Below are 56,158 nucleotides of genomic sequence, written 5' to 3' on the forward strand. Positions count from 1 at the left end.
TCAACGCCCACCGCTCCGGCACCATCAAGGGCCTCAGCGCCGAGGTCGGCGCCTCCGTCACCTCCGGCGCCGCCATCTGCGAAATCAAGGACTGACGGCGCCCATGAGCGAGATCCTCAGCCGCTTCGCCCGGAATGTACGCGAGATCACTGTCGACGCCGACGGCGTACCGCTGTCGGGCCTGCTCAGCGAGCCCTCGCAGACGCCGCCCCGCGCGGTCGTGGTGGCAGTCCACGGCGGGGGCATGCGGGCCGGATACTTCGACGGCCGGGCCCACCCCGGCCTGTCCCTACTGGAGCTCGGGGCCGCTCTCGGATTCACGGTGCTGGCCCTGGACCGCCCCGGCTACGGTCTGTCGGCCGCACGGTTCCCCGCCGGCCAGACGCTCGCCGAGCAGTCGGTGACGCTGCACGCGGCACTCGACACCTTCGCCCGTCGGCACCACATCGGCGCGGGATTCTTCCTGTTGGCCCACTCCTTCGGCGGCAAACTCGCGCTGACCGCCGCCGCCGACGACGCCGGCGGGCGTCTCGTCGGCCTGGACATCTCCGGCTGCGGGTATCAATACGCCGTCGACCCTGCCGAGTTGCCCCACCCGCACAGCCTCGCCACCCGCCGGTTGAGCTGGGGACCGCTGCAGCTGTATCCGCCGAACACCTTCGCCGGCAGTCGCTCGGTACTGGCCCCCATGCCGGAACGGGAGTGGGGCGAGGCGGCCGACTGGCCGGGCCTGTTTCCCGGTATCGCCCGGCGCGTACGGACACCGGTCCGCCTCACCTTCGCGCAGTACGAAGCGTGGTGGCGGCATGACGAGGAAGCGGTGGCGGCGATGACCGGCATGCTGAGCGGGACACGCGTCGTCCTCGACCGTCAGCCGGACGCGGGGCACAACATCAGTCTCGGCTGGGCGGCGCGCTCGTATCACCTGCGAGCCCTCGGGTTCCTGGAGGAGTGCCTGTGCGGCACGAGGACGGCAAGGTGATCACGCAGGCTCGCGAGCGATCGGGCACATCAGCCGAAACCTAACGACCACGCCATTGAGACACAGCAGCCGACACCTGACGACCACGCCATCGAGCTGGACCACCGCACAAAAAGATCCCCGCGGTTGTGATGATCAACCGCGGGGATCTTGCTGGTGTTCGAGGGGCGAGTCGACCACTGACGATATGGTCGTGGCGGCGCAGGGCAAGGTCTACTTCTGAAACCGACGTGTGCCAAGAAACAGGCGCCTCGGGCAGTGACCGATCAGGTCAGGACGAGTTCCAGCACGGTGACCGAGAGCGGCGGCACGGTGCTGGTGAAGGACGCTGCCGCGCCGGTCACGGTGCTCGTCCTGGGCACCAAAGTGTCGGGTTCCGTCAGCGTGTTGGTGGTGGCGCGCGAGGGGCCGGTCAGGACCGTCGCGGTGGCCTGCCGCTTGACCCCCTTGGCCAGCCCCTTCAGCTCGACCGGCACGTTCACCTTCTCCGTCCCGCAGTTGACGACCGCGAGGTAGAGGCGGTTCCCGGAGCGGGTGGCCACGGTGGCGAGGCCGGGCAGCGCACGCGCGGCGGCCGGCAGCACCGTGTTGCCGAGCCTGCTCGTCAGCATGTGCTGTGCCCAGTAGCTGGGCGACACGTAGCTCGTAAGGTTGTCGTAGGCGATCAGATTGGTGGCCCAGACGTTGTTCTTGACGTGCGAGAAGAGCGGCGCGTAGCACTCCATGAGGACCTGATCGGAGTTGCGGATCAGCCCGGCCAGCCAAGCGGCGTCGCCGAGCGCCGCGTTGAGGTCGGGTGTGGGGCGGCCCTCCTGCGCGGCCCACTCTCCGACGAACACCTTCGTCGAATTGCGGTCCCGGTTGTCGTACTTGTGGGTGGAGGCCTGGGCGGCGGACGGCGCGAGGTAGTAGTGCTCGTCGATCAGGTCCGGCGTGCGGCTCGTCACGAACGTCGTGGCGATCAGCTTCAGATGCGGGTACTTCGCCTTGATCGCGTCGTAGAAGGCCGCGAACCGCTCGTTGTACGACCCCGAGGAGTCGAACCAGTCCTCGTTGCCGATCTCCACGAACTCCAGTGGGAACGGCTCCGGACGTCCATCGGCGGCACGTCGTGCGCCCCAGGTGCTGGTGACAGGACCGGTGATGTACTCGATCTCGTCGAGTGCGTCCTGGACGAATGGTTTGAGCGCGTCGCCGGTGACATGGTCACCCTTGAGCGCGTAGCCGGCGTAGACGGCGAGGACCGGCTGGGCATGCATGTCCTCGACCCATTCCAGGTATTCGAGGAGTCCGAGTCCGTCCGTGGACCAGTAGCCCCAGGCGTCGTCCATGTGGCCCGGGCGCTCCCAGACCGGACCAATGGTGTTCTTCCAGTTGAACCGTGTCGCAATGGTGTTGCCCTCCAGGAAGTTCCCGCCGGGGAAGCGCAGGAACTTCGGCTTCAGAGCGACCAGTTTGTCCATCAGGTCGATGCGCAGGCCGTTGGGCCGGTTGTTGTAGGCGGGCGGGAAGAGGGACACGTGCTGGAGCCACAAGGTCTCGCCCGCGGCGGAGGGGTCGGCGGTGGTGACGGTCAGCCTTGCGTCACCGACCAGGGGGGTGCGCGAACCGGTGCGCAGGGTCAGCTCGAACGGGCGGCCGGGGAAGGCGGTGCCGATGTGGGGCACGAGGGCGGAGGCGTACACCGTCGCGCCGTCCGCTGACTCGATGGCCACCCTGAGCGGGCCGATGCGTCGCGACGCCTTGGCGAACAGCCGGGCGGTGTAGGTGGTTCTCGGCCGCACTGGTATGCCCCAGAAGCCGTCATTGGCCACGCCGTCCCGGTTTCCGGCCCTGGTGCTGCTCGGCAGAACGACCTTGAGGGAACGGTTCAGCGCGGCGTTGAGCGGGTTGGCGGAGTCGAGGGCGAGGGACGTCCCACCCACGGCGGACCAGTGGACGGGCGACGTGTCGCTGGCCATCATCGAGCGGTTCTGCACCAGCTCGGCGTAGATGCCGCCCTCGCCGGAGTGGTTGATGTCCTCGAACATCAGGCCAGGGAGGACGGGGGACACGGCGTGCGCGGGGTTGCCGACGTCCACACTCAGCAGCGGCGTCGTGGTCTCCACGGGGACCCCGGCCAGCGCGGCGACCTGCTCCGAGGTGAGGACGGACGGGAACATCCACACGTCGTCGATCAGGCCGTGCCACTGATCGACGTGCCCGCCGCCGTAGAGCGCGCGGCCGATGGCGGTGTCGCCAGTGCCGGCCCAGCCTGCCGTATAGGCGGTCTCCCCCTCCAGCACGCCGTTGACGTAGAGGCGGATGACGCCAGTGGTCGGGTCGCTGACGCCGACCAGGTGGGTCCAGGTGTTGGAGGCGGGCGCCGAAGCGGCGGCCGCCACCGCAGCACTCTGGGTGGCGTCTGAGCCCAGCCGGGCGAAGGCGAAGGTGCCGGTGTCGTCGCGCAGCCCCAGGTAGAAGGAGCTGACGACCTTGCCGTCGATACTGACGGCTGTCTGGTAGCCGCCGAGTTGAGCGAGGTTGACCCAGGCGCCCACCGAGAACGCCTTGGAGGTGTCGAGGGCCGGCCCGGACGCCGTGGCGTTGCCGCCTGCCTTGAGGCTCAGGCTGTGGGTGCCGATCTTGCCGGTGTCCCAGCCGGCCGCGCCCTGGAGCGCTGCGGTGCGACCGTTGCCGGAGGAGTCGACGGCGGAGGTGCCGGACCCTTCGTCGAAGGTCCACTGTGCGGCTGCGGCGGGGAGGTACGCGGCAGTGGCGCTCGCGGTTGTGCCGGTGAGTCCGGCGGCCCCGGCGGGAGCGGCGGCGGCGAAGGTCCCGGCGAGGGAGGCGGCGCCCAGGACGGTGAGGACGGTTCTGCGCGGCACTCCGGCATCTGAAGGCATGCGGCTCATTCCTTTGTGACGGACCGTTGCGTTGCGTACCGGCCGGAGTAGCTCAGCCTGCCGAAGCTGCCGGCTGACTCCGTTCGACATTTCGTACGGCGATCGATACTTCGAGCAGCAGGGATCTTAAGGCGTCGGCGAGGCCCGTCAATACCCCTTGTATGGCAATGCTTCTCAAGGCACAGGTGCCGGCCCAGCGGTTCAGCAGGTGTCCGGCTGAACCGGTGAACTTCACGGCGCCTACCAAGGCATCGATCGCGGTGATCAGATCGTCCGGCTCCAAGGACTCCAGCTTGACGCATGCTGACTGACGAGTCGTCAACGGAATGCCAAGGGGCAAGGTGCTCCACGACGGCCAGAACCCCACACCTCTCGCCGAACTGCGTCAGCACGTCGAGCACGAACCCCGGGTCGAGGAGGTGCAGAGTGTGCTGAGACCTGCAGGCCGACCAACGCACCAGCAATTCTCGGCAGAAGCAGTCAGCAAGTCCTCCGCAACAGTGATCACTTCCGGATTCCGTTGAGGCCGGGCTGGCGGCGCGCCGTGACGGCGAAATCGTCGTCGCGCACGACCTACCACGCATCCCCATACAGCAACACCGAGCCCATGGCCGAATCCCTGGCCACAACTCGCCGGGGACCCCGCAGCCGGGAGGCCAGGTCGGTGTAGCCGATGATGGTGACGCCGTTGTCGGTGACGACCGCACGTCCCGGCACGGCGCCCTCGACGTTGCCGCCCTGGACGGCGGCCATGCCGACGACGACGCCGCCCGGCTTCATGACCGCCACGTCCCGCGCCGTCAGCAGGCGCAACGCCGGCCGGCCCGGGATCAGCTCGGTGGTGATGACGATGTCCACGGCCTGCTTCCTGTTCACCACGCTCCCAAGCCTCGTGATAGGCCTTCAGGAGGGTCGGGTGCTCTTGACAGTCATCTCCGCCCCTCCTGTGCCGTTCGGTGACCGTACCCCGTGACGCATGGTCAGTGGCCGGGCGTACGTACGACTTCCAAGCCGCCGTGCCACCTCGACGGCGTGCTCCCGCCCCATTGTGTTGCTCCTTGCGCCCCTCTACTGTTCGACTTTGCCTGAGTCTGTTTGATGCTGATTGCTCAGGCGGTATGGAGGCCGCAGTGCGGAGCAATCGGATCGGTTCAGAAACTGCGAGACCCAGTCGCCGTCGGGGGTGGAGGGCGATCCTCGCGACGGCCGCGACCATCGCCCTGGCCGCAGGCATGACCGCGCCAGCGGCGGCGCAGGACGTCGGCGGGCAGGCACCCACAGCCGCGTCTGCCGCCAGTCCGGGGGCGCACACGGTGAGTCTCGACGGCTACTCGTTCCTCGTCGACGGCAAGCGCACCTACCTGTGGTCCGGCGAGTTCCACTACTTCCGGCTCCCGAGTCCGGACCTGTGGCGCGACATCTTCCAGAAGATGAAGGCCGCCGGGTTCAACGCCACCTCGTTGTACTTCGACTGGGGGTACCACTCGCCGAAGCCGGGTGTGTACGACTTCAGCGGGGTCCGTGACGTCGACAAGCTGCTCGACATGGCCCAGGAGGCCGGGCTCTACGTGATCGCGCGCCCGGCGCCATACATCAACGCGGAGGTCGACAGCGGCGGCCTGCCCGGCTGGATGACCACCAAGGCCGGGCACAACCGCAGTGACGACCCGCAGTTCCTGAAATACGCGGACGAGTGGCTGACCCAGATCGACCGGATCATCGCCCGCCACCAGCTGACCAACGGCACCGGATCGGTCATCGCCTACCAGGTCGAGAACGAGTACTACAACGGCTCGGCCGCCGGCCGCTCCTACATGAAGCACCTGGAGGACAAGGCCCGGGCCGACGGCATCACGGTACCGCTGACGGGTAACAACAACGGCACCTTCAACTCCGGTACCGGCGCCCCGGACGTCGACGGACCGGACTCCTACCCGCAGGGCTTCAACTGCTCGAACCCCTCGAAGTGGAACGGCGTCCCCGACATCAGCTACGACCACCCGGACGGCAAGCCGCTGTACTCGCCGGAGTTCCAGGGCGGCGCCTTCGATCCCTGGGGCGGGCCGGGCTACGACAAGTGCGCCCAGCTGATCAACGACCAGTTCGCCAACGTGTTCTACAAGCAGAACATCGCCGTCGGCGCCACCGCGCAGAGCTTCTACATGACCTACGGCGGCACCAACTGGGGCTGGCTGGGCATGCCGGAGAACTACACGTCCTACGACTACGGGGCCGCGATCCGCGAGAACCGTGAGCTCGATCCGAAGTACTACGAGGACAAGCTGATCGGGTACCTCACTCAGTCGGTCGCCCCGCTGACCAAGACCGAGGCGATCAGGGCCACGCCGCCGGACGACTCCGCGGTCGTCGACACCGCCCGGATGAACCCCGACACCAAGACGCAGTTCCACGTGCTGCGGCACGGTAACTCCACGTCCACGGCGGTCGACAAGACCCACATCTCGCTGGACTTCAACGCCCAGCCGTCCGCGGACACCACCTACACCTGGGACGACCCCGACTCCGCGCTGCAGTACGCCGGTTCGTGGTCGCACGTCGCCGACCAGAGCTACACCGGCGGCGACTACAAGCACACCGAGTCGTTCTCCAACAAGGCCGGTGACTCGGTCACCGTCCCCTTCGACGGCACCGCGATCCGCTGGATCGGCTCGAAGACAAACAACCACGGCTACGCCGACGTCTACCTCGACGGCACCAAGGTGGCGACGGTCGACGACTCCGGCGGCGAGAACCAGGCCGTGATCTTCCAGAAGACCGGTCTGACGCCCGGTGCGCACACGCTGAAGATCGTCGTCGACGGGAACCGCAGCTCGGGGTCCACGGACAACTACGTGGCCATCGACGCTATCGACGTGCCGACGGCCGCCACCGCGACGCCGACCTACCGGGTCGTGCCGCAGCAGCCGGGGACCGCGATCACCCTCGGCGGGCGCGACTCGCACGTGATCGTGGCGAACTACCGGCTCGGGGAATCGCAGCTGCAGTACTCGACGTCGGAGATCATGACCCACGCGACCATTGGCAACCGGCACGTCGCCGTGCTCTACGGCGACTCGGACAGCGACGGCGAGACCGTGCTGCGCTACTCCTCCAAGCCCACCGTGACCACCAGCGGCGGCACGGTCACGACCACCTGGGACGAGGCCACCCGTGACCTGCGGCTGAACTACACGCACAAGGGCCTGATCCGCATCAGCATCAGCGACGGCGGAAGGCGCCCGCTGCAGCTGCTCGTCGGCGACAAGGCCACGGCGGAGACCTTCTGGCGTCAGGACACGGCGACCGGCCCGGTACTCGTGCGCGGCACCCACCTGCTGCGGACGGCGACCAGCCTGGACGGCGGCCACACCGTGGCGCTCACCGGCGACAACCCCGACGACAAGAACATCGAGGTGTTCACCTCCGCCGACCACATCACCTGGAACGGCAAGGCATTGGACACCCAGGCCACCGACACAGGAAGCCTCACCGGGAAGATCCCGGTGGCTGCCCCGATACACTTGCCGACACTGACGAACTGGAAGCACGCCGAGGAGTCCCCCGAAGCAGCCCCCGGTTTCGACGACTCCAGCTGGCCGGTGGCCGACAAGACGACCACCAACAGCGTCTCCGGCATCAACTCGCTGCCCGTGCTCTACGCGGACGACTACGGGTTCCACACCGGCAACACGTGGTACCGCGGCCGCTTCCGCGCCACCGGCAAGGAGACCGGCATCCACCTGGTCTCGGACTCCGGCGGCAAGGCGCAGGCGCTCTCCGCCTGGCTCAACGGCACCTTCCTGGGCAGTTCCACCACAGGCAGCGCCGACTTCACCTTCCCGGCCGGTTCGGTGAAGTCCAAGGGGGACAACGTCATATCCGTACTCACCGTGAACATGGGGCACGAGGAGGACTACAACTCGACCAACGGCAACAAGACCGCGCGCGGCCTGACCAGCGCCTCCCTCGTCGGGGCACCGCTGACCTCCGTCACCTGGCGGCTGCAGGGCGTACGGGGCGGCGAGGACCTGCAGGACCCGGTACGCGGCCCGCTCTCGACCGGCGGCCTGTACGGCGAGCGGGCCGGCTGGTCCCTGCCGGGCTACCCGGACGGCAACTGGAACCAGGTGTCCCTGCCGACGACCGACACGCGCCCCGGGGTCTCCTGGTACCGCACCGACGTCAACCTGGACCTGCCGCACGGCCAGGACACCTCGCTCGGGCTGACGTTCACCGACGACCCGTCACGCAAGTACCGTGCCACGATCTTCGTAAACGGCTGGCATGTCGGCAACTACGTCAACTACCTCGGCCCGCAGCACACCTTCCCGGTCCCCAACGGGATCCTGAATCCGAACGGCCGGAACAGCATCGCCATCGCCGTGTGGAACCTGGACGGCAGCACCGGCGGCCTGGGCCAGGTCTCACTCATCAACTACGGCAGCTACGCCTCGTCCCTGCGCGTCGCGCAGAACGATAGCCCCCGCTACGACCACCGCAAGTACGCGATGCCAAAGCGTCCCGGAGCGGATGTCACCCTGGACGTGCCGAACACAGCCCAGTCAGCACAGGCCTTCACGACCGAGGCGACGGTGCAGGTGCCGAAGGACCGACCGTCCGCCGCCCGACTGACGGCCTCGCTCTCCGCACCCGACGGCTGGAGCGTGAGCGCCACAAGCCCCACGTCGGTCGAGCGCCTGCAACCCGGCGGATCGGCCACCTTCACCTGGAAGGTCCAGCCGCCGGCTGGGAAGCCGCCATCCGCCTCGGCACTCACCGCCACCGTGCACTACCTGCAGAACGGGCGGCAGGCTGTCGGCGGTGACGAGCGCATCGTCGGCGGGATCCCGTCGGCTCCGCCAGCCGGGAAGAGCGCTGTGAGCGACCTGCCATTCTTGTCGTCCACCAACGGGTGGGGGCCGGTGGAGCGCGACAGCAGCGTCGGCGAACAGGCGGCCCGGGACGGCCGTCCGATCAGCATCGCCGGTGTCAGTTACGCCAAGGGCCTGGGCACCAACTCGGTCAGCGACGTCGAGCTCTACCTCGCCGGAAAATGCTCTCGCTTGACGGCGGACGTCGGTGTCGACGACGAGACAGGTGGTGCCGGAACGGTGACGTTCTCCGTGATCGCCGACGGCAAGACCTTGGTGACCACGCCGACGCTCCGCGGCAAAGAGGCCGCGGTGCCGATCGACGCCGACGTCAGCGGCGCCCAGGTGGTCGACCTCAATGTCGGTGGCGCCGACGACGGCAACGGCAACGACCACGGTGACTGGGCCATGCCGACGCTGACGTGCGGCTAGACGTGCAGCTGACGGACACCTGTGACGGTGGGTCCTGAATCTTCTGTCGCAGGGGTTCGTTGGTCCCACACGGCAAACCAGCTCCCGACGTCTCCCTCGAGATGCCCGCCGCCCCGACGGGCCCCGCATCACTGCATCGTCGTCGAGGACTCCCCGCCGGAAGCGCAGGCCGCCCGCGGGGCTGGAATGCGCCGCATCGCCGTGCCCGGCACCGAGGAGCGACCCCAAAATCCGCACCTCTCGGGACTGCTCAGCAAGCCAGGGAAGCGGAACAGCAGCGCCGGGAAGCCGCCGTGGAAGAAGCCCGCGCCGCCTTCGCCCACGCCTACCGCGTCAAATTCGCGCCCACCAAGCACTCCATTCGCACGATGCGGGCCGCGGCTCTGGTGAAAGAAGAAGGAGGAGGCCGCCGCGGCGTGAGCGGACGCCACCCATGTGGGTGATGACAGCCGACCCGGCAGCGGAGGACTTGCCCAGGCGTCCCTGGGCTTGCCCGGGGTCAACTGCGCCAGCGGTATCCGAGCCAGCCGCCGGTCTTCTGCTCGGGCTGTGTCTCCTCCGCCTCCCGGCGTTCACGCTCTTGCCCCTGGCACGCGCGTTCGCCCTGTTCGGCTTGGTGCGTGGTCGCGCGGTTCTTGCAGTCGTCGCACAGGTATGGGTGGCTGTCACGCGGGCGGCCCCAGTCGAGCACCGTGGTGGCCTTCCACGGGGCGTCGCTGAACTTCTGTCCGCAGTCGCCGCACACAGGACGCCGCGCCTCGCGTTCGGCCGCCTCCTGCAAGGCACGGCGCTGCTGCTCCGCCTCGGCCGTGGCCACCTTCAGTACTCCCAGCACGCGCAGCACATCACCGCGCAGATCATTCGAGGACCTTCCCGGATTGGCCTTGCGCTTCCCCGCCATCAGCTCCACCCCTCCTCCATCGCGCCCGGCCACCAGCCGGGCGCCGGCCCCGCCCGGGCAGGGCGGGACGCCCCGCAGGGCCCTCGGAACCGATGCTCTCCTCCACCACTGACACCCCACCCCCACCCATATCCCAGGGGCTGAGTGTGTGGAGGAGAGAAGAGGGTCGTGACGACGCCGACCACGAGCCGATTCCTGTGCTGACGAGGGTATTTGCCCTCCCGCCGGCTGCTGGGCACCAAAGTGGGTTCCCAAGGAGGTCGCCAAGGGGCCCCGGCAGGAGCCCGTCCCGGCTTACCCAGTGTGGGCCGGGCTTCCCGTCCGGCCGGGCACTGTGATGCGGGAGCGGTGGCCGCTGCCCGGCCCCTGGGCGCGTGGTGGTCGTCATCGTCTCTCCTTCGCTGCCCCTGCTCGCGGCGGTGGTCGAAGGAGCAGCGTGGACAAGCGCCCCTTGTCCACGGTCTGTTCGCGCCGGTTGCGAGGCTGGTCAAAGAGAAACACCCGGCCACGGCGGCGCGCGCCGACCAGGACAAGGGGCGTGGTCGGACTCAATCGGACCCCTTGTCCGCCCTTGGTCGGGGTACCGGAGGCGGACAAGGGGGTGCGGGGGTGGACGGCGGTCGCGTACGTCATCGCAGTCGTGGAGAGCGTGGCCCGGTCACGGGGGCCAGCCAGCGGGGCATTGGGCCGAATCGATCGGCCGTTCCTCCCCGCGCTCGGGAGGGTCTTCACGATGGGGCGCGCGAGACTGCCTCTCCAGCCACCGGCAGCTCTCTCGACTCGCGTGATCTATCGCTACTCGTCTCCGTCAGCGCGTTGCCATTGAGCATAGCGGGGCGGCGGGCAGGGATATGACAGCAAGATCACCTCAACGAGCCGGTGACTACTTTTCAATGCCTGTCGGGCTATACCGCCCTTTGCTGCAGAAGACTTGCCAGGGTGGCGTCCAGCCGTGCCAGAGTCCGCTCCCGGTCCAGGATCGCAGTGAGTTCGCTGTCCCGCGCGGTCGTCGCGCACCCCATCTCGATCAGGCGAGACGGGCGAGAATGCTGCTGCTCGCAGACCTCCTCACGCCCGTCGCCGAAGGCGCGCTGGACTGCTGACCAGCGAAGAAAGGAGGCCGGACAAGGAAACCGCCGCAACGACAAAACACCCGCGCCCGGCCGGGAGCCGGAGGCGGGTGCCAGTTTCCCCTGCCCGTCAAACGGGTCTTGTGGGGCAATGGTGTGTCCGAGGGGGGAATCGACCGCTGACGACACGGTCGTGATCACCCAAGGACGCCTCTGGTCACAAGGTCGTCCCGGCCGACGAGGCGGCTCGAGGCAAGGTCGATGCCCTTGACGGGGGATCGCCGGCCTCGTGCCGCGGGCGCTCGTATGGCGCGCGGCCGGCTGCCTCGGCCGCCGAGCCGAAGAAGTCACCGCCCTTGCGCTTGTAGTCGTCCGTACCCCATGCGCGGTCCCCGCGTGCCGGGACCTTCTGAAGATGCGGGATGTGCTTGGCGCAGTGGATGTACGCCTCCTCCACCGTGACCTCCACCCACAGCTGAGTCCGGCGGCCGGGCACGGGGTCGACCGGCAGGCCCGGACGTTCGCGGCGCATCTCTTCGTCGGGGACGACACGGGCCCGGCCGTTGATGTGGAGGCCGACCCGGTCCTGAAGGAAGTCGATCATGAGGATGCCGACGTGTGGATTCTCCTGGATGTTGCCGAGGCTGGCGAGGACGCCGTTGCCGCGGTACTCGGGATAGGCCACCGTCCTGTCGTCGAAGACCTGGATGAAGCCAGGAGGTCCGGCTCGGAAGGTGTTGTCGCACTCCCCATGGCGGTCGGATGTGGCAAGGAAGAACATCTCCTGCCGCACCGCGAACTCCCGCATCCGCGGGTTGAGCCGGTCGAGCACCTGCTCGTCGTAGAACTTGTCGGCACGGTCGCTGGTGCCCATGTGCTCTTGGAGCCGGTGCTCGCCGTCACTGCCCGGGCGGTCAGGGCGGGAGGGGCTGACGCGGCGGACGCCTGGTAGGAGGGCCCGCTGGTGCTGGATCGGAGCACCGTCGTCCCCACAGACAAGGTCGGCGCCTTCGGCCCTGGACGCGGCCGCCCCGCTGTCGGCGTGCCCCGGGGCAGGTTTTCGCCCCGGGTCCTCGTTCCGGTCCCGGCCCGGGTGCCCGTCCAGGTTCAGGTGCCCGTCCACGTTCCTCCGTGTCTCCTTCAGACGCTCGTGCCGCGGCCGGGCATGGCCGCGACCGGTTCTTCGATGGAGTCGTGCCACATCCGCTGGGAGGGGATGTCGACCCGCGCGAGGGAGTCAACGCCACTGCGGATCATGGCCGGCGATCCGGACGGGGACAGCGTCACAGGCATGCCACGGGCCGAATTGTCTTACGACGCCGGGTAGTTCGCCGGACAGTTCATTCGTCGAGCCGTCGGAGACCACCAGACACCCCGACTCCGCCGCAGCTGCCGCCGTCGGTCGACGTGGCACTCGAAGCCCCCGGTTCACCCTGTGAGCGGCTTGTCGCTCCATGCCACCTCCTCGGACAGACAGCCGGACATCCAACCACCCGGGCCGAGTTCTTGTCGCGGGCTGACAAATCCTCACGGTTCCACAGCACACGACCGCCTGGCCGATCTGACCTCAGACCATACCCGGCGGGGAGGGAAGCACAAGGGGCCGCTCCCCGGCGCATCCGCAAACCGCCGATTCATGCTGCACTGTCGGTTTCCGAGGAGAGTCCGGTTCTATGCGGTCGCTCGTGAAGCGCCGGAAAGGGCGTCACGGGTTCTGCCCGACGACCTTCGACTACAGATGACGAGACGTCAGAAAATCCGGCACGGAACATCGGTGGCTCCGCTGGCACCGGCAATCATCGCCCGGTGTCACGTGATCCGTCCGCCTCACGTGATCTTGTGGGTCTCGTTGGTGCCAGCATGGAGCTTTCCGTGGAGCAGGCCTACGAGTTAGGGGAGTTGGCGAATCACCGTGATGTTCCTGCGGATTTGACGACGCGGGCCCGGATCGTGTCGTGGTCGGGTGAGGGGCGGCGGCGCAAGGACATTGCCGAGTTGCTCGCGGTGTCGCTGCCGACCGTGGGCCGCTGGCAGCCCCGTTATGCCCAGCGCGGGCCGGCCGGGCTCGAAGGCGATCGCCCCGGTGGGGCCCGGGTCCAAGTGCCGGCACGGGTACGGGCGCGGGTGATGGCTCTGACGCGTATGACACCACTGGCCGGCACGGGGCTTTCGCACTGGTCGACGCGCGAGTTGGCGAAGTCGTCCGTGCCGGAAACCTCATCCGCCCAAGTCACGCGGCATGCTGGTACTCGTGGAAGATGCCGCCAAGTCGGTCGCGTCTCCGTACGTCGAGCTGGGTGATCCGGGCCGGGTCGGTGATCGGCGTGCGGGCTTGGTGGCCGGCGTCCTCGAGGTCACTGGCGAGGTTCTTCGCGGCCTGCACCACCCAGGCTGCGGTCGGGTGCGCGGTGGCGCCGAGGATGCGGATCCGCTGACTGACGTGCGCGATAACCGCCAGTACGTGCAGCCCTGCACCGGTCAGGGTGACCGTTTCGACAAGGTCGCAGGCCGGCAGGGCGTCGGCCTGGGAGAGCAGGAAGGTGGTCTGGCTCAGACTGCGCGGGGCAGCTGGCCAGAGCGGGCGTCTAGGGCGCGTATCGGGTCGTGATCAATGAGCATCGCAGCTTGCGGGGCGGGTGCCCCGTCGGGGGTACGGGGCCCGGCGATCTGCGGCTGCGCCGCGAGGGCGCGAGTGACCGGAAGCGATGCCGCAGGCAGGCAGCGGCGGGGCCCGGGGCCTCGCCGTGCCCGCCGGGGTGGTGTGTCAGGCCATGGCGAGCCGGTCCACCAGCAGCTGCACCCTGCGCTCGGTGTACTCCGGAGGCAGTCGTCCTTCCCGGGTCAGGGTCGCGAGACCGTGCAGGGATGCCCAGAACGTCTCGGTGAACAGGCCCGGGTCGACGCCGTCCCCGGCGACCTCGCCGAGGGTCTCAAGGAGTGCGGCAAAGGCGTCCTTGAGAGGTGCCGGAGTGTCCTCCTGGGCGTACGCGAGGCCGCCGTCGAGCTGGAACAGGGCGTCGTAGACCGCCGGGTTACGTGCGGCGAAGTCGAGGTAGGCACGGGCCAGGGCGGCGACCCGCTCGCGTGGGCCGTCCGCGGCGGCGGTCGCGGCCCGCATCGCCACGGCCATCTCGGAAGCGCCCTGCAGAGCGACGGCGCCGACGATCTCGCGTTTGCCGCGGAAGTGGCTGTAGAGGACCGGCTGACTGTATTCGATGCGCTCGGCGAGCTGGCGGGTGGTGACCGCGTCCCAGCCCTGCTGCTCGGCGAGTTCGCGGGCCGTCGCCACGATGAGGCGCTCGCGCTCCGCCCGTTCGCGCTGCTTGCGTTCCTGTACCGACATGATTCGATCCTAGCACCGCTAGACAACGGAGCGGCAGCAGCGCTAGCGTTGTCTCATCAGCTAGCAACACTAGATCTCAGGAGGGGTCATCATGCTCAACGCACTCCAGGTCGTCACCGCCGTGGTCGTCGGCGTGATGGTGGGGGTGGAGTTCGCCGTCCCCTTCTTCATCAACCCGACCCTCAACGCACTCCCCGACGACAGCAACCAACTCGGCCGCGCCCACGGAGGCCGGAGGGGCGGCGCCGTGATGCCGTTCTGGTACATCACCTCGCTCGTCCTCGTCGCGATCTGGGCCATCGCCGGATGGCACCACCCCGGCACCGGCCTCGTCGTCACCGCCGGCGCGCTGCTGATCCTCAGCGTGATCATGTCGATCCTGCTGCTCGTCCCGATCAACAACCGGGTCAAGACGTGGACCCCCGAGAACCGGCCCGCCGACTGGAAGCAGCAGATAAACCGCTGGGACCGCTTCCACTACGTCCGCGTCGCCGTCATCATCGCCGCCTTCGCCCTGCTGGTCGCCGCCCTCGCCTGACCCCGCGGACCGACACCGCGCTGGTGGCGCACGATCCCCACTCCCCGGGCGGCAGCGGGCCACCGAAATCCCGACATCCGGGAATGCAGCTGCCGCTGAGAGCCCGCAACTGCGATCCCGACAAACTACGCCCCTCGACGACCTGCGCGGCTCTCGGCTCTGGTTCGGGTGAGGTCTTTGATCCAGATCACCGAGGCACGCAGGTGAAGCCCGGCGAGGTAGCTTTGACCACACTTGGTGAGGTGCATGGGTCAGGTGACAAGCGCGCATCGGAACGCGGCCCCTTGTTCCCTTCCTGGAGCGGCTCAACGCCGAACTGCACCTGGGGCCCGACCTCTGTCTTCATCGGCAAGGGCGCCTGGACACCGACCCCGAGAGCGGGCCGATCGTGTCCTGGATCTTCGCCCAGCCCCTGCCGGGCACAGCATGGCCCGCATCACCCGTGCCCTCAACGACACCGGCATCCCGTGCCCTGCCGCCGCCGACCGGGCCCGCAACCCGCACCGCGATGGGCGGCGTTGGGAGGTGCTCAACACGGTGCGGGCCGTCCTCACCAATCCTCGCTGCACCGGCCGGCAAGTCTGGAACCGCCAGCGCGCCGACCACGCCCTCGTCGACCCTGCCAACACCACCCTCGGCCACCGCGACGTCGTGCGCTGGAACAGCCCGAACGACTGGGTTCCCTCCTGCGAACGTCAGCAGGAGTGGCCGCCGCGGCCCTCGCGTGCGGCGCGCGGCATGAACCACGTAATGCCGCCGTGGTAGGTGCTCATAGAAGTCGTGGTGACCGCCGCTGACGAAGATCGCCTTGAGGTGCGGCGGCCTTTCGGCGGCGGCGAGCACCTGCATGGAGGAGATGCCGGTCATGCCGACGTTGCCGTCCCACCACGGCTGCGCGGCTACCCGCTCGATGAGGTCGGACAGCTCCTGGCCCTGGGAACGCTGCCGACGTTGTGGTTGCCGACCATGACGCCGCCAGAGTCACCGGTTCCGCGCGTGTCGCCGATGACGTGCACGTAACCCTCCCGGACGAAGCGCGCAATATCACCGGCCTCAACGGGCGAGGAGAGCACCCACGACGCACAGGACGGTGGTGACGAGAACGGCTCCGTGCACTTCGTTCATGAAGGCGTTGCCGCTGCCCTCGATGGTGGCCGTCCGCCGTGCGGGTGTCGCCCGTGACCGGCACCACCCCCGTCGCAGCGTCCCTGCCATGGCCTGCACCGATCAGCGAGAGCAGATCGACTACGCGCCATCCGGCCGTCGAGCAGAGCCTCGGCGACGCTCTCACTGCGCGTGGAATTCGCCACAATTTACTCCCTCAAGGACGGATGAATGCCTAAATGTAGTTCTTAGAGCCGGTTGCCCTCCTCCGGTAGCCGGCTCCAGGGATTCAACGACCAGTGGCATGGGAGAAGCGTTTGATCACGGTACGTAAGCGACGCACCGGGCTGATGGCTACGGCCGGCGTACTCGGCGGCGTACTCGCACTCACGGCCCTAGGCGGTACCAGCAACGCTGCCACTAGCGACAACGACCCCGGGAATGACCCGAAATCGCAGGCGCAGGCAGATCAGACGGGCGCCCAGGACGCTTCCGACGCCCGAATAAAGATCACGCCCGGGCAAGGTGCCTACAACGTCGGGATCAACGACCCCGTCAAAGTCACCGTCAGCAACGGCATGCTCACCAAGGTGACCATGACCGCCGTCGCGACCGGTGCCGAGATTCCGGGCACCGTGTCCGCGGACGGCACGTCCTGGAAGCCGAACGGCCGGCTGGAGCGGGCCACCAAGTATCAGGTCGCCGCAGAGGCCGAGGACGCCAAGGGTCGCTCCGTCACCGGGAACGCCACGATCACCACGGTCTCCCCGGCCAACAACTTCATCGGGCACCTCTCCCCCGAGGACGGCTCGACCGTCGGCGTGGGCATGCCGGTGACGGTCAACTTCGACAAGGCGATCAGCTACAAGGCCGCCGTGGAGTCGAAGATTCAGGTCAGCTCCAGCAGCGGCCAGCAGGTCGTCGGCCACTGGTTCAACGACTACCGCCTGGACTTCCGCCCCGAGAACTACTGGAAGCCCGGCTCCACCGTCACCATCACGCTCAACCTCAACGGCGTCCAGAAGACGGTCACGTACAAGATCGGCCGGAGCCAGATCAGCACGGTCGACGCCAAGACGAAGCAGATGACCGTCGTACGGGACGGCAAGACGATCAGGACCATCCCGATCTCGTCCGGCAGCCCCGAGCACCCGACGTACAACGGTCAGATGGTCATCTCCGAGAAGTTCAGGCAGATCCATATGAACGGTGCGACTGTCGGCCTCACGGAGAAGGACGGCAAGCCCTCGTACGACCTCAAGGCCGTACCGCACGCCATGCGCCTGACCGACTCGGGCACGTTCATCCACGGCAACTACTGGGGTGCCGACTCGGTCTTCGGCAAGGTCAACACCAGCCACGGCTGCGTGGGTCTGAAGGACGTCAGGGGCGGCGGCGACGGCAGGCAGCCCGCCGCGTGGTTCTTCGACCACTCGATGATCGGTGACGTCGTGATCATCAAGAACTCCGCGGACAAGACCATGCTGGCCCCGGACAACGGCCTCAGCGACTGGAACATGCCGTGGAGCGAGTGGGTCGCGGGGAGCGCGATCAGCTGACGCCACCTCACTCTGCACGCGTCTGAACCTGAATCCCCCCGCCAGGCGACGGCCGACATGGTGTCGGCCGTCGCCTGCGGCGTCACGGTGCTCGAACAGCCCTCGCCCCGGGGAGTCCCCGCACGTCGTCAACGCTCCGCTTGCCCGCCTGCCGCCGCACGGGGAGATGCTCCGTGAATGCCGACACGCCCCGGAGCACCACCACGCCGTCGATGAACAGCGACGCGACGCCAGGCCCAGGGCCTCCAGCCAGTTGCCCATGTCGTCTGTCGCCCCAGGCAGCCCGATGGATCGGCTGACCACACAGCCGAGGAGCACAGCGGCGGCGAGCACGATCGTCGCCGGCCAGACACGGCAGCGGTGACGTCGCAAGAGCGCGACGACCGTGTTCCCGACGATGAGCGCGATGAACAGGGCTCCCAGGTAGAGGGGCTTGGGCATGTCCGCCACCCGTGCGCACACCGATTCCAACTCGGCATGTCGGACCTTGACGCAGACCTCGGCCACCGAGCCCGTCTCCATCAAGTGCCTGGCCGACGCTGGACCACAAATCTGTGGTGCGACTTCTCTACAAGGGCGCGGCGCAGGGATGAACGGCAGCCGGAGTACCGCCACTCGGCATCACATCTGGTGAAGAGCACACCCACAAACCCGCCCTCCCCGGGCGGGACGACAGCACACCATCCGGGAACGGGACCACTCCGCCCCCAGCCCAAGCACGCCCTCCTCCCGAATCCATCAGATAGAACCCGGACAAGCACGACACTGGACCGGCCCCGACCTTTCAGGGATGGACTAACAATCTTGGCTCCGGTCGGGTGGTGGGGGAGGCGCCATGGCGTTCTCCCTCAGCCGCGGGGGTGCTTCTCAGCCAGGGGTGGTCGGTGGTTCCGCGATGCCGATGAAGTTCCCGGCCATGGTCCGGCTACGGACCGACCACCCCAACGCTGTGAGGTCGTCCGTGAGGGTCGGGGCATCGTGGCATACCTTCACGATGCGGTACTGCCCGCCGTCATCGAGTCGGCGCAGCGCCGTCGGGGCCGGCTGGTTCGCGAGGACCTCCTCCTGCGCGGCAGCGGCGGGGCCATCGTCGATGAAGACCCACGCCGATCGCCGACCCTGACGAGACGACCCGCCTCGTCACACGCCAACTCCCTCACGCATCGCACCTCATAGGTCGCGGTGAGTGAGGAGCACCCGTCGAGGACAGGGCGGGCGGCACCCTGGAGGAGGAGGTCTGACGGCAGGAGAGGAGGCGTGATGCGAACCAGCGACGAGATCTATCACTGGGTCCGCTGGGACCCGCGGTTCGACCCGGCCCGGTTCGTGCTGGGGATCAGCCAGCGCGGGGGTACCTTCCAACGCATCCCCCTGCCTTCCTTCGTGCCCGGCGGCGACATCCCGTGGCACCGGGTCGTGTTCATCGAGGCGGACGGCGAGGTGGTCTGGGACCGGGCCACGGGCGTGGACCGCATCGACGCTTCGGGCGCCGGCCGAGTGCGGGACCCACAAGCGGAACCGAGTTTCGGCACGGGCTTCGGCGGGGGCGAGCCCGCCGACGTCCTCGGCGTGTCCCCGACGGCCCGCACAGCGGTGGCCTGGATCCCGCCGGCTGAGCTGTGGCCGCCGATCCAGGACATCCGCCGGGATTACGATCCGCAGATCCACCGCTGGCCGCCGCACGTCAATGTCCTCTTCGGCTTCGTGCCGGAGTCCGACTTCGAGCGGGCCGCCCCGCTGCTCGCCGCGGCGACGGCCGAGACGCCGGTCTTCGACGCCCGGCTGGACGGAGTGCGCACCTTCCGGCACAGGGCGTACTTCACCGTGTGGCTCGACCCGACAGCGGGCGGCAAGGCGCCGTGGGCCGACCTGCACCGCGCACTGCAGCAGCGATTCCCGCGCTGCCGTGGGCCCAACAAGAACTTCACCCCACATCTGTCCCTGGGCCGGACCCGGGATCCGCGGCACGTCAGCGCCGACTGCGCCACCCGGCTCGACGCCATGACGGCGACAGTCTGGGAACTCGTCCTGCTCTCACGCAGGGGCGACGGACCGATGCGGCCACGGGCCACGGTCGCCCTGCGCACGGGCGAGGTCCGCCGGCTGCCCGCACCCGGCCTCGAAGCGCCTGGCCCGGAGGACACGGCATGGCTCTCCGAGATCACCGGCAGGTGAGGCAAGGCCAGGTGGGGCAAAGCGCCGCCAGGTCTGCAGGTCGCATGGGTGGAGTGTCCGAGCCGCCACGGACGAGCATGCCGTGCTCGCGGCTGCTCCGTAGGGCCGTCCGGTCCTCTCGCGCGGCGGATCCGTGGGACCGGTGAACTACGGCCGTCTCAGAGCGTCGGGGGCGCACCGCGGCAACACCGATCTTCACTCGGGTATGTCCACGGTAAGGCCGGACACGCGGCTGCGGGAGGTGCCGATGACGACAGCGCCGCACCAGCCGGTGAGGCACACCGGTGAACCCGCTGGGGCCCAGGCTCCTCTGACCGATTGGGCGCAGTGGGACATGTGTCGGCCTGGGACTGACCCCGCTCGGCCCGCTGCTTGACGGATTCCTCGTGGAGGCGTGGCGATTGCGCGCCGGCCTGCTGGTGACGGCCGCAGGCACGATGCTGTCCCCACTCCTGGTGACCCTGTCCCCACTCGCGCGCCTGGGACGGGCCCTTCGAAGCGAAGTTGAGGACAACGGTTCGATTTCTGTACGCGCCAGAGGCTGACACTGGGGTCCTGGTGCGCGATAACGTGCACGCTCGGCCTGATCATCGCACTGTCCGGGGACTGTTATGCCTGATCCTTTCACGCCGCCGGACGACCGGCCGGCGGCGCCCGTGACCGCCCGTGTGACGGCCGAGTCGCGAGCCGGGTCCTTGAGGCGGCGTCAAGTGCGGTGGTCCGTGCTGCCACCGGGCGTGGTCGCCGTGGCCGGTGCGGTGGCCACCGCGCTGGTCGGTGATGGCCACCTGGACCGGGCGGACCAGGGCGCGGTGTTCGGCAGTGTGGTCCTCATCGGCACCATGGCGGCCGGAATCGCGGGTGTACGGGCTTCGGCCGAGGCACGAGCAGTCACCAAGCACTGGGCGGAGCTGTCCCGTGCGGCCGACCGGAACCGTGCCGAGTTGGCCGAGCTGACCCGTACCACAGCCGAGGGCAGGGCCGAACTGGAATCGCTGTGCCGTCGGTTGCGGGCCGGGAAGCCCCCTGTGCGGCGCCGGCCAGAACTGCCGCCGCAGACCGGCACGGACGAACTCTCCCGACTCGGATTCGAGATCGCTGCGGCCCGGCGCGAGGCGGAGGCAGCCCTGCAGGAGACCGCCGCGAGTGCGGTCGGTGCGGAACACAGTTCCCGGCTGGAGCAGTTCGAGGTGTTCGCCAACCTGGCGCGTCGGCTCGAGTCCCTGGTGCACCGCGAGATCGGCCTGCTGGACAGCCTGGAGAACGAGGTCGAGGACCCCGACCTGCTCAAGGGGCTGTTCCGGGTGGACCATCTGTCCACCCGGATCCGCCGCTACGCCGAGAACCTGGCCGTGCTCGGCGGCGCGAACACCCACCGCCAGTGGACCCGTCCCGTCGGCCTGACCGACGTGCTACGTTCCGCCGTCGCCGAGATCGACCAGTACGCCCGGGTCAAGCTGGTCCCGCCCATCGATGGAACGGTCAGCGGCCACGCCGTGGTCGACGTCGTCCACTTGCTGGCCGAGCTGCTGGAGAACGCGACAGTCTTCTCACCGCCCCAGACCACCGTGCACGTGCGGGTCGAGCCAGTCGCTGCGGGGGTGGCGATCGAGGTCGAAGACCGGGGCCTGGGCATGTCCGCAGCCGAGCGCAACCACATGAACACCGTGTTGGGTGCACCCGACACGGTCGCCCTCGGCGAGCTGCTGCAGGACGGCCGGATTGGCCTGTACGTGGTCTCCGTCCTGGCCCGGCGGCACGACATCGCCGTGCAGTTGCAGAGCAACGTCTACGGCGGCACTCAGGCCGTCATGGTGTTGCCCACGGCACTGCTCGGCCCGCAGCCGGCAGCTCCCGAGCACCCCGCTGCCGCGACCCCTGACGCGGTGCCGCAAGACCCAGTGGAGCCCGAGGCCGCGGACCCCCGAACGACCGTGATGACCGTCGTCGCGGATCCCCCCGTGTCCGATTCCGAACCCCAGCCCGTCCCGGTGCCCTCCGATGGCGAGGGCGACCGTCCACGGCTGCCTCAGCGCCGCCGCCGGGACCACGCCGCCGAACAGCCGCACCCGGTCCCCAGCGCCGGTGCGTCCGAGGACATCGCACACGACCCGGGCCTGATGGCCGCGTTCCAGACCGGACTACGCAGGGCCGAGGAAGCGGAGACGCCCTGACGCCCGGAGGTCACCCTGAAGGCTCGGGGCCCCGTCCAGCAAGCCGTTTTGTTCTGTCGAAGAGGAGTACACGATCGTGGCGAGCGAAGACCTTTCCTGGCTGTTGACAGGTCTGGTGAACCGGGTGCCGCACACCCGAAGCGCCTTGTTGCTGTCCTCGGACGGGCTGGTGAAGGCAGCGGAGGGGCTCGACGCGGACGCCGCGGACCAGTTGGCCGCGCTCGCCAGTGGGCTGTACTCATTGGCGCGCAGCGCGGGCCGGCGCTTCGACGACGGCGGTGACGTGCGACAGATAGTGACGGAGCTCAGCACCTCGCTGCTGTTCGTCTCGGCCGCCGGGCACGGCGCGGTGCTGGCGGTGCTGGCCGGACGCGAGGCGGACGCGGCGGTGCTGGGCTACGAGATGGGCATGATGGTGAAGAGCGTGCGCCCGCACCTGGCCACGCCGCCCCGGCACCCGGTGGGGTAACCGATGACGCCGGTCCTCCCCGACGGACCGCTGATCGACGAAGCGGTCGGGCGGCTGGTCCGTCCCTACACCCTGAGCGACGGCCGGACCAGGGCCACGTCCCACTTCACGCTGGTGACCATGGTGCGGGCCACGGGCGTCCAGACGCAGGGCGCCTTCGGCCTGGAGCATGCGCAGGTGCTGGCGCTGTGCGAGAGGCCTGTCAGCGTCGCCGAGGTCGCGGCCCGGATGCAGGTACCCGCCGCCGTGGTCAAGGTGCTGCTGTCCGATCTGACTGAGGGAGGCGCGGTGGTCGCAAGTGACGCGCCCCCGGCGCCCCCGGGCCACGACGCACGACCTGATCGAGACCTCCTGGAAGCGGTGCGCGATGGCCTCCTCAAACGACTGTGACCCGTTGCCCACCGAAGTCCTTCCGGTGGGAATCAAGGTGTTGATCGCCGGCGGTTTCGGCGTGGGAAAGACCACCTTTGTCAACGCCCTCAGCGAGATCGAGCCGCTGAGCACCGAGGAGATGCTGACCGCCGTCAGCTCGGCCACGGACCGACTGGACGGAGTGGAGAACAAGGCCACGACCACGGTGGCCCTGGACTTCGGCCGGATCACGCTCAGTCCGTCCCATGTCCTGTACTTGTTCGGCACGCCCGGACAGGAGCGCTTCTGGTTCATGTGGGACGAACTCTCCGAGGGGGCGCTCGGGGCGGTGGTCCTCGCCGACACCCGCAGGCTGGAGCACTCCTTCGCGGCGGTGGACTTCTTCGAGCGCCGCGGCATCCCCTTCGTCGTCGCCGTCAACGAGTTCGACGGTGCCCACCGCTACGACGCGGAGGAGGTGCGGACCGCGCTCGACCTCAGGCAAGAGGTGCCGGTGGCGCTGTGTGACGCCCGCGTCCAGAGTTCGGGCATCCGCGTGCTGCTCGAACTGATCCAGCATCTGATCACGACAAGGAGTTCCCATGGCAGCGACACCGCCCCACCCCTCCTCCGGGCCTGAGTCCGGGATCGCCCTGCGCCATCTGCTCCTCCCACCGGAGGACCCACAGGTGCGTACCCGGTCCGAGCGGCTGCGCGAGCTGGGCATCGATGCCCGTCCGGATGCGGAACTCGACGCCTTCGCACGGGAGCTGGCACACCGTACCGGCGGCTGCTACGCCGGGGTCAACTTCTTCCTCGACGCCGACCGCCAGTACTTCGCAGGGTTGTACAGCGCCGCGCAGGACACCACGGTGCACGTGGGACCGCCGTTGCTGGAGGACCCGGTGCCCGGCCGCGTCATGCCCCGCGACATCGACATGGGCATCTGCCCGCACGTGGTCAAGCGCCGCCGGGCGCTGGTGCTGGAGGACATCCGGGACTTCCCGCGGTTCGCCGGAAACCCGGTGGTCGACGCGATCGGCGTCCACTCCTACCTGGGCGCACCGCTGATAGACAGCACCGGCATGGTGCTCGGCACGATCTGCGTAGTCGACCAGGACCCGCAACCGTGGGGGCGCAAGGGGCTGGAAACCATCAAGGCCATGGCTGCGGAACTGGTCGAGCGGCTCGAGGAGTCGGCGCGCCGGCGCAGCTGACCAGCGCTGCCGGACCCACACGCGGCCGCCCCGGCGAGTCCCCGGCGCGGCCGTCGGCACTGCGGGCGCCGAAAACCCCATCCATGGCCTGTGAGCTGCAGGTTCTGGGGAACGGCCGTCGACAAACGGGCGGACGTGTCAAGCACCCCATCATCCGCGACCGCGACGCGAAGTTCCCGGCCGCCTTCGACGCCCTGATGGCCGGCGCCGCGGTGAAGGTCGTCACGACCGGCATCGGGAGACCGCGGATGGACTCCCTCATGGAGCGCTGGATCCAGACCTGTAGGCGCGAACTCCTGGACCGCACCTTGATCTGGAACCAGCGCCGCTCCTCCAAGCCCTCCGCGAGTTCGAGAACTTCTACAACGGCCATCGCCCGCACCGAGCCCTGAACCAAACCCCTCCACTCCGCCCACTCCCCCAACCGATCAACGAACCAGGCGCAGAAGGTACTGAGCGCGCTGCCGGCCGTCACCCAGAGCAAGGAGCCCCGGATGACCGGCCAGCAGCGGGATCGCGCGGCGACCGGTTGGCCACCCGTAGTTCCATCTGGTCAACAGGTGGCGTCGGTCGGTTCGACCAAGCTCAGGTGCCGGCGGACGTCAGGTACGTCAGGTACACCTCTCCCTCGCAACCAGGCATCTTTTGCAGGGTCCAGCGGCCGTTGACGGTCGCGGAGGAGAAGTTCGACTCGGCGTCGTCCTGCTCCACCTCGCCCTCCTTCAGGGCGTATCCGGCCTTGGGGAGTTGCCTGTGCAGGAAGGCCAGCGCGGAGTCGAAGTCGCCCCGTACGACCGTGGCAACGACGAGCCGGTTACCGGTGCGGTGCTCCACCGAGGTGACGACTGCGCCGTCGGGCACCGGCAGGGTTGCCGGGAAGTCCTTGGGCAGCGGCAGTGAGGCGGCGGTAGGACAGCCGCCGGACGCGGTGTCGGCCGCCTTCGCGTCAGACGGATCTGCTCCTTGCCCGGCCCCATACCCCGCCTGTCTCTCGGGCCCGGCGTGCTTGGCTGTCGTCGAGCATCCGGTGACAGTCGGCAGGCTGAGGAGGAGGCCTACCAATGCGGCAGCGGGGAGGGAGGACTTCACTTACTGGCCTCCTTTGGGCTTCTTGTGTGCGCCGCGGACCACGGCGTCATATGCGCCGTACAGCGTGTTGCCGGTGGCCTGGCGGGCGATGGAGGCCAGGGCGTCGTAGTTCTGTGCGCCCCCGGTAGCGCAGGCATCGGTGCAGCCGTCGGCGTAGGCGGCGAGCACGCGGCCCTGGGCGTCGAGGGTGACGTCGATGAAGTCCAGGAGATTGCGGTCCTGGCCGCAGGTGGTGCCACTGGTGCAGATCGAGCCCCTCTGGACCGGGTCGGTGGGTGTGGCGTCGACGGTGACCCAGGACTGGCCGCCGTCGTAGGTGGTGGCCACGTACAGGTGCCAGACACCCTTGAAGTCGGCCGTGTCCTGGTAGTTGCCGCCCGTGGTGGTGCCCAGGAAGGCGAAGGCGGCGCGGTCGTCGTCCCCTGCCGTCACGGCCGGGAACACGATGTTCTTGAGGCCCAGAGCCGCTCCGACGTTCTGGTCGTGCAGCCACGTCTTGCCCTTGTCGTGGCTGACGGCGATACGCGCAGTGCCGTCGCTGTTCTGGTAGCCCATGTAGACGGTCCCGCCGGCCCCGATCCCCACGCTCGGGTCGGAGTCACCCGGGGTGCTGGACGGGTTCTTGCGGACCGTCCACGTCAGCCCGTTGTCCTCCGAGACGGCCACGGCCTGGTTGCCGCCGCATCCCTTGTTGGGCACGTACACGGTGCCGTCCGGCGCGACCTTCACGTGCCCGTGCAGGCCGCCACAGTCCAGCAGCGAGTACATCGGAACGGCGGGCCCATAGGTCAGGCCGCCGTCCCGACTGACTGCGCAGGAGGCGTCGGCGATGTCCTGCGAGCAGTAGTAGACGGCGTTGGGGTAGGACGTGAGGGTGCCAGGTGCGCCCGGGGCGAAGGGGCCGCCGCCGATGGTCTGGTGGTCCACACCGGAGTTGATGCCGGAGCCGCCCGTCGGCGTCCATGTCTCGCCGTCGTCGTCGGTGTAGCAGGTCAGAGCAGTCTTTCCGGCGAGCTGTGACTCGAAGGTGCGGTGGGTGGCAGGATCGGTGGACAGGATGGGGTCGAGGCTGGTGGTGCTGCCCTGGGGACAGCCGTTGGCCGCGTTCGCGCTCTTGTCCTGCCAGGTGGCGGTGCCGTCGCTGCCGTAGGTGACCTTGAGCGTCGAGGTGTACGCCTGGAACATCGCGGCGCCGCTCGCGCGGTTCACGCCTATCGAGGGTTCACCGGCGTTGTGCGCGTCCTTGATGGCGTCGGGCGCTGAGGAGTTGGCGTATGTCGGCGGGACGGCCGTGCTCGGCGGCGGATCGGCCGGGTTGGCGACCAGGCTCGCGGTGCCGGTGAAGCTGTCGCCGAGGGGTGTGTACGGCACCACGCGCACGGTGTACGACGCCGTCAGCGCCGGAAGGAGCACGGTCTCAGGGTCGCTGGACGACGCCGAGGCAGCCACCTCACGACCGTTCGCGTCGAGAACGTAGAGGTCGAAGTCGGCTGCGCTGTCGGGCCACTTGATGTCGATGCGCAGGCTGTGACCAGCGTCGTAGCCCGCAGGCACGGACACCTTCAGGGCGTAGTCGTCGCAGAGTTGCGGATTCCCGCAGCTGACCGCCCCCGCGGTGCCGGAGACGTTCGGGACGACAAAGGGACCGGCGCTCCACGTGGCCGTGGGTGCCGTGTCGCTGACCGAGCCCGAGGGCGGAGCGGCGGCGTCGGCCGGCACACTCGGCAGGGCACCGGCAACCAGCGCCAGCAACCCCACGGCAATGCGCCACCGCAACCGACGATGGCGGTGAAGACTCAGCGCGGAGAAGAGAGCCACAAATACCTCGTTGGTTTGTGAGTCGGACGAAGACTGGTGGTGCGTGGCGGTACTGATCAGGCCTTCGTCTGCTCTACGGGGAGGTGGGCGGCGTCCGTCGCAAGGAATCCGAACTCTTTCCGAAGCGATCTCCACAGCGCGCGGGGACCGACCCGCGTCCTTGTTGTGCCGCCCCGAGGCAGGCAGAGACCGACGTCCGCGCGGACGCCTGCGGCGAGACGCCGTTCCGAGAGGGCAGGAGGGCGGACTCATCGCGCTCGGTCCGGTCCTCGGCGCCACCGCGCTGTGTGCCACCCACTATCCGGAAACCGCCGTCGAGCAGCTGCGGGCGCCGCTCGCCCGCGAGCGCGAACACGACGTCCTGAACAAGGACGTCGCCCGCCCGTCTCCGCTGAGGCAGCACGCGAACATCAACGTGCTGGACCGTCATGGCTTCCGTGCCTCCACCCCGGTCGATGGTGGCCTGATACGCCTTCGCGACCCTGCCACCACCGAACCAGCGAGGATGAGGAGGATCAAGCCCTCTACAACGGCGGGCTCTTCGTCAGCATCTTCCGCTGCATCCGCCTACCCTGTGCGACCGCCAGGGGGACGGCACGCAGCCCGAACGAGGGAAGGGCGTCCGCCAGGCGCGCCTGCAGTCCCCGCCAGCCCGGTACCGCGGTGACCGAGCGTGGGCGGTCCAGCACCTTGCGCACCGCGTCGACGACCTCTTCGGGCATGAGCAGTTTGCCGGAGAAGGACAAGGCCGCTGCGGGGTCGTCGAGTTTGTCGTGGAGCATCGGGGTCCAGATACCGTCGGGACAGACGCAGGAGATGTCGATCTCCTTGATCCCGGCCAGGCGCAGGTCGGCGAGTGTACTCAGGCTGAAGCCGATCGCGGCGTGCTTGGACGCGGCGTACACCGCCTCGCCCGGGACCGCGGTCAGTCCCGCCAGCGACACGACGTTGACGATGTGTCCGCCCGTGCCGCGCATGGCCTCGATTGCGGCGACGGTGCCGTTGACGGTGCCGAGTGCGTTGACCTCCAGCATCAGGCGGCGCAGGTCGGGCGACTGCTCCCAGGCCGGCCCGGTCACGAGCACGCCGGCGTTGTTGACCCACACATCCAGGCGGCCGGCCTCTGTCACGATGCGGTCCCGTGCCGCGGCGACCTGAATCTCGTCGCGCACGTCGACGGCGGCCCACAACACGTCGGGCCCGAGCTCGGCCGCAGCGGCGCGCGCAGCGACCTCGTCGACGTCGGTGACCAGCACCTGGTGGCCGCGCTCGACCAGAGCCGCGGCGATCAGCCTGCCGAGGCCGCGGCCCGCCCCGGTGACCACCGCGCCGGCGGACGAGTGGTTCATCGCCGACCACTCTTGATCTCGCCGTAGGCGATCCCGCCGTGGACAAAGGTGGGCACCACCGGCCAGAACCGCTTCCACGGGGCCAGCTCGGTCGAGGGCAGGATCTGCAGCCAGCGCGGATCCGCCTTGCACGGGTCGGCGAGGGTCTTCTCCTTGACCATCGAGTCGTACTGGTCCAGCGAGTCCTCCAGCGTGTTGGCGTTGGGGCAGATTTCGCGGCCGAAGACATCGTGGTAGCGCCGCACGCCTGGGATCCTGGACAGCTCCGGCTGCCAGTTGTCCAGCGAGATTCCGTTCTCCGAGGACACCCACACCCCATCGGAGGTGTTGAGCACCAGCGAGTGGTTGCCGTCGGTGTGCCCGGGGGTCCACAGCAACGCGACGCCGGGACCCAGCTCGATGTCCCCGTCGAAGGTGACGAACTTCTCCGGGGCGACGCCGTCCAGCCCGCCGTCGACGTACCACGCCCACTGCATCGGGTGCAGGGACTGCAGAGTTGCCAGCTCGCGGTTGTGCACAAGCATCCTCGCCCCGCCGAGCAGCGGCCTCCGTGCGGCCGACTCGCCCTCGATGACCTCGGTGGAGCCCAGGATCATCCGCGGGTCCTGCACATGCAGGTGATCGAAGGTGCAGAAGTCGATGTCGTCCGGGGTCAGCCCCAGCCGACGCAGGACGTCGCCGGGCTCTGCGTAGTACCTCAGAACCATCCGCTCGAGCAGCTTGCCGCCGGGGACCTTGTCCGTCAGCTTTTGCAGGTTGCGGTAGAACGGCGCCTGCGCGGAGCCGTCCGGCACCGTCGGCTCGAAGACCAGCGTGCGTGCCCGGCCGTCGAAGTCGTCGTACTGCACGACGATCATGCGGTTGATCATTGAGATCAGCGGGAGCGTCGGCACCGAAACGGCGTTGTGAAAGGCGTACTTCACCGGGTACGGCGCCGCGGCGATGTCAACCGACTTCACCGCGCGCACCTCGCCCTGCGCCTTGAAGCGCTTCTTGTACGCCGCAGCGGCCTCGCGGACCGCCCGCAGCCGTTCGCCGCGCGGCCATACGTCGTGGACACCGTCGAACTCGGGGACCGGTCGCGCACCGATCCCGGTCAGGTGGCCGGTTCCGGCTGTCGCCATGGGCAACTCCTCGCTCTCGTCGTCGGGCCAGCAGAATGCCCTCCCGAGCCAGGCAGGATTTGTTCCAGTACGACAATCTCAGGACGTGCCACGCGCCCGGCGTCGCACCTCGCTCGGACTTGCGCCCCGCCACCGTCGAACGGCGTGGCTGAGGCCGGACTGGTCGGCGAAGCCCGCCATCGCGGCCACCTGCCCAAGAGGCAGTTCGGTGGTGGTGATGTAGCGCAGCGCGAGATCCCGTCGTACGTCCTCAAGGATCTCGACGAAGCTGATCGACTCCGCGGCGAGCCGCCGTTGCAGCGTGCGGGGGTGCATCGCGAGGAGCCGCGCGACATGACCGATCGCCGCTGGGGTGGTGCCGAGACTCCCGGCCAGGGCCCGCCGGACGTGCGTGGAGACCAAGCGCTCCGGATCGGTGTGGTGACTGGCCAGGTGGTCGACGGCGAATCGGCGGATCGCCGCGTCCGCGCTGCGGAACTCCTCGTCGAGCAGCCGCCGCTCCACGCGCAGCGCGGCGGTCGGGCAGCCGAACTTCACATCCACGCCGAAGAACTCGGTGTACCGCGACACCGGCGACAGGGGCTGGTGCGGCAGCTCCACCGACCGAAGACCGGCCACGCTGCCGACCAGAGCCACCGCCACCCGATGAAAGAGGCCGAGCCCGAGCTCCATGGCCTGCGGGGAGTACGGCGACTCGCGCAGATCCTTCCGATAGGTCAGCGCGACCACCTCACGGCACCCCCGCGGATCCGGTTCCACACCGACACTCAGCGCTGGGCTGTGCACGAACATGAACCGCGACGCGCACTCCAGTGCCTGCGCCACCGTCGACGAAGCCTGGATGGCCAGCGCCAGCCGGCCGAGGATGCTGAGATCCTGGCCACAGGCCAGCCGGAGGCCGAAATCAGGGCATCGAAGATCGCGGGCAACCGCGTCGAGCATCAGGTCGTGGCTGGTGATCGGGAGGAGCCCCTCCTCGGAGGTGAGCGCCTCCGAAGGGATTGCGAACCGCCCCATGAACTCCCCGGGGTCGCCGCCGAGTTCCTCTACGAGGCGCGCGAACCCGCGCAGGCTGGCTCCCCGAATCAGTGAACCCACCGGGCGATGCTAACCCCGGCATATATGCGGTCAAGGGTGAAGTCCGGCCTCGATCGCCTGACGCGGGGTGGAGAGCCCTGCTGAAGGGTGATCGGCTTCCGCAGGCCGCCGAGCCCCGGCCGCGCCTGATCCGACATGTCGATGAGGTCGGTGAACCGCTCTTCGATCGCCTTTCGGACGTACCCCACGTGCAGCTTGCTCATGCCCACCCCTGTCAACGCGCCAAAAGGTCTTGATGCCTGACTGAACGTCACCCGCAGCAGCCCTCTGCTGAAGGCTCGTGACCTGCGAAGGGGAGACCTCAGGTCCGTGTAGTGAAGGGTGGAGCGCGCGGTACCCGCCCTGACGCGAGACCACACGACCTGGTGCCCGACGCAGTGAAGCTCACAGCCGTTCGACGTTCGGGCCGCTCAGGCGGGCGCGGCAGTCCAGGATGTAGGGCGCGTGCCGCTCGACGAGCCGGAGGTCGAAGGCGGTGTGATCGGTCAGCAGGACCACGGCGTCGGCTGCTTCGAGGTTGGGTGCGGTGAGCTGCGCGACGTCTGCATGGCGATCCAGGTCGAAGGGCTCCTCGACATGTGGGTCGACGATCTGGACCCGTGCGCCCTGGGCGATGAGGAGGTTCGCGATGGTCAGGGCGGGCGCGTTGCGGGTGTCTCCGGTGTCGGCCTTGTAGGCGAGGCCGAGGAGGAGGACGCGTGCGTCCTTAAGTGGGAGCCCGCGGTGTGCGAGGGACGTGATCACGCGGTGTACGACGTGGGCTGGCATCGCTGTGTTGATTTTGTCGGCTGTTTCGACGAGGAGCTCCGTCGGTCTGGGGGCGGACCTGCCAGGAGAGGTAAGTGGGGTCGACCGGGAGACAGTGTCCGCCGACGCCGGGCAGCATGGTCGTCTTTCCCGCGGTGCGCGCGCCGAGCAGCGCGACGCCGGAGTCCTGGAGAGTGAAGCAGGCGGCGTGGAAGAACAGAGCGTCCTGGAGCATGAGTTCACGCATGACGAGTGCGCGCAGTACGCGCATCACCAGGAGCAGCGGGAGCGGCCGGGAGCCGTCCCGAGGCAGAAGGTGAACGGCACCCTGTTCATCGTCGATGAAGCAGAGCGCTTCCGGAGCTGTGGGGAACACGACCCGGCGCAACGGGGACTCCGGCCGGTCATGGCCGGACGGCGGCATCCGTGCGACGGGCAGGTCGTGGACGAAGAGCCGGGCCTTGACCGGGGACCGATGGTGGTCGAAGTAGCCCTGCGTGTACCAGGTGGCGTAATCGATGTACGGCGAGGAGGCACTGATCTCGACCATGGCCTCCGGGAACCCGATCCGGCCGCGGCGAGCGGTAGAACCGCGATGCCGGGCCCAGGCTTCGAGGTGCGCACCCTACAGTTGCGGCCGCATGCCTTTCACGCCTCGTCCGGGTAGGCGTCGGTGCTGATCAAGTCGCCGACGTGCGCTTCGAGCACGTCCAGGCCACCCGTCGCAGCGATGCTCTTGGCCTCGGCAAGCAGCCGGTTGGACCGGTTCTTGAACGGGTCGCACACCTTGGGACAGATCTCCGGGAGCCGGCCGCGCAGCTGTCGGCGCAGCTCGCCCTCCCAGACGGCGGAGAACGACTCGTCCAGCGCACTGCCGTAGCTGAACCCGCCTGGCCGCGGATGGTAGTTGCACGGGTACAGGTGGCCGTCCGAGCCGACGGCCGCCATCAGGTCGGTGATGGAACAGGTCGAGCAGGACCGGGCCATCTCGCCGTTCCGACCGACGCGGTGGATTTCGTGCAGGCGGAAGGTGTCGGTCACCAGCTCGCTGCGAATGCGCCCGATCAGCTGGGCCGCGTGTCGCGCCTGCTCGGGGCTGAGCGGGCGATGGCCGGAGTTGTCCTGCTTCAGGCGCAGGCTGTCGGCGCCGGCGGCGCGGACGAGTTCGGCGGCGGTGTGGACCTCGTGGTAGTTCTCCGGGTACATGACGAAGGAGGTTTTGATCTCCACCGTCGATCCGGTCTCGACCCGCCACCGGACCAGGCGCTCCAGATGGGTGAGGGCTCGCTCGAACATGGCCTTGCCCGCCGGCCTGCCGCCATACTTCAGCGCGGCATACGTCTGCGCTGTCCCCGCGTCGATGCTGATGTGCACGTATCCGGCGTCCAGCAGCGCCTCGATGCAGGCGTCGTCCATCAGTACCGCGTTGGTGAAGATGCCGTAGCGGACGTCATGTTCGGCCAGCAGCCCGAAGGCCGGAAGCAGTGCCCGGCGGGCGACGAGCGGCTCGCCGATCAGCCCGGAGAACGACACCGCCTCCATTTGAAGACCTTCGAGCGGTCCGCGCCGTGCTGCCGGAACGGTGCCTCGACCTCGTAGTCGACGATGTCACGTACGAGCTTGAGCATGTTCTCCGGCTTCGCGAGGTGATCCGGAAGCCGTTCCTCGGCACCCTTGGCGGCATCCAGCAGCACCAGCTGCTCCCGGTCCTCGTCCCACAGTTCGACGGGCACGTGGTTGCCGATGCACCAGGCACATCGCAGGTTGCAGCCGCTGGAGGGATGGATCAGGACCTCGTACGGGGGCACGAACGCGCCCTGCACCACGGCCGTCATCCCGCCCGTGCTCGGTCTCTGCGGTCGCTTCCTGCTGCTCCCACAGGTGGTTCACCATGCTCGCCCCGGACGTAATCCCACTGGTGGTGTGAGTAGCGAGAAAGCGACCACCTCCCTTGGTCGGGATGGAGCGTTCGGCACGTACACAACATTCTTTCCGGCGCTCTCGGGGCTGCTGTGCACAAGCTGATCCCTGCCAACCCGGCGGCACTCGGCTCACCCGCCCACGGCGCGGGAGATACGGGCTCAGGAACAGAAGTACCCCACCGTGGACGACGGCCAGACGGCCCGCTTCCTGGCAACTGTCTGGGAGCCCTGCGGGAACCGGGCCTGTGACGGTGGCCTGAGCCATCACTGTCTCCGGGACGCTCCGCTGTGGACCGTCTACGCCGCAACCGGCGTCCGGCGCAGTGAGGCCCTGGGGATGAAGTGGTCCCTCGTCCACTGGGAAGAGGGGGCCATCGAACTCGGCTGGGTCGTGGTCGAGGAGGGCAACACCTACCGCCTCCGAAAGCTGACCAAGGATGGTGACGACAACGCGCTGATCTACGTGGACCAGAGCGTCATGAACGTTCTGAAGTGGCAGAAGGAGCGGCAGGACGTTGAGCGTGCACGCCTCGGCTCCGCCTGGGCCGATCATGACCTTGTGTTCGCCCGGGACGGATTCAAGCTCTACCGGGGCGAGGCCGGAGGCCCCAGGATCCGGAGAAGGTTTCCGCCCGCTGGCGGACCCTGCGAACGCGGCTGAAGCTCCCCGAGGAGTTCTGTATCCACGACTGGAGGCACAGCAAGGTCACGAACGATCTGGAGGCCGGAGAGAACCCCGCAGAGGTCTCCGCCAACGTCCGACACCACTCGCCGGGCTGCACCATGGCCCGGTACGGCCACTCTCGTAAGCCGGTACGGCCACTCTCGTAAGGACGGAGCGCGCCGACTGGCCGCCTCCGGTGCGGGCCGACTTGGTCTGTCATCCCTGGTCTGACCTGGGAAGTCTCCAGGCGGTTGGTCACGCCACAGTCTGAGAAACAGAAAAACCCCAGGTGAACTGGGGTCTCTGCTGGTGTCCGAGGGGGGACTTGAACCCCCACGCCCGATAAAGGGCACTAGCACCTCAAGCTAGCGCGTCTGCCATTCCGCCACCCGGACTAGGTGTCTGTCGCCTGGCCGGGGGTGTTCCCCGCGGCGACGTGGACAACAATACCAAGGTTTCGGGGCGCCTTTCACCTGCGTATCCGGGTCGCCAGAGGGGATGCGCGGGACGAGGTGGGGGTGCACCTGCAGCCTCACCATGGGTGACTGGCTGACTACGGCGGGCTTGCGGGGAGGGCGGCGGCCCAGGACGCTGTCGCCGTGGCGGAAGCATCTTCGGGACACGTTCTGGTGCGCGCCCACCGCGGCGATGGTGCTGGTCTTCGTGGTGTGGGCCGTGGCGTCGGAGGTCGACACCGAGATCGTCGAGGCGCTGCGGAGGGCGCACGACTACGACACGATCGCCGAACTGCTGAGGCTCGCCGAAGACGCGAAGGCCGTGGTGACCGCTGTCAGCTCGGCGATGATGACCTTCATCGGTGTGGTGTTCAGTATTTCGCTGGTCATTTCGCCGGTCGCCGTGCATGTGGCGAGCGGGCAGTTCAGCCCCCGCGTGGTGCGGTCTACATGCGGAGCCGGATCACCAATGCCACCTTCGCCGTGTTCCTCGCGACCTTCGTACTGTCCCTGCTCGTACTTGCGTCATACGAGAGTGAGCCCGAGCCACGGCTCGCCACCTCCATCCCCTTGGTGCAGTCGGTCCGGACGCTTGCCATGCTGGGCTGAGCCTGCTGCTGTTCGTGATGTACGTGAACTCGACGCTCCGGCTCATGCGGGTCAGCCATGTGATCGTCCGGATCACGTGGGAGTCGTCCCGGGTACTCGCGCGCATGCCGGCCGTCGGGTCCTCCGGGGAGGAAGAGGGGCTCGGGCCTCCGAGACCGCGTGGGTCGCCCATCACGGGCGGGCCGGAGTGCTGCGGGACGTGAACATCGCCCGGCTGGTCAGCGCCGCGCGGCAGAGGGTTGGGTGTCGTCCGGCGGCTCGTCCCACGGATCGGGGACTTCGTCGTGCCGGGAACACCTCTGCTCGCCGTGCACGGCGGGCCCGCCCCTTCCCGGCGGTCCCTGAGCTGCACCATCGCCGTCGGCGTCGGACACACCTTCCACCAGGACCTCGGTTTCGGGCTGCGGCTGTCCGACGTCGGGCTCCGCGCGCCGTCGCCCGCCGTGAACGACCCGACCACCGCCGTGCAGGCCCTTGACCACATCGTGCAGTTCCTGGCCTCCGTCTCCGGCCGGCCGCTCGACATGTCGCTGCACTGCGACCGGCGCGGGCAGGTGCGACTGGTCCAACCCGTGCCGGGCTGGACCGAGTTGGTGGGTCTCGGGTTCACCGAGATCCGGGGTTGCGCGGCCGGCAGTCCTCAAGGCCATACGGCGCATGCTCGCCGGACTCGACAATCTGCTGCTGGTGGCTCCGGCGGACCGGCGCGAGCCAGTGATGCGCCATCGCGAGCTGCTGACACAGGCCGTTGAGCGAACAGCCCCCGGGCGCCGGACCGCGCCTTCGCCTTGCGACCCGACCGACAGGGCATCGGATAGCCGGCCGGCGCCAGTCGGGGGGCTCCCCAGCCCTGGCCCCGCGTCGCGGCCCGGCGTCACGTCAGCGGATGCACCGCAACATCCACCCCACCCGTCCCGAATCCCTCGGCGAAGTCCGCCGCCACCGCCCGTACCTTGCGGTGCTGTTCGCGGGAGAGGGCGACGAGCATCTGGAAGGCGGTCGCCTCGTCGCAGCCGCGGCGGGCCATAAGGATGCCCTTGGCGCGTTCGATCAGAGCGCGGCCCTCGAGGGCCTCCTTGAGCTGGCGGTTCTCGGTTCTCAGCGCCTCCAGGTCGTCGATCATGGCCAGGACCGCACGCATGGCGTCCATCAGGGTGACCGTGTGGTCCCGCCTGGAGAAAGGCGGTGCGCCCCCGGGCGCACCGGTGGGGGCCTCCGGCATGGATGCTGTTTCGTCGGAAGGCATGCGGGCCATGGTTGTCGCGGAACCGTGGCTTCAGCAGGGCCTCCATGAAGAATGCGCAGACTTTCACCTCCATGTAATAGATGCGTAGATCTAACTACGTCTGACCGGGGCAGGTGGGACGGTGTGCGACTCAAGGGGCATTCGGGGAGCAACTATGGTTAACAGCAGGCTAATTACCCTCGGATGCGAGCCGAATGCTGGGCGAACCATCCACGCCCGCTGCTAGCCTCTGGCTTCCGCTCCTGACCGTGGAGCCAGGTACGTCCCGTACCTCTGGCACGTCCTGTACCTCCCCGCGCCGCGTCGAGACCGTACACGCCGCGAGGGTCACCGCTCACTTCTCCGCCCGTGCCCTCGGGCGGTTTCGGTGTCCGTCGCGCTGTACCGCTGGCGGGCACGCGTACAGGGGAGACTCCATGGCGCATGTCACCAATTCCCGTGCGGATGCCCGCGAGGGGGACCGTCCGGAACATCTCGGTGTCCAGGATCTCGGCGGCGGTGCGCACGGCGACGGTGCCGCGCCCCGGCTGACCGTCCTGGTGCCCACGCGCAATGAGCAGGAGAGCGTTCCACTGCTCCTCGACCGGCTCTCACCCGCGGTCGCGCCGCTCGGCGCGGAGATCCTTTTCGTGGACGACAGTGACGACGGCACGGTCGAGGAGCTCGCCGCCCTCGCGCCCGGCAGCCGTGTCCCGATCCGATTGCTGCACCGCCCGCCGGGTCTGCGCGGAGGGGGTCTGTCGGGTGCGGTGGTCGCCGGCACCCGTGTCGCGCGCGGTGACTGGGTCCTCGTCATGGACGGGGATCTGCAGCATCCGCCGGGAGCCGCGGCGCTGCTGGCCAGGACGGCGATGCGGGAAGGCGTCGACATCGCCGTCGGCACCCGGTACGCCGGGAACGGCCAGTCCGAGGGGCTTGCGGGCACCGGTCGGCAGGCGACCTCGTCGACCGCGACACGCGTGGTCAAGGCGGCGTTCCCGCGTCGGCTCGCCACCGTCAGCGATCCGCTCAGCGGCCTGTTCGCCTTCCGCAAGGATGCGATCGACACCGATCGGCTGCGGCCCGTCGGCTTCAAGATCCTGTTGGAGATCCTTGTACGGCACCCGGCGGCCCGGGTCGCCGAGGTCGCGTACACCTTCGCGCCCCGCGAGGCAGGCCACTCCAAGGCCTCCCTGCGGGAAGGAATCGCCTTCGTACGCCATGTCGGGCGGCTGCGCCGCGGAGTGGCGGGCGGGCAGCGGCAGCTGCTGCGGATGTTGGCGTTCGGAGCGGTCGGGCTGTCCGGGGTCGCGGTGAACACGGCCGCACTGTGGCTCTTCTTCGATCTGCTCGGTGTCCATCACCTGGTCGGCGCGGCCCTGGCCACGCAGTTCTCGACCGCCTGGAATTTCGTCCTCACCGACGCCGCCGTATATCGCGGAAGGCAGCGGAAAGGCACCTGGTACGGGCGAGCGGGCCGGTTCTTCGCGATGAACAACCTGCTGCTCGTCGCCCGACTTCCGCTGCTGCAGTGGCTGGTGCTCGCGGGCATGGGCGTGCTGACCGCCAACGCCCTCACGCTCGTGCTCCTCTTCGTCCTCCGCTTCCTGATCAGCGACCGCATGATCTACCGGGGCGGCGAGACGAAGGTTCGACAGCGCGATCCTGTACGGATGTTGGTGGACCCGGACCCTTATCCGAACGCGGAGAGCGCCGAAGTGCCCAGCCGCAAGCGGTCCGTCTACCTGCCCTATCGGTACGACGTCGCAGGCACCGTCACCATCGGCTCCCAAATCCGGCTGCCCGAGCTGGAGTTCTTCCGCGCCCAGTGGATCCCGGACGCGGAGGTCGACATCGCGGTGCGCGTCGGTGACGTCGGCCGGCGCAGGCCGCGGCGGCGGGCCGCGCTGACGGAGGACCGCGGCGAGTCGGCGGCGCTGCGCTACGAGGAGCACCTGGGCCGGTTCGGCGCCAACTTCCGCGTACGGCTGGGTCCGCCGATCACGGTAGAGGTCGGTCCGCTGCTCGCGCGCTCCCCGCATGTCGTCTACACGAACGTAGTCGAGGCACTGCTGCGCTTCGTGCTGATCTCACGCAGCAGGATGCTGCTGCACTCGGCCTGTGTCGAGCTCGACGGGCACGGCGTGATGTTGTCCGCGCTGACCGACACCGGCAAGACCGCGACCGTACTGCGGCTGCTGCGCGAGCATGGCGGGCGGTTCCTGTCGGACGACATGACCGTGGTGGACGCCACCGGGCGGGCGGTCTGCTTCCCGAAGCCGCTCACCATCAGTGCGCACACCCTGCGCGCCGTTCACGCCGAGGATCTGACCAAGAGGGAGTGGCGCCGGCTCAACCTCCAGTCGCGGCTGCACTCCAAGGGCGGCCGGTCGATCGCGCTGATGCTGGCCCGCTTCAACCTGCCGATCATGGGCATCAACGCGATCACCCAGATCCTGGTGCCGCCGCCGAAGTACAGCGTCGACCGGCTCGTGCCCTGCCGGCTCGGGTCGAGCGTCGAGGTGAAGGACCTCTTCGTCATCGAACGCGGTGCGCCGGCGTTGTACGACCTCGATTCCGCCGAGGCGTTGGAGCGGATGCTGGTCAACACCGAGGACGCGTACGGTTTTCCGCCGTACCGCTATCTCGCGCCGGCGCTGCGCATCGACGGTCTCGATCACGCCGAACTGCGTGCCCGTGAGCGGGAGATACTCGCCGGGTTCCTCTCCGGCGTCCGCACTCGCGTCCTCGCGTCGGACTGCTTCGGCTGGGCGGACGAGATCCCGCGGCTGCTGGCCGGAGAGCGGAACACCGCGCAGGTACCCGGTGAGCGGCACAACGGGCAGGTGCAGGTCGACGCGTGGCCTCGCTGGGGGCTGCTGCCCGGCGCCGCCGCATGACCGAACGGTCCGTGCTCCCCTCGGGAGCGCCCCGCACCACCCCGGCGCCGGCCCCCTCCGGCGCCGGGGCCTCCCTGCGCCGAGCAACACCGCTGACCGCGGTGCTGCTCGTCGCGGCGTTTCTGCGTCTGTACCGGTTGACGGACACCGGGTTCAACAGTGACGAGGCGGTGTACGCGGGCACGTCGGCCTCGCTCGCCGGAGACGACCAGCTCGGTTCGCTCTTCCCGGTGTTCCGGGCGCATCCCGTGCTCTTCCAGTCGCTGGTGTCGCTGGCGCTGCGGGTGCACGAGAGCGAGTGGGCGGCGCGCGCGGTGCCGGCGCTGCTCGGCGTGGTGACGGTCGCGATGACGTACGGGCTGGGCCGCAGACTGTACGGACGGCGGGCCGCGCTCGTCGCCGCGCTGCTGCTCGCCGTCATGCCGTACCACGTCGTGGTGAGCCGCCAGGTGCTGCTCGACGCGCCAATGACGCTGTGCGCGACCGGTGCGCTGTATTGCGTCGTGCGGTACGCGGAATCGCCCGCGCAACGCTGGCTGTTGGCCGCGGGCGGCATGCTCGGGCTCACCGTGCTCGCCAAGGAGACGTCGATCGTCTTCCTGGGTTCGCTGTACGCCTTCTTCGCGCTGACCCCGGCCGTGCGCACGCGCTGGCGGCATCTGCTGCCCGCGCTGGCGGCGATCGTGGTGGTGGCGGTGGCGCATCCGCTGTCGCAGGCGGTCGCCGGGCACTCGAAGGCGGGCGGGAACTATCTGCTGTGGCAGATGTTCCGGCGCGCCAACCACCCCTACTATTTCTATGCGCGCGAAGTTCCCTGGGCAGTGGGCCCGTTGGTGGTCGTGGCCGTCGTCGCCGGGCTGGTGTGGCTGCGGCGGGAGAACACCTGGCGGGAGCGGCTGCTGGTGTGCTGGGTGGCCGTGCCCGCGCTGTTCTTCACGGTCTGGCCGGTGAAGGGCTTCCAGTATCTGCTGCCCGCCGTGCCCGTCTTCGCGGTGCTGGCCGGACGTACGCTCACCTCGTTCCCGCAAGTCGTGCGCGCACAGCGCGTCGCCGCCGCTGCCGCCGTCTGCCTGGTGGTCGTCTCGCTCGCCGTTCCGTCCTGGTTGCGGACCGCGCCGCAGACCGGCACCCGGTTTCTGGCCGGGACCGGCGGGCTGCCGGGCGGACGCGAGGCGGGGCTGTGGGTGCGTACGAACGCGCCCGAGGGTGCGCGGCTGCTGGCCATCGGCCCTTCGATGGCGAACGTGGTGCAGTACTACGGACTGCGGCCCGTCTCAGCACTCTCCGTCTCACCCGATCCGGCGCGCCGCAACCCCAGCTACCGGGCCGTCGAGAACCCCGACCGCGCCGTGCGGGACGGCCGCTTCCAGTACCTGGTGTGGGATGCGTACACCGCTCGCCGCACGCCCTTCTTCACCGCCAAGTTGCAGGAACTGGTGGGGCGTTACCACGGAGACGCGGTGTTCACGGCGCGGAACGGGGACGGGGTTCAGGTCGTGATCGTCTACCGGGTGAGGGCGTCATGAAAGCTGTTTTCGTGGCGGTGGTCCTTCTGTTGCTCGTGGGAAGTGGCACCGCTTCGGCATCAACTCCACTTCCCCGTACGCCGATTAAGCACTTCGTCTACCTCATGCAGGGCGACCGCACCTTCGACCACTACTTCGGTACGTATCCGGGAGCCGACGGGCTACCGGCGCGGGCCCGCCAAGCTGTCGACCTGAAGCATCCGGACGACGGACTGGTGGCGCCTTACCCCCTGCACGATGCCACCCCCGTGTCGCCCGGCGCCGGGCCCCGCCTGGTCCAACAGCAGTACAACGGTGGCCGGATGGACTCCTTCGTCGCCGCTTTCGAGCGGCAGGGTCGGGACGGGCGCGTGGCGATGGGCCACTACGACCGCCGGGACCTGCCCTTCTACTGGAACGCGGCGGACCGCTACGAACTCTTCGACCACTTCTTCGCGTCCTCGCTCGACGGCACCCGCGCCAACCGCGCCCAGTGGGTGACCGGCGGCCCCGACCTCGACGGTCCGACCGTCTTCGACCGGCTCCAAGAGGCAGGCGTCAGCTGGAAGTTCTACGTGCAGAACTACGACCCGGAGAAGACCTACCGCACCACCTCCCCCACCGACCCGGCCACCCAGACCGTTCGCGTGCCGCTCCTCGACATCCCGCGCTTCGTCGACGATCCGAAGCTGGGCTCCCACATCGCCGATCTCGGCGAGTACTACCGGGACTTGGACCGCGGAACGCTGCCCGCGGTCGCGTACATCGCGTCGTCGGGCGCGGGCGAGCGGTCCACGCGGTCCATCCCAGCGGGTCAGCGGCTGGTGCGCGAGCTGACCTCGCAGTTGATGGTCAGTCGGTACTGGCGCTCTTCGGCACTGTTGTGGTCCTACGACGGGTCCGGGGGCTGGTATGACCATGTGAAGCCACCGGAAGATCGCGGGCTGCGGGTGCCCGCGCTGCTGGTCAGCCCGTACGCGGCGCGCGGCAAGGTGCAGCACAGCGGGTACGAGGCGGCGAGCGCACTGCGGTTCGTAGAGGAGAACTGGGGTCTGCGGACGCTCGGCGGACGGACGACCGAGGTGCGCAGTCTGGCCGATGCCTTCGACTTCCGGTCGTCGCCGCGCCCGGCCGAACTCATCCCCGACGACGCGCGCGAGGCCGCCCTTCCCGTGGCCCACCGACCATCGCCCATGCCCGTGTACGCGGTGTACGGCGGAGCCTCGGCCGTGGTGGCGCTGCTGCTCTGGGGGGCGGTGCGACCCAAATGGCGTACGTCATGAGGTGGTTGACGCTTCTGGTCATTACCTTGGGCTGTTGGCTGGTGCCGACCCCCGCGTTAGCCGCGGGCCCGGTTACCGTCACCGTACGCACCGCGCCTCAACTGGCCGGAGTGCGCTTCGCGTTCGACGGTCGGACGGCTGTCACGGGCGCGGACGGGACGGCGCGGTTCACGAGCGAGCACGACTTCGGCGGACACACTCTGGCCGTCGACGACAGTGAACTGGGTTCTGCCGGACAGAAATTCAGCTTCGCCCGCTGGGCCGGGCAGCGGGATCCCGACCAGGCCTTCCGGCGCACGGTGCAGGGACTGCCGCTGCGCGTCGACTACACGGTGACGGCGGCGTTCACGGCGCGCTTCCGGGTGACGCTGCGCTGCTTCGACCAGGACGGGAAGCCGGTGCCCCGGACGCTGGTGCCACAGGTGACCGTACGCAGTGACACGGGTCGCACGCAGCGGCTGCCGGTGGGCCGCCCGGTCTGGCTGGACGGGCTGCGGCCCGTGTACCGCAAGAGCGTGCTGACCTCGCGCAGGGTCGGATACGTGCTGCTGTCGGCCGACGCATACGGCGCGAACACCGTGGACGCCGGTCGGCAAGGGTTCCGGCCGGCCGAGGAGCGGACGGTCACCTTCACCACGCCCTTCCACGATCTGACGGTCTCGGCGCGGGACGCCGTGTTCGGTTCCGCGGCCGGGAGCACCGCGCAGGTGACGCTGCCCGACGGATCCGTACGCACCGTCCCGTTCGGCACCGACCGAACGGCGACGCTGCGGGATCTGCCGCACGGGCAGTACGAGGTGGAGGTCACCGGTGGCAACGGGCTGCGGGCCGCGCAGCAGATCCATCTGTCACGGACGCAATCGGTGCAGGTTCGGGTGGTCAGCCGGGCCGATCTGGCCCTGGCCGCAGGGGTGTTGGCGACGGTGGCGGTCGGTCTGCTCCTCGCGGGGCGGAGGCTGCGCAGAGGGCGGGGTGGGGTGTGAGACGGGCGGCGCTGGTGGTGGTCCTGGCCCTGGTGGTGGCCGGGCTGCTGCCGGCGCCCGTCCTGGCGACCTCCGTCCCGAGGGCGCCCGCGTCGGCAGCGCAACACCGGGCGCCGCCGTTCGCCCTCGCGCCCCCGCACCGGGCGCCGCTCCTCGCGTACTACTACCAGTGGTTCGAGCGCTCCTCGTGGCAGCGGGCGAAGACCGACTACCCACGCCTGGGCCGGTATTCGAGCGACGACGCCTCGGTGATCCGTACCCATATCGCGTGGGCCCGGTCGGCCGGAATCAACGGTTTCGTGGCGAGCTGGAAGTCCAGCCCCGTCAACAACCGTCGCCTGGAGCTGCTGTTGACCGAGGCTCGAGCGCAGGACTTCAAGGTCGCAGTGATCTATCAGGGCCTCGACTTCCATCGCCGCCCGCTGGCGACGGCCCGCGTCGCGGCCGACTTCCGGCTGCTGCGCGACCGCTACGCGCGGGACCCGGCCTTCTTCCGCCTCGGTGGCAAACCGCTCACCGTGTTCAGCGGTACCTGGGAGTACGCGACCACGGACGTCGCGCGGATCACCGGTCCGGTGCGGTCACGGCTCGTCGTCCTCGGCACCGAGAAGAACCCGGAAGGCTGCCGCAGGCTGGCGCGGGTCACCGACGGGGACGCGTACTACTGGTCGTCGGTGAACCCCGACACCAATGACCGGCACGAGACGAAGCTGCGTGCCATGGCCGAGGCCGTGCACCGGGCGGACGGCTACTGGATGGCGCCGTTCGCGCCCGGTTTCGACGCGCGGAAGGTGGGCGGCACGAGGTCGGTACCGCGGGCCGGGGGTCGGACTCTGCGCGCCGAGTACGCCGCGGCCGTGGCCTCGGACCCGGATGTGCTCGGGCTGATCAGTTGGAACGAGTTCAGTGAGAACTCACATGTGGAGCCGTCGGTGGAGCACGGCACTCAGGCCTTGGACGAGCTGCGCCGACTGCGTGGCGTGCCCGCCTCCGCCTCGCCGTCGGTACCGCCCCCGGCCTCGGGGACCTCCCGGCACCAACCCCTCGGCTACTGGCCGGGGTTGCTGCGGATCCTCGGCTGCACGCTGCTGGTGGGCGCGGTGGCGGGGCTCGCCCGGCTGCGGGGCGTCAGAACCAGAAGGGAGAGAAGAACATGAGCAGAGGTTCGCTGACCGGAAAGACACGACGCACCACGCTCGCCCTCGGACTGGGGGTGAGCGCGGCGCTGTCGTTCGCGGCTCCGGCGCACGCCGATCTTCCGGGAACCGACCCGCAGTTGGCCCGGGCGCCGTATCTCTCGGACGCCACGACCACCTCGGTCCAGGTGAACTGGGCGACCACGACGCAGAGCCGCGGCTCGGTCCGCTACGGTCCGCTGGGCAACTGCTCCGCCCAGACCGCAGCTTCGGCGTCTCTGGGCAGCCCGATCACCGTCGGATCGACCCGCGAGTACGCCAACACGCTGACGCTGACCGGACTGAGCGCGAGCACCGGCTTCTGCTATCGCGTCTACACCGGCTCCGGAACCGACCTGCTCGGCTCCCTGGCCACCCCGAGCTTCACCACACCCGATTCGGCGTCCTCGTCCGAGCCCTTCACCTTCGCGGTACTCGGCGACACCGGCGAGACCACAAACAGCGGCGTCGACGACGGCTCGGTCAACGTGAACCAGGCGAACGTGATGAGCCTGATCGGATCGAGCGGCGCCCGCTTCGTCATGCAGACCGGCGACAACACCCATCCCGGCACCTCGCAGACGCAGTACGGCGACCTCAACCAGACCGGCCCCGAGGTGAGTTCGTGGTTCGGCCCGTCCTATTGGGCCCAGCCCGGCATGCGCATCCCTCTCATCGGCACGGTCGGCAACCACAGCATGACGGCCACCTATCTGTCAGTGTGGAAACAGTCGGCTCTGACGGCCGCATCGGGCGGCGTGTTCTCGATGGTCGACTATCCGTCGTACCTCGGCTCGACCGCGATCAGCTATCCGACGACGTACTACGCCTTCACGACCAGCGGCGTCCGCTTCTATGTCCTCGACACGGCGTGGGGGAACTCCAACACTGGTTCCGCGACGGGTGGTTCATGCGGTTCGCACTGCGCGATCTATGAGCAGGACGCGCACGCCCACTGGCAGAACGGGTCCGCCGAGTACGAGTGGCTGAAGGCCGACCTCGCCGCGCATCCGACTGGTCCGAAATTCGCGTTCTTCCACTTCCCGCTGCGCTCCGACAGCGCGAGCGAGCCGAGCGACGCCTTCCTCGCGAACGTCGAGCAAACGCTCCTGGACGGCGGCGTCGACCTCGTCTTCAACGGCCACTCGCATCTCTACCAGCGCAACTCCGGGGGCGCGGGGCGGATCGTCTCCTACGTCACGGGTGGAGGTGGCGCCGATGTCCACTCCGTCGGCGAGAACGGCTGCTCGGCGACCGACGCGTACGGGATCGGCTGGTCCTACAGCCGCAACCGCGGCTCGGCCTGCGGCGCCGCGACCGCTCCGACGGACGACGCACAGGTCTACCACTTCCTGAAGGTGACGGTGGACAACGCCTCGGTGACGGTTGCGCCCACCAACTCCCTGGGGCAGACCTTCGACCTGCAGGCCTACACGGTCACTCCGTGACCCGCTCGTCCACTGCCAGGACTCGCAGGGCTCGTACAAGCGTGGCGGCGACTTCCTCGTCCAGCGGGGCGAGGAAGTCGCCGCTCCATGTCGCGACGCGCCCGCTCCGCGCGGCGCAGGCACTCCCCCGGCCCGCGGCGGTCAGCTCCACAATGTGACTCGTACGACGACCCCGGCGACACCCGTGCGGTGGTCACCGAGCTCGTCGGCGTCGGCATGAGCCATGTCGTCCTCAGCCTGCCGGCGCCCTGTCCGACGGGCGTCGCGCACCAGCTGGTGGACGAGATCATCGAGCCGGTCGTCGGGCGGCGCCCCGACACGGGCGCCGCCCGGCCTCACCTCACGGCATGAGGTGGTAGTCCGGGAAGTTCCCGGGCAGCCGCTCCCCCGCCGGCCCCTGCGTCACCGCGCGCACCAGCAGCTCCCCGCCCACGAAGGCACCGCGCCACGACGCACCGAAGCCGCCGAAGAGTTCGTCACGGTCACCCCGGGAACGGGGCTTGCCGCGGCCGACCTTGAACGCGCGGATCTGCGGGGCGAGTCGGTCGTACGTCGCCTCGTCGTCCGTGGAGAGCGTGGCGACGAGTGCGCCGTTCGACGCGTTCATCGCGGCGAGCAGCTCGGCCTCGGTGTCGACCAGGACGATGGTGTCGACCGGACCGAAGGGCTCCGCGTGGTGCAGCGGTGAGGACGGGGGCGGGTTCAGGATCGTGACGGGCTGGACGTACGCCGCCGTGTCCTGGCCGGGCAGGAAGCGGGCGTCGGACAGCTTGCCGCGGTGCAGTGGGACGGCGCCCCGGTCGATGGCCTCGGCGACCTGGTCGTGCAGCTCCTTGGCCTTCGCCGCGTTGATGACCGGACCGAAGTCGAGCGTCGGGTACGGGTCAGCGGGGTGCTCGACCGCGAGCGGGTGACCGACCCGCAGGGTGCGGACGGCCGGCAGGTACGCGGCCAGGAACTCGTCGAACAGCTCGCGCTGGACGACGAAGCGCGGGTAGGCCGTGCAGCGCTGCTTGCCGTAGTCGAAGAGCTTGGGGATGACCGCGGTCAGCGCGTCCCAGTCGGTGTAGTTCCAGATGCCCCAGGTGTTGAGTCCTTCCTGTTCGAGCACATGCCGCTTGCCGAGGTCGGCGACGGCGGTGGCCACCGCGGCGCCCGTGTCACGGCCGCCGACGAAGGAGACGCAGCCGATCTCGGGCGCGCGGACGAGCGCCTCCGAGAGCTCGCCGCCGCTGCCGCTGACAAGGGTGACGGGGATCCCTTCGCGCGCGGCGAGCGCGCAGGCCAGGGTGAGGCAGGCGACGCCGCCGTCGGTCGGGGTCTTGGCGATGACCGCATTGCCGGCCAATGCCTGCACCAGCATTGCGTGAACGAGCACGCTCATCGGGTAGTTCCAGCTCGCGATGTTGGACACGGGCCCGTCGAGCGGAGCCCGGCCGCCCACCATGGGCTCGATGCCGTCGACGTACCAGCGCACGCCGTCGATCGCCCGGTCCACGTCGGCCTGCGCGAGCCGCCAGGGCTTGCCGATCTCCCAGACGAGAAGGAGGGCGAGCAGTTCGCGGTGTTCGGTGAGCGCGTCGAGGGTCGCCGCCACGCGTGCACGGCGCTCCTCCAGGGGCACATGGCGCCAGGCGCGGTGCTGGTCGAGCGAGGCGCGTACGGCCTGCTGGGCGGTGGCGCGGTCCAGGCGCGGCGGGCCCGCGATGGGGCTGCCGTCGACGGGGCTGGTGGCGGGCAGTGCCCGGCCGTCCGCCTGCCAGGCGCCGCTCCACAGATTGAGGACTCGGTCGTCGCGGAACGCCTCGGGAGCGACAGCCAGGCACCGCTGCCAGGCATCGGTCCAGGACGTACCGGACTTCAGAACGAGGTTGGTGGGGTTGAGGGTGGTTGCCATTCGGTGTCTCCGCTCTCGGTGCACAGTCGGGGGCGGGGGGCTTGACATCTGCAGAACCGCAGAATGCATGCCCGCGCGAACAGTGGTCGCGTAGGTCGCGAACGGTGGTCGCGTATGTAGGGAGGAACGTAGTGAAGCCGGATTGTTCCCGACAGTCACGCCGCATTAACTATGAGTGACGTCACGTTCCGTTTCCAGCTGGGTCAGCACCAGCCGAGCCGTCTCGGTCGGGGTGCCGCCCACGCGCACTCCGACCGCCTCCAGGGCCTTCTTCTTCGCCTGGGCGGTGCCCGACGAACCGGAGACGATGGCTCCCGCGTGCCCCATGGTCTTGCCTTCGGGCGCGGTGAAGCCGGCGATGTAGCCGACGACGGGCTTGGTGACGTGGTCGCGGATGTACGCGGCCGCCCGTTCTTCGGCGTCGCCGCCGATCTCCCCGATGAGAACGATCAGTTCCGTGTCGGGGTCGTCCTGGAAGGCCGCCAGGCAGTCGATGTGGGTGGTTCCGACGACGGGGTCACCGCCGATGCCCACGCAGGTGGAGAAGCCGATGTCCCGGAGCTCGTACATGAGCTGGTACGTCAGGGTGCCCGACTTGGACACCAGGCCGACGCGTCCGGGCTTCGTGATGTCGGCGGGGATGATGCCCGCGTTCGACTGGCCGGGCGTGATCAGGCCCGGGCAGTTGGGACCGATGACGCGCGTCCCCCTCTTCGCGGCGTGCGCGTGGAAGGCGATGGAGTCGTGGACCGGGATGCCCTCGGTGATGACGACGGCGAGTCCTATCCCGGCGTCGGCGGCCTCCACAACGGCCGCCTTGGCGAAGGCCGGTGGCACGAAGACCACGCTCACGTCCGCGCCGGTGGCCGCCATGCCTTCGCGCACCGACCCGAAGACGGGCACGGCCCGGTCGTCGAAGTCGACGGTCTGTCCGGCCTTGCGCGGGTTGACGCCGCCGACCACGTCCGTGCCGGCCGCGAGCATGCGGCGGGTGTGCTTCATGCCCTCGCCGCCGGTCATGCCCTGGACGAGGACCTTGGACTCCTTGGTGAGAAAGATGGCCATGTCCCGCTCCTTCAGCTTGTGTTGGCGAGTTGGGCGGCACGGCGGGCGGCACCGTCCATGGTGGTGGCCTGCTGCACCAGGGGGTGTGCGTGGCCGTCGAGGATGGCGCGGCCGCGGACGGCGTTGTTGCCGTCCAGGCGGACCACGAGCGGTTTGGTCAGCCGCACGGCATCCAGGGCCTGCACGATGCCGTCGGCGACGGCGTCGCAGGCCGTGATCCCGCCGAAGACGTTGACGAAGACGGACTTCACGTCGGGATCGGAAAGGATGACCGCCAGGCCGTCGGCCATGATCTGGGCGGAGGCGCCGCCGCCGATGTCGAGGAAGTTGGCCGGCCGGGCGCCGCAGCCGGCGACCACGTCGAGCGTCGACATGACCAGGCCCGCGCCATTGCCGATGATGCCGACCTCGCCGTCCAGCTTGACGTAGTTGAGGCCCTTGGCCGCGGCCGCCGCCTCCAGGGGGTCGTCGTGCCCGGCGCCCTCTTCTCCCCAACGCGCCTGCCGGAAACGGGCGTTGTCGTCGAGGGTGACCTTGCCGTCCAGGGCGAGGATCTGCCCCTGGGCCGTGCGGACGAGGGGGTTCACCTCGACGAGGACGGCGTCCTCACGCGTCAGCACCTGCCACAGTCGCATCAGGACGTCGACCGTCTGCGGTGGCAGACCCGCGGCCTGCGCGATCTCGGACGCCTTCGCCGACGTCACTCCTTCCGCCGGGTCGATGTGAATGCGCGCCACCGCCTCCGGCCTGGCCGCGGCCACCTCCTCGATCTCCATGCCGCCCTCGGCGGAGGCGATCGCGAGGAAGCGTCCGGCGGCTCGGTCGAGGACGTAGGAGACGTAGAACTCGCTCTCGACGTCGACCGGCTGAGCCAGCATCACCTCGCGGACCGTGTGGCCCTTGATGTCCATGCCGATGATCCGGCGTGCCGTGAGCTCGGCGGCGGCCGGGTCGGCGGCGAGCTTCACACCGCCCGCCTTGCCGCGCCCCCCGGTCTTCACCTGGGCTTTGACAACGACGCGACCGCCCAGCCGGCGGGCGATCTCGCGCGCCTCCTTGGCCGAGCTCGTGACCTCGGCACGCGGCACCAATATGCCGTGTTCCTCGAAGAGCCCCCGTGCCTGGTGCTCGTACAGGTCCATGATTCGGCTCCTGTCCTAAAAGTGCTGCACGACCCCTGGACATCACCCATCGGATGCGGGATAACAATCTTCATACAGTATCCGTCGACTGTATGCAATGTGCCGGACGCCGCCCACGACCAGCGACGCCAGGACGCTCAAGGCAACGGACAAGTGAGGTGACCTGTGACAACCAAGGCTCTCGAAGGCATTCGCGTCCTCGACATGACACACGTCCAGTCCGGCCCGTCCGCGACCCAACTGCTGGCCTGGCTGGGAGCGGACGTCATCAAGCTGGAGGCGCCGACCGGTGACATCACCCGCAAGCAGTTGCGGGACATCCCGGACGTCGACTCCCTCTACTTCACGATGCTCAACAGCAACAAGCGCAGCATCACCCTCAACACCAAGACCGAGCGCGGCAAGGAGATCCTCACCGAGCTGATCCGCCGCTCCGACGTCATGGTCGAGAACTTCGCCCCGGGCGCGGTCGACCGCATGGGCTTCACCTGGGATCGCATCCGAGAGATCAACCCCCGTATCGTCTACGCCTCCATCAAGGGTTTCGGCGAAGGCCCGTACACCGACTTCAAGGCGTACGAGGTCGTCGCACAGGCCATGGGCGGGTCGATGTCGACCACCGGCTTCGAGGACGGGCCACCACTGGCGACCGGCGCGCAGATCGGTGACTCGGGCACAGGCATCCACGCCGTGGCGGGGATTCTCGCGGCGCTGTTCCAGCGGGAGAACACCGGGCGTGGTCAGCGGGTCAACGTGGCCATGCAGCATGCTGTGCTCAACCTCTGTCGGGTGAAGCTGCGCGATCAGCAGCGACTGGCACACGGTCCGCTCGCCGAATATCCCAACGAGGACTTCCGCGACGAGGTTCCCCGGTCCGGGAACGCCTCCGGCGGCGGCCAGCCCGGCTGGGCGGTCGCATGCGCGCCCGGCGGCCCGAACGACTACGTCTACGTCATCGTGCAGCCCGTCGGCTGGAAGCCCCTCAGCGAACTCATCGGCAGGCCCGAACTCGCCGAGGACCCCGAATGGGCCACCCCCGAAGCCCGACTGCCCAGGCTCGAGAAGATGTTCCAGCTCATCGAGGAGTGGACCAGCACCCTCCCCAAGTGGCAGGTGCTGGAGAAGCTCAACTCCCACAACATCCCGTGCGGACCGATCCTGTCCACCAAGGAGATCATCGAGGACGAGTCGCTGGTCGCCAACGAGATGGTCGTGAAGGTACCGCACCCCGAGCGCGGCGAGTTCATCACCGTGGGCAGCCCGCTGAAACTCTCCGACTCCCCCGTGGATGTGACCAGTTCGCCGCTGCTCGGCGAACACAACGAAGAGGTCTACATCGGCGAGCTCGGCCTCGGCCACGAAGAGCTGCGCCTGCTCAAGTCGAACGGGGTGATCTGACGTGGTGACACAGGACCGGGCCCGAGCGGTGCGCGCCCTTCTCGACGGCGTACGGGCCGAGGGACGGACAGCGCTCACGGCGCCCGAGGGCAAGGTGATCGCCGACGCGTACGGGATCGCCGTCCCCGGCGAGGAACTCGCCAGGGACGCGGACGAGGCGGTGGCCTGCGCGGCGCGCTTCGGCGGACCCGTCGTGATGAAGATCGTCTCCCCGGACATCCTGCACAAGACCGACGCGGGCGGCGTGGTCGTCGGCGTGGAGGGTGCGGCGGAGGTACGGGCCGCCTTCCACAAGATCGTCGAGAACGCGCGGGAGTACGAACTGCAGGCCCACATCGCGGGCGTACAGGTCCAGGAGCTGATCCCGCAGGGACAGGAGGTCATCGTCGGCGCGGTGACCGACCCGACGTTCGGGAAGGTCGTGGCCTTCGGGCTCGGCGGTGTCCTGGTCGAGGTCCTCAGGGACGTCACGTTCCGGCTCGCGCCCGTGGACACCGACGAGGCACTGTCGATGCTGGACTCGATCCGCTCGGCGCAGATTCTGCGCGGAGTGCGCGGTGCGCGGCCGGTGGACAGGCGGGCCATCGCCGACCAGATCCTCCGGGTGTCCGAACTCGTCGCGGACTTCCCGGAGATCGCCGAGGTGGACCTCAACCCGGTGATCGCCACCGCGGAGGGCGCGATCGCGGCGGACATCCGCGTGATCCTCGCGGAGCGGGCTCCCCGTGAGCGCCGGACGCACACGCGCGAGGAGATCCTCACCTCCATGCGTCGCCTGATGCGGCCGTCCTCGATCGCCGTGATCGGCGCCTCCAACGAGCAGGGAAAGATCGGCAATTCGGTCCTGCGCAATCTCATCGACGGCGGCTTCCCGGGCGAGATCCATCCGGTGAACCCCAAGGCCGACGACATCCTGGGCCGCAAGGCCTACCCGAGTGTCACGGACATTCCCAGCGAGGTGGATGTGGCGGTGTTCGCCGTCCCCGCCCCGTCCGTGGCCCCGCTCCTGGAGGAAGTCGGACGCAAGAACATCCCCAACGCCGTGCTGATCCCCTCCGGGTTCGCGGAGAGCGGCGAGCCCGACCTCCAGGACGAGATCGTGGCCATCGGCGAGCGGCTCGGCATCCGGCTCCTCGGTCCGAACATCTACGGCTACTACTCGACCTGGCACAACGTGTGTGCCACCTTCTGCACGCCGTACGACGTGAAGGGCGGCGTCGCGTTGACCTCGCAGTCCGGCGGCATCGGAATGGCCGTTCTGGGCTTCGCGCGCACGACGAAGACGGGTGTTTCGGCGATCGTCGGGCTCGGCAACAAGGCGGACCTGGACGAGGACGACCTGCTCACCTGGTTCGGCGAGGACCCGCACACGCAATGCATCGCCATGCACCTGGAGGACCTCAAGGACGGCCGCGCGTTCGTCGAGGCGGCCCGCGCCACGGTCCCGAAGAAGCCGGTCGTCGTCCTGAAGGCCGGTCGTACGGCGGCCGGCGCCAAAGCCGCCGGTTCGCACACGGGCGCGCTCGCGGGCGACGACGCCGTGTACGACGACATCCTGAGGCAGGCCGGCGTCATCCGGGCTCCGGGGCTGAACGAAATGCTGGAGTACGCGCGCGCGTTGCCGGTGCTTCCGACTCCCAAGGGCGACAACGTCGTGATCATCACGGGCGCGGGCGGCAGCGGTGTGCTGCTGTCCGACGCGGTGACCGACAACGGCCTGTCCCTGATGGAGATCCCGCCGGACCTGGACACGTCCTTCCGGGAATTCATCCCGCCCTTCGGGAGCGCCGGCAACCCCGTGGACATCACGGGCGGCGAGCCGCCGTCGACGTACGAGGCGACGATCCGGCTGGGCCTTTCGGACCCGCGCGTCCACGCGCTCGTCCTCGGCTACTGGCACACCATCGTGACCCCTCCCCTGGTCTTCGCCGAACTCACCGCGCGCGTGGTGGCCGAGTTCCGCGAGCGCGGGATCGAGAAGCCCGTGGTCGCATCGCTCGCGGGCGACGTCGAGGTCGAGGAGGCCTGCCAGTACCTGTACGAACGGGGGGTCGTGGCCTACCCGTACACGACCGAGAAGCCGGTGGCCGTCCTCGGCGCGAAGTATCGCTGGGCGCGTGCGGCGGGGCTGTTGGGGGGCGGGTTCATGACGTGAGTGTGCGCGGGGGCGGCCGACGGTGCGCGTCGGCCGTCCCCGGGACCCATAAGCGCACGAAAGGCATTTGGCAGGGGGCGCTGACCAGATCTTTCGACGCAAGGGGTGCTTGAGCAACATGACATCCACCGATTATTCGACGTCCGTCCCCTATCAAGAGGTGACGGACCGCAACGGCCGCGTGTACCGCGTCGGCGAGTCCGATATCGACATCATGGGCCGCAAGCGCAAATGGATGGTCATCCTGCCCTGGGCGGGCATGATGGGCATCAGCTCCGCCGAGTACGCGTTCACGTCCGCGGAGGACACGCTCCACGATGCTCACCTGTGGAGCAGCGGACACATCTTCTGGCTCATGGGCGTCTGGGTGTTCTTCCAGGCGGCCGTGGCCTTCCCGGCCGGGCAACTGCGGGAGAGCGGCCGCCTCCCGGCCCGTACGGCGATGCTGTTGGGCGCACTCGGCACGCTGCTGGGCTACCTGTCGTTGGCCTTCGCACCGCATGTGCTGATCGCCTATCTCGGCTTCGGCATGTGCAGCGGCATCGGCGCCGGCCTCGTCTACGCGACCAGCGTGAACATGGTCGGAAAGTGGTATCCGGAGCGCAAGGGCGGCAAGACGGGCTTCGTCAACGGCGGTTTCGCCTACGGGTCCGTGCCCTTCGTCTTCCTGTTCACGTCGTACATGGATCTGAGCAACTACAAGGGCGTGCTGATCGCGGTCGGCCTGCTCTGCTGCTCCGTCGTCGCCGTCGCCGGCTGGTTCTTCAAGGACCCGCCCAAGGGGTGGTGGCCCGCGGACGTGGACCCGCTGAAGGCGTCGGACGACCCGAAGATCCGGCGGGCGCTGGAGAAGAACCCGCCGGCGGTGAAGCAGTACACCCCCAAGGAGGCCGCCCGTACCCCCGTGCTCTGGATGATGTGGTTCTGTCTGCTGTGCACGGCCGGGATCAACATCTTCGGCATCGCCTTCCAGGTGCCGTTCGGCAAGGACATGGGCTTCGCGGGCGGAATCGTGGCCACGGCGATGTCCCTGAAGGCCATCGTCAACGGCACGGGGCGCGGCGTCATCGGCTGGATATCCGACCGCGTCGGCCGGCGCCACACACTGATCATCGTGTGTCTGGTGCTGGGCTCCGCCCAGTTCGGTGTGCTGGTCTCCGGCCAGATGGGCAGCATGCCGTTCTTCCTGTTCTGCTCCATGGTCTCCGGTTTCGGCGGCGGCGCGATCTTCCCGCTGTTCGCGGCCATGACAGCTGACTACTTCGGCGAGAACAACAACGCCTCCAACTACGGAATGGTCTACAGCTCGAAGTTGATCTCGGGCCTTGTGGGCTCCGGTATGGGCGCGGTCGTCGTCGGCGCGTGGGACTACCACGGCGCCTTCGTTCTCGCCGGATCCATCGGGCTGGCATCCGCAGTACTGGCCCTGTTCCTCAAGGCTCCCGGCCGACCGCAGGCCCGGAGCATCGTTCCCAACCCGCACCCGCTTGGCGAGGAGATGGCGTAATGACGGCGGAACCCATCGCCGCGAAGGAAGCGTCGGACGAATCCGACGCCTCGAACCGCGCATACCGTGAAGTCACCGACTCCCGGGGTCGTGTCTACCGGATCGGCGAGACTGACCGGGACATCCTGGGCCACTCACGCAAGTTCATGGTGTATCTGCCGTGGATAGCCATGATGGCCATCAGCGTCTTCGAGTACGCGTACGGCTCCGCCGAGGACACCTTGTCCCACGCGCACGGCTGGACGCAGAGCAACACCTTCTGGATCCTGAGCGTCTGGGTCTTCTTCCAGGCCGGCATCGCCTTCCCCGCGGGCTGGCTGCGGGAGAAGGGCATCCTCACCGCCCGCAAGGCCATGTACGCCGGCTCGGGCATGTGCCTGATCGGCTTCCTCGCCCTCTCTCACCTGAGCAACGTCCTTCTCGCCATCCTGGGCTTCGGCGTCATCGGCGGCGTAGGGTCCGGCCTGGTGTACGCGACCTGCATCAACATGGTCGGCAAGTGGTTCCCCGAGCGCCGTGGCGCGAAGACAGGATTCGTCAACGGCGGATTCGCCTACGGCTCCCTGCCGTTCATCTTCATCTTCAACTACGCCTTCGACACGGCCAACTACCACCGCGTCCTGGACCTCATCGGCTGCTACGTGATGATCGTGGTGCTGGCCTCCGCGTTCTTCTTCAAGGACCCGCCGAAGAACTGGTGGCCCGCGGACGTCGACCCGCTGGCCTATGGCGGCACCGAGAAGGGTGCCGCCGCCCTGGCCAAGAACCCTCCCGCGGTGAAGCAGTACACGCCGAAGGAGGCCATCAGGACCGGCATGCTTCCGCTCATGTGGATCGCCCTCGTCATGACCGCGGGTGTGTCGATCTTCGGAATCTCCTTCCAGGTCGACTTCGCCAAGGAAGTGGGCTTCGGACCGCTGGTCGCAGCCTCGTCGATGGGCGTCATGGCCGTCATCAACGGCATCGGCCGCGGTGTGGTGGGCTGGCTGTCCGACACCTGGGGCCGCAAGCAGACCCTGGTGTTCGTCATCGTCGTCCTGGGTCTCGCCCAGTTCGGCGTGATCTGGGCCGGTGACATCCACAGCGAAGCCCTGTTCCTGTTCTTCGCCTTCCTCTCCGGGTTCGGCGGCGGGGCCTTCTATCCGATGTTCGCGGCTCTGACACCGGACTACTTCGGCGAGAACTACAACGCCACCAACTACGGTCTGGTGTACAGCGGCAAGCTGATCAGCGGCCTGTTCGGCGGCGGGCTCGGCTCGATGGTGGTCGCCGCCTGGGGCTACAACGGCGCCTACGCGCTGGCCGGCGGCGTCTCGATGGTGGCGGCGGCGATCGCGCTGCTGCTGAAGCAGCCGGGGCGGACGCGGGCGGACACGTCCGCTCCGCAGCCGCAACCGGTCGTCTGAGCAAGGGAGTCCTGACCAACGGATGAGGCGGGGCCGCCCCCCCCCCCGCGGGGGGGGGGGGGGGGCGCCACCCGGGGGGGGGGAGGGGGGGGGGGGCTTGTGGGGGGGGGCGGGTTTTTGTTA

At 68.8% G+C, this 56,158-nt stretch carries 48 protein-coding genes, 1 tRNA gene and 4 pseudogenes; 26 read left to right on the forward strand and 27 right to left on the reverse strand.

All coding sequences use genetic code 11. The features are described 5' to 3' along the window. Window positions 1–103 precede the first annotated feature (103 nt). Entirely contained in the window at window positions 104–982 is an 879-nt protein-coding gene (locus ACIBK0_RS12835; RefSeq protein WP_399078718.1) for an alpha/beta hydrolase, read from the forward strand. A 266-nt stretch (window positions 983–1,248) separates the two neighbouring features. Here ACIBK0_RS12835 and ACIBK0_RS12840 read toward each other — a convergent pair whose 3' ends face one another. The 3 genes and pseudogenes from ACIBK0_RS12840 to ACIBK0_RS12850 form a co-directional block, all read right to left on the reverse strand. Beyond that, window positions 1,249–3,867, reverse strand: coding sequence for a LamG-like jellyroll fold domain-containing protein (locus ACIBK0_RS12840; protein WP_399078720.1), 2,619 nt, complete (start codon window positions 3,865–3,867; stop codon window positions 1,249–1,251). A gap of 52 nt (window positions 3,868–3,919) precedes the next feature. Next, window positions 3,920–4,150, reverse strand: coding sequence for a hypothetical protein (locus ACIBK0_RS12845; protein ID WP_399078722.1), 231 nt, complete (start codon window positions 4,148–4,150; stop codon window positions 3,920–3,922). A 362-nt stretch (window positions 4,151–4,512) separates the two neighbouring features. After that, a pseudogene (locus ACIBK0_RS12850) lies at window positions 4,513–4,725 on the reverse strand (NAD(P)(+) transhydrogenase (Re/Si-specific) subunit alpha); the annotation flags it as partial. 272 nt (window positions 4,726–4,997) lie between these two features. Between ACIBK0_RS12850 and ACIBK0_RS12855 the strand changes: the two are divergent. Continuing rightward, a complete protein-coding gene (locus ACIBK0_RS12855) occupies window positions 4,998–9,170 on the forward strand; it encodes a beta-galactosidase (protein ID WP_399078724.1) in 4,173 nt (1,390 codons plus the stop codon). Window positions 9,171–9,669: 499 nt separating this feature from the next. Here the strand turns inward: ACIBK0_RS12855 and ACIBK0_RS12860 are convergent, their stop codons facing one another. The 3 genes from ACIBK0_RS12860 to ACIBK0_RS12870 all read right to left on the reverse strand — a co-directional run bounded on the left by ACIBK0_RS12860 (window position 9,670) and on the right by ACIBK0_RS12870 (window position 12,434). Then, the gene (locus ACIBK0_RS12860; protein WP_399078726.1) at window positions 9,670–10,071 is read right to left on the reverse strand and encodes a hypothetical protein; all 402 of its coding nucleotides are present in this window, start codon (window positions 10,069–10,071) and stop codon (window positions 9,670–9,672) included. Between the two features lie 1,287 nt (window positions 10,072–11,358). Further along, window positions 11,359–12,264 (reverse strand): pyridoxamine 5'-phosphate oxidase family protein, encoded by a 906-nt coding sequence (locus ACIBK0_RS12865; RefSeq protein WP_399078728.1) that lies wholly within the window; start codon window positions 12,262–12,264, stop codon window positions 11,359–11,361. 17 nt (window positions 12,265–12,281) lie between these two features. After that, window positions 12,282–12,434, reverse strand: coding sequence for a hypothetical protein (locus ACIBK0_RS12870; protein ID WP_399078730.1), 153 nt, complete (start codon window positions 12,432–12,434; stop codon window positions 12,282–12,284). Between the two features lie 567 nt (window positions 12,435–13,001). On the opposite strand from ACIBK0_RS12870, the gene ACIBK0_RS12875 reads away from it, so the two are divergent. Beyond that, window positions 13,002–13,442, forward strand: coding sequence for a helix-turn-helix domain-containing protein (locus ACIBK0_RS12875; RefSeq protein ID WP_399078732.1), 441 nt, complete (start codon window positions 13,002–13,004; stop codon window positions 13,440–13,442). Here the strand turns inward: ACIBK0_RS12875 and ACIBK0_RS12880 are convergent. Further along, window positions 13,372–13,527 carry a hypothetical protein gene (locus ACIBK0_RS12880; RefSeq protein ID WP_399079295.1) on the reverse strand — a complete coding sequence of 52 codons (156 nt, stop codon included), beginning with the start codon at window positions 13,525–13,527 and terminating at the stop codon, window positions 13,372–13,374. The two genes, ACIBK0_RS12875 and ACIBK0_RS12880, sit on opposite strands and share 71 nt — an antisense overlap. Window positions 13,528–13,905: 378 nt before the next feature. Further along, window positions 13,906–14,484: a TetR/AcrR family transcriptional regulator gene (locus ACIBK0_RS12885; RefSeq protein WP_399078734.1), complete on the reverse strand. Its 579-nt coding sequence runs from the start codon at window positions 14,482–14,484 to the stop codon at window positions 13,906–13,908. 91 nt (window positions 14,485–14,575) lie between these two features. Between ACIBK0_RS12885 and ACIBK0_RS12890 the strand changes: the two genes are divergently transcribed. Both ACIBK0_RS12890 and ACIBK0_RS12895 read left to right on the forward strand, forming a co-directional pair. Beyond that, entirely contained in the window at window positions 14,576–15,022 is a 447-nt protein-coding gene (locus ACIBK0_RS12890; RefSeq protein ID WP_399078736.1) for an anthrone oxygenase family protein, read from the forward strand. Between the two features lie 426 nt (window positions 15,023–15,448). Then, window positions 15,449–15,787, forward strand: coding sequence for a recombinase family protein (locus ACIBK0_RS12895; RefSeq protein WP_399078738.1), 339 nt, complete (start codon window positions 15,449–15,451; stop codon window positions 15,785–15,787). Between the two features lie 33 nt (window positions 15,788–15,820). On the opposite strand, the pseudogene ACIBK0_RS12900 reads toward ACIBK0_RS12895, so the two are convergent. The 3 genes and pseudogenes from ACIBK0_RS12900 to ACIBK0_RS12910 form a co-directional block, all read right to left on the reverse strand. After that, window positions 15,821–15,946: pseudogene (locus tag ACIBK0_RS12900) on the reverse strand (CocE/NonD family hydrolase); the annotation flags it as partial. Next, window positions 15,922–16,095, reverse strand: coding sequence for a CocE/NonD family hydrolase (locus ACIBK0_RS12905; RefSeq protein WP_399078740.1), 174 nt, complete (start codon window positions 16,093–16,095; stop codon window positions 15,922–15,924). The gene ACIBK0_RS12905 and the pseudogene ACIBK0_RS12900, both read right to left, overlap by 25 nt. Next, the gene (locus ACIBK0_RS12910) at window positions 16,076–16,237 is read right to left on the reverse strand and encodes a hypothetical protein (RefSeq protein ID WP_399078742.1); all 162 of its coding nucleotides are present in this window, start codon (window positions 16,235–16,237) and stop codon (window positions 16,076–16,078) included. Before ACIBK0_RS12910 ends, ACIBK0_RS12905 begins: the two co-directional genes overlap by 20 nt. 239 nt (window positions 16,238–16,476) lie before the next feature. Here ACIBK0_RS12910 and ACIBK0_RS12915 point away from each other — a divergent pair, with 239 nt between their 5' ends. The 8 genes and pseudogenes from ACIBK0_RS12915 to ACIBK0_RS12950 form a co-directional block, all read left to right on the forward strand. Continuing rightward, entirely contained in the window at window positions 16,477–17,685 is a 1,209-nt protein-coding gene (locus ACIBK0_RS12915) for an Ig-like domain-containing protein (RefSeq protein ID WP_399079270.1), read from the forward strand. Between the two features lie 1,260 nt (window positions 17,686–18,945). After that, a complete protein-coding gene (locus tag ACIBK0_RS12920; RefSeq protein WP_399078744.1) occupies window positions 18,946–19,860 on the forward strand; it encodes an RNA repair domain-containing protein in 915 nt (304 codons plus the stop codon). A gap of 710 nt (window positions 19,861–20,570) precedes the next feature. Further along, on the forward strand, window positions 20,571–22,034 hold the full coding sequence (locus ACIBK0_RS12925; protein WP_399078746.1) for a sensor histidine kinase: 1,464 nt from the start codon (window positions 20,571–20,573) through the stop codon (window positions 22,032–22,034). Between the two features lie 76 nt (window positions 22,035–22,110). Next, window positions 22,111–22,503, forward strand: a complete 393-nt coding sequence (locus tag ACIBK0_RS12930) for a roadblock/LC7 domain-containing protein (RefSeq protein WP_399078748.1) — start codon at window positions 22,111–22,113, stop codon at window positions 22,501–22,503. Between the two features lie 3 nt (window positions 22,504–22,506). Beyond that, a complete protein-coding gene (locus ACIBK0_RS12935) occupies window positions 22,507–22,893 on the forward strand; it encodes a DUF742 domain-containing protein (RefSeq protein WP_399078750.1) in 387 nt (128 codons plus the stop codon). Further along, entirely contained in the window at window positions 22,871–23,494 is a 624-nt protein-coding gene (locus tag ACIBK0_RS12940; protein WP_399078752.1) for a GTP-binding protein, read from the forward strand. The genes ACIBK0_RS12935 and ACIBK0_RS12940 overlap by 23 nt, the downstream gene beginning before the upstream one ends. Next, entirely contained in the window at window positions 23,457–24,071 is a 615-nt protein-coding gene (locus ACIBK0_RS12945) for a GAF domain-containing protein (protein WP_399078754.1), read from the forward strand. Before ACIBK0_RS12940 ends, ACIBK0_RS12945 begins: the two co-directional genes overlap by 38 nt. Before the next feature lie 149 nt (window positions 24,072–24,220). Continuing rightward, window positions 24,221–24,507: pseudogene (locus ACIBK0_RS12950) on the forward strand (integrase core domain-containing protein); the annotation flags it as partial. A 149-nt stretch (window positions 24,508–24,656) separates the two neighbouring features. Here ACIBK0_RS12950 and ACIBK0_RS12955 read toward each other — a convergent pair. The 10 genes from ACIBK0_RS12955 to ACIBK0_RS13000 all read right to left on the reverse strand — a co-directional run bounded on the left by ACIBK0_RS12955 (window position 24,657) and on the right by ACIBK0_RS13000 (window position 33,131). Further along, window positions 24,657–25,160 carry a hypothetical protein gene (locus ACIBK0_RS12955; protein ID WP_399079297.1) on the reverse strand — a complete coding sequence of 168 codons (504 nt, stop codon included), beginning with the start codon at window positions 25,158–25,160 and terminating at the stop codon, window positions 24,657–24,659. Next, on the reverse strand, window positions 25,161–26,978 hold the full coding sequence (locus ACIBK0_RS12960; protein WP_399078756.1) for a hypothetical protein: 1,818 nt from the start codon (window positions 26,976–26,978) through the stop codon (window positions 25,161–25,163). Between the two features lie 524 nt (window positions 26,979–27,502). Beyond that, window positions 27,503–28,327 (reverse strand): SDR family oxidoreductase, encoded by an 825-nt coding sequence (locus tag ACIBK0_RS12965; protein WP_399078758.1) that lies wholly within the window; start codon window positions 28,325–28,327, stop codon window positions 27,503–27,505. After that, entirely contained in the window at window positions 28,324–29,451 is a 1,128-nt protein-coding gene (locus tag ACIBK0_RS12970) for a hypothetical protein (RefSeq protein WP_399078760.1), read from the reverse strand. The genes ACIBK0_RS12965 and ACIBK0_RS12970 overlap by 4 nt, the downstream gene beginning before the upstream one ends. Window positions 29,452–29,529: 78 nt before the next feature. Continuing rightward, the gene (locus ACIBK0_RS12975; RefSeq protein ID WP_399078763.1) at window positions 29,530–30,549 is read right to left on the reverse strand and encodes an AraC family transcriptional regulator ligand-binding domain-containing protein; all 1,020 of its coding nucleotides are present in this window, start codon (window positions 30,547–30,549) and stop codon (window positions 29,530–29,532) included. After that, a complete protein-coding gene (locus ACIBK0_RS12980) occupies window positions 30,537–30,752 on the reverse strand; it encodes a hypothetical protein (protein ID WP_399078765.1) in 216 nt (71 codons plus the stop codon). The genes ACIBK0_RS12975 and ACIBK0_RS12980 overlap by 13 nt, the downstream gene beginning before the upstream one ends. Window positions 30,753–30,933: 181 nt before the next feature. Then, window positions 30,934–31,293: a UDP binding domain-containing protein gene (locus tag ACIBK0_RS12985; RefSeq protein ID WP_399078767.1), complete on the reverse strand. Its 360-nt coding sequence runs from the start codon at window positions 31,291–31,293 to the stop codon at window positions 30,934–30,936. Then, window positions 31,256–31,846: a hypothetical protein gene (locus tag ACIBK0_RS12990; RefSeq protein WP_399078769.1), complete on the reverse strand. Its 591-nt coding sequence runs from the start codon at window positions 31,844–31,846 to the stop codon at window positions 31,256–31,258. Before ACIBK0_RS12990 ends, ACIBK0_RS12985 begins: the two co-directional genes overlap by 38 nt. 98 nt (window positions 31,847–31,944) lie before the next feature. Further along, window positions 31,945–32,838: an SPASM domain-containing protein gene (locus ACIBK0_RS12995; RefSeq protein WP_399078771.1), complete on the reverse strand. Its 894-nt coding sequence runs from the start codon at window positions 32,836–32,838 to the stop codon at window positions 31,945–31,947. Beyond that, window positions 32,811–33,131 (reverse strand): hypothetical protein, encoded by a 321-nt coding sequence (locus ACIBK0_RS13000; protein WP_399078773.1) that lies wholly within the window; start codon window positions 33,129–33,131, stop codon window positions 32,811–32,813. The genes ACIBK0_RS12995 and ACIBK0_RS13000 overlap by 28 nt, the downstream gene beginning before the upstream one ends. A gap of 268 nt (window positions 33,132–33,399) precedes the next feature. On the opposite strand from ACIBK0_RS13000, the gene ACIBK0_RS13005 reads away from it, so the two are divergent. Further along, window positions 33,400–33,879, forward strand: a complete 480-nt coding sequence (locus tag ACIBK0_RS13005; RefSeq protein WP_399078776.1) for a hypothetical protein — start codon at window positions 33,400–33,402, stop codon at window positions 33,877–33,879. A 310-nt stretch (window positions 33,880–34,189) separates the two neighbouring features. Here ACIBK0_RS13005 and ACIBK0_RS13010 read toward each other — a convergent pair. After that, window positions 34,190–34,277 (reverse strand) — tRNA-Leu (locus ACIBK0_RS13010). Between the two features lie 142 nt (window positions 34,278–34,419). On the opposite strand from ACIBK0_RS13010, the pseudogene ACIBK0_RS13015 reads away from it, so the two are divergent. Beyond that, a pseudogene (locus ACIBK0_RS13015) lies at window positions 34,420–35,764 on the forward strand (DUF2254 domain-containing protein). Between the two features lie 56 nt (window positions 35,765–35,820). Here ACIBK0_RS13015 and ACIBK0_RS13020 read toward each other — a convergent pair. After that, window positions 35,821–36,192, reverse strand: a complete 372-nt coding sequence (locus ACIBK0_RS13020; protein WP_399078778.1) for an ANTAR domain-containing response regulator — start codon at window positions 36,190–36,192, stop codon at window positions 35,821–35,823. A 416-nt stretch (window positions 36,193–36,608) separates the two neighbouring features. Between ACIBK0_RS13020 and ACIBK0_RS13025 the strand changes: the two genes are divergently transcribed. Genes ACIBK0_RS13025 through ACIBK0_RS13050 form a run of 6 tightly spaced genes read left to right on the forward strand, consistent with a single transcriptional unit; the run spans window position 36,609 to window position 45,465 of the window. Further along, a complete protein-coding gene (locus ACIBK0_RS13025; RefSeq protein ID WP_399078780.1) occupies window positions 36,609–39,071 on the forward strand; it encodes a glycosyltransferase in 2,463 nt (820 codons plus the stop codon). Then, window positions 39,068–40,597, forward strand: coding sequence for an ArnT family glycosyltransferase (locus ACIBK0_RS13030; RefSeq protein ID WP_399078782.1), 1,530 nt, complete (start codon window positions 39,068–39,070; stop codon window positions 40,595–40,597). The genes ACIBK0_RS13025 and ACIBK0_RS13030 overlap by 4 nt, the downstream gene beginning before the upstream one ends. Beyond that, on the forward strand, window positions 40,594–41,859 hold the full coding sequence (locus ACIBK0_RS13035; protein WP_399078784.1) for an alkaline phosphatase family protein: 1,266 nt from the start codon (window positions 40,594–40,596) through the stop codon (window positions 41,857–41,859). Before ACIBK0_RS13030 ends, ACIBK0_RS13035 begins: the two co-directional genes overlap by 4 nt. Then, window positions 41,856–42,842 carry a hypothetical protein gene (locus tag ACIBK0_RS13040; protein WP_399078786.1) on the forward strand — a complete coding sequence of 329 codons (987 nt, stop codon included), beginning with the start codon at window positions 41,856–41,858 and terminating at the stop codon, window positions 42,840–42,842. Before ACIBK0_RS13035 ends, ACIBK0_RS13040 begins: the two co-directional genes overlap by 4 nt. Then, window positions 42,839–43,999, forward strand: coding sequence for an endo-1,3-alpha-glucanase family glycosylhydrolase (locus tag ACIBK0_RS13045; protein WP_399078788.1), 1,161 nt, complete (start codon window positions 42,839–42,841; stop codon window positions 43,997–43,999). The genes ACIBK0_RS13040 and ACIBK0_RS13045 overlap by 4 nt, the downstream gene beginning before the upstream one ends. Beyond that, window positions 43,996–45,465, forward strand: coding sequence for a fibronectin type III domain-containing protein (locus ACIBK0_RS13050; protein ID WP_399078790.1), 1,470 nt, complete (start codon window positions 43,996–43,998; stop codon window positions 45,463–45,465). The genes ACIBK0_RS13045 and ACIBK0_RS13050 overlap by 4 nt, the downstream gene beginning before the upstream one ends. On the opposite strand, the gene ACIBK0_RS13055 is transcribed toward ACIBK0_RS13050, so the two are convergent. After that, on the reverse strand, window positions 45,455–45,616 hold the full coding sequence (locus ACIBK0_RS13055) for a hypothetical protein (protein WP_399078792.1): 162 nt from the start codon (window positions 45,614–45,616) through the stop codon (window positions 45,455–45,457). The genes ACIBK0_RS13050 and ACIBK0_RS13055 overlap by 11 nt on opposite strands. A 38-nt stretch (window positions 45,617–45,654) precedes the next feature. Between ACIBK0_RS13055 and ACIBK0_RS13060 the strand changes: the two genes are divergently transcribed. Beyond that, window positions 45,655–45,816 carry a hypothetical protein gene (locus tag ACIBK0_RS13060; protein ID WP_399078794.1) on the forward strand — a complete coding sequence of 54 codons (162 nt, stop codon included), beginning with the start codon at window positions 45,655–45,657 and terminating at the stop codon, window positions 45,814–45,816. Here ACIBK0_RS13060 and ACIBK0_RS13065 read toward each other — a convergent pair. The 3 genes from ACIBK0_RS13065 to sucC all read right to left on the reverse strand — a co-directional run bounded on the left by ACIBK0_RS13065 (window position 45,806) and on the right by sucC (window position 49,569). Further along, entirely contained in the window at window positions 45,806–47,362 is a 1,557-nt protein-coding gene (locus ACIBK0_RS13065) for an aldehyde dehydrogenase family protein (RefSeq protein ID WP_399078796.1), read from the reverse strand. The two genes, ACIBK0_RS13060 and ACIBK0_RS13065, sit on opposite strands and share 11 nt — an antisense overlap. A gap of 165 nt (window positions 47,363–47,527) precedes the next feature. Continuing rightward, window positions 47,528–48,427 (reverse strand): succinate--CoA ligase subunit alpha, encoded by a 900-nt coding sequence (gene sucD / locus ACIBK0_RS13070; RefSeq protein WP_399078799.1) that lies wholly within the window; start codon window positions 48,425–48,427, stop codon window positions 47,528–47,530. 11 nt (window positions 48,428–48,438) lie between these two features. Then, complete coding sequence (gene sucC / locus ACIBK0_RS13075) at window positions 48,439–49,569, reverse strand: ADP-forming succinate--CoA ligase subunit beta (RefSeq protein ID WP_399078801.1); 1,131 nt, start codon at window positions 49,567–49,569, stop codon at window positions 48,439–48,441. 165 nt (window positions 49,570–49,734) lie between these two features. On the opposite strand from sucC, the gene frc reads away from it, so the two are divergent. The 4 genes from frc to ACIBK0_RS13095 all read left to right on the forward strand — a co-directional run bounded on the left by frc (window position 49,735) and on the right by ACIBK0_RS13095 (window position 56,035). After that, a complete protein-coding gene (gene frc / locus ACIBK0_RS13080; RefSeq protein ID WP_399078803.1) occupies window positions 49,735–50,967 on the forward strand; it encodes a formyl-CoA transferase in 1,233 nt (410 codons plus the stop codon). A gap of 1 nt (window position 50,968) precedes the next feature. Next, window positions 50,969–53,122: an acetate--CoA ligase family protein gene (locus ACIBK0_RS13085; protein WP_399078805.1), complete on the forward strand. Its 2,154-nt coding sequence runs from the start codon at window positions 50,969–50,971 to the stop codon at window positions 53,120–53,122. Window positions 53,123–53,240: 118 nt separating this feature from the next. Continuing rightward, the gene (locus ACIBK0_RS13090; RefSeq protein ID WP_399078807.1) at window positions 53,241–54,629 is read left to right on the forward strand and encodes an OFA family MFS transporter; all 1,389 of its coding nucleotides are present in this window, start codon (window positions 53,241–53,243) and stop codon (window positions 54,627–54,629) included. Next, window positions 54,629–56,035 carry an OFA family MFS transporter gene (locus ACIBK0_RS13095; RefSeq protein WP_399078809.1) on the forward strand — a complete coding sequence of 469 codons (1,407 nt, stop codon included), beginning with the start codon at window positions 54,629–54,631 and terminating at the stop codon, window positions 56,033–56,035. Before ACIBK0_RS13090 ends, ACIBK0_RS13095 begins: the two co-directional genes overlap by 1 nt. Window positions 56,036–56,158 lie beyond the last annotated feature (123 nt).

The organism is Streptomyces sp. NPDC050564 (assembly GCF_044457265.1).
Taxonomy (GTDB): domain Bacteria; phylum Actinomycetota; class Actinomycetes; order Streptomycetales; family Streptomycetaceae; genus Streptomyces.

What these genes read in the sequence shown, in the direction of transcription:
- ACIBK0_RS12835 (WP_399078718.1), top strand. Translation starts at nt 104, where the DNA reads ATGAGCGAGATCCTCAGCCGCTTCGCCCGGAATGTACGCGAGATCACT.
- ACIBK0_RS12840 (WP_399078720.1), bottom strand. Translation starts at nt 3,867, where the DNA reads ATGCCTTCAGATGCCGGAGTGCCGCGCAGAACCGTCCTCACCGTCCTG.
- ACIBK0_RS12860 (WP_399078726.1), bottom strand. Translation starts at nt 10,071, where the DNA reads ATGGCGGGGAAGCGCAAGGCCAATCCGGGAAGGTCCTCGAATGATCTG.
- ACIBK0_RS12870 (WP_399078730.1), bottom strand. Translation starts at nt 12,434, where the DNA reads ATGCCTGTGACGCTGTCCCCGTCCGGATCGCCGGCCATGATCCGCAGT.
- ACIBK0_RS12875 (WP_399078732.1), top strand. Translation starts at nt 13,002, where the DNA reads ATGGAGCTTTCCGTGGAGCAGGCCTACGAGTTAGGGGAGTTGGCGAAT.
- ACIBK0_RS12885 (WP_399078734.1), bottom strand. Translation starts at nt 14,484, where the DNA reads ATGTCGGTACAGGAACGCAAGCAGCGCGAACGGGCGGAGCGCGAGCGC.
- ACIBK0_RS12890 (WP_399078736.1), top strand. Translation starts at nt 14,576, where the DNA reads ATGCTCAACGCACTCCAGGTCGTCACCGCCGTGGTCGTCGGCGTGATG.
- ACIBK0_RS12895 (WP_399078738.1), top strand. Translation starts at nt 15,449, where the DNA reads ATGGCCCGCATCACCCGTGCCCTCAACGACACCGGCATCCCGTGCCCT.
- ACIBK0_RS12910 (WP_399078742.1), bottom strand. Translation starts at nt 16,237, where the DNA reads ATGGCAGGGACGCTGCGACGGGGGTGGTGCCGGTCACGGGCGACACCC.
- ACIBK0_RS12915 (WP_399079270.1), top strand. Translation starts at nt 16,477, where the DNA reads ATGGCTACGGCCGGCGTACTCGGCGGCGTACTCGCACTCACGGCCCTA.
- ACIBK0_RS12920 (WP_399078744.1), top strand. Translation starts at nt 18,946, where the DNA reads ATGCGAACCAGCGACGAGATCTATCACTGGGTCCGCTGGGACCCGCGG.
- ACIBK0_RS12935 (WP_399078750.1), top strand. Translation starts at nt 22,507, where the DNA reads ATGACGCCGGTCCTCCCCGACGGACCGCTGATCGACGAAGCGGTCGGG.
- ACIBK0_RS12940 (WP_399078752.1), top strand. Translation starts at nt 22,871, where the DNA reads ATGGCCTCCTCAAACGACTGTGACCCGTTGCCCACCGAAGTCCTTCCG.
- ACIBK0_RS12945 (WP_399078754.1), top strand. Translation starts at nt 23,457, where the DNA reads ATGGCAGCGACACCGCCCCACCCCTCCTCCGGGCCTGAGTCCGGGATC.
- ACIBK0_RS12965 (WP_399078758.1), bottom strand. Translation starts at nt 28,327, where the DNA reads ATGAACCACTCGTCCGCCGGCGCGGTGGTCACCGGGGCGGGCCGCGGC.
- ACIBK0_RS12970 (WP_399078760.1), bottom strand. Translation starts at nt 29,451, where the DNA reads ATGGCGACAGCCGGAACCGGCCACCTGACCGGGATCGGTGCGCGACCG.
- ACIBK0_RS12980 (WP_399078765.1), bottom strand. Translation starts at nt 30,752, where the DNA reads ATGAGCAAGCTGCACGTGGGGTACGTCCGAAAGGCGATCGAAGAGCGG.
- ACIBK0_RS12990 (WP_399078769.1), bottom strand. Translation starts at nt 31,846, where the DNA reads ATGGTCGAGATCAGTGCCTCCTCGCCGTACATCGATTACGCCACCTGG.
- ACIBK0_RS12995 (WP_399078771.1), bottom strand. Translation starts at nt 32,838, where the DNA reads ATGGAGGCGGTGTCGTTCTCCGGGCTGATCGGCGAGCCGCTCGTCGCC.
- ACIBK0_RS13000 (WP_399078773.1), bottom strand. Translation starts at nt 33,131, where the DNA reads ATGACGGCCGTGGTGCAGGGCGCGTTCGTGCCCCCGTACGAGGTCCTG.
- ACIBK0_RS13020 (WP_399078778.1), bottom strand. Translation starts at nt 36,192, where the DNA reads ATGCCTTCCGACGAAACAGCATCCATGCCGGAGGCCCCCACCGGTGCG.
- ACIBK0_RS13025 (WP_399078780.1), top strand. Translation starts at nt 36,609, where the DNA reads ATGGCGCATGTCACCAATTCCCGTGCGGATGCCCGCGAGGGGGACCGT.
- ACIBK0_RS13030 (WP_399078782.1), top strand. Translation starts at nt 39,068, where the DNA reads ATGACCGAACGGTCCGTGCTCCCCTCGGGAGCGCCCCGCACCACCCCG.
- ACIBK0_RS13035 (WP_399078784.1), top strand. Translation starts at nt 40,594, where the DNA reads ATGAAAGCTGTTTTCGTGGCGGTGGTCCTTCTGTTGCTCGTGGGAAGT.
- ACIBK0_RS13040 (WP_399078786.1), top strand. Translation starts at nt 41,856, where the DNA reads ATGAGGTGGTTGACGCTTCTGGTCATTACCTTGGGCTGTTGGCTGGTG.
- ACIBK0_RS13050 (WP_399078790.1), top strand. Translation starts at nt 43,996, where the DNA reads ATGAGCAGAGGTTCGCTGACCGGAAAGACACGACGCACCACGCTCGCC.
- ACIBK0_RS13065 (WP_399078796.1), bottom strand. Translation starts at nt 47,362, where the DNA reads ATGGCAACCACCCTCAACCCCACCAACCTCGTTCTGAAGTCCGGTACG.
- sucD (WP_399078799.1), bottom strand. Translation starts at nt 48,427, where the DNA reads ATGGCCATCTTTCTCACCAAGGAGTCCAAGGTCCTCGTCCAGGGCATG.
- sucC (WP_399078801.1), bottom strand. Translation starts at nt 49,569, where the DNA reads ATGGACCTGTACGAGCACCAGGCACGGGGGCTCTTCGAGGAACACGGC.
- ACIBK0_RS13090 (WP_399078807.1), top strand. Translation starts at nt 53,241, where the DNA reads ATGACATCCACCGATTATTCGACGTCCGTCCCCTATCAAGAGGTGACG.
- ACIBK0_RS13095 (WP_399078809.1), top strand. Translation starts at nt 54,629, where the DNA reads ATGACGGCGGAACCCATCGCCGCGAAGGAAGCGTCGGACGAATCCGAC.